Here is a 57,671-nt window from a genome sequence, read left to right on the forward strand (position 1 = left end):
TTTTGTTGTACCGGCGGTTGAAGTTCTTGCAACAGTTTCGCCGCCGCAGGGGGATTACTCACTAAGGCGTCCCAGTCCTGGAAAAGGCGTTCCTCTTCCTCAACCCGGGAATTAAACATATTGGGATAAAGACAGGCTAAGACGGTTTCACGAAGCCGGTTAAGATCTTTAACCGGTTTAAGCAGAATATCCTGAACCCCCAGACGCAAGGCTTTGGCTATATCCGCCATGTTCTCTGTGGCGGAAATCACCAGTATCGGCATCTGGTTGGCTTCATTGCGCAGATGTTCGACCAGCTTCAGTCCATTCATCCGTGGCATTTCAAGGTCACAAATCATCAGATCAGGCGTGATATTGACCATTTTTTCCAGCGCGTCGATGCCATCGTCAGCCAGTGAAGTGTTTGCCCCCAGTGATGATAACCACGAATCCAGTAGCGATCGGAAAACGGGCTCGTCTTCAACAATCAAAATGTGTTTTCCGGCCAATGGCTTCGTCATGGTTCCTCCCCTGGCTGACAGTAACTACATAGTGGCATGCTATCGGCACTGTCGCCTGTCAGATTTTGCTGAAGTAGTCAAAAAAAGGTGCTTAACGTGCTGTTCGCACAAAAGGCAGCAACTCATCTATTTTCTTTTCGACGGCTAACGAGCCCGCTGCGATGGCGGCCTCAGCCCGATGGAAATCAAGGGTAGAAATTTGCGGACAATACGGCTGAAGCAGAATATCCGGCGGGTCGCCAGCCATGCGGTTGCGCTTGAGGCGGTTCTCCAGGACCTGGATTGAGGTCGTCATAATTTCAATCGCCGTGGGTGCAGTTACCGCACGCCGGGCGGCCATGCGCCCGAGACGTCCGCGCAGACGCTCATGCCAGGCCAGTTTTTCGCCCTCGGCATCTTCACTCTGAAGATTGACTGGCATCAGGTCTTGTTGCATCAGATGAGCGTCGTGCTGTAAATCCACAGCAATAACAATATCGGCACCCATAGCGCGGGTCAGGGAAATGGGGACCGGGTTAACAACGCCTCCGTCGACAAGCCAGTAACCGTTGTGTGGAACAGGGGCCATTAAGCCCGGCATGCTGCAGGACGCGCGAACGGCAAGATGGATATCCCCTTCGGTAAGCCAGAGTTCGCGGCCGGTACTGAGGTTCGTCGCAACAGCGCCGAAGGGTAACTGACAATGACTGAAGTCATCGAGAGGCATAATCTGACGGAACTGGTTAAAGACCCGTTCACCGCGCAGCAACCCACCGCGCTGCCACGAGAGATCCATCAGGCGCAATACGTCCCAGTAACTGAAGGAGCGTACCCAGGTTTCAAGTTCCGGAAGCTTTCCGCACGCGTATGCGGACCCCACAAGCGATCCGATTGAACACCCTGCAACAATATCAACGTCAATGCCCATCTGCTTTAAGGCATTTATCACGCCGATGTGCGACCATCCCCGGGCTGCACCTGAGCCCAGCGCCAGTCCAATTTTAACCTTTCTCATTAGCCCTGTTTTACGTCCCCTGGATTCCTGACATAGCATCAACGCAACTGCTCAGTTAACATGGTGCTACCCGAAGCGTTTAACGCCCTTATTTTTTGTTCCAGGAAGAGAATCGTGTCTCAACTCTGCCCTTGTGGTAGCGCTCTGGAGTATAGCCTATGTTGCCAGCGATATCTGTCTGGCGATCAGGTTGCACCAGACCCGTCACACCTCATGCGTTCACGGTATACTGCTTTTGTGATCAAAGACGCAGACTACCTGATTAAAACCTGGCACCCATCCTGCCACGCTGCCGATTTCAGACAGGATATTGAAGCCGGGTTTGCTAATACCCAATGGCTCGGCCTTACCGTCTATGAATCGTCAACGGGAAGTGATGCTGATGAAGGTTATGTCAGCTTCGTTGCCCGCTTTATCGAACGCAATAAGCCCGGTGCCATTATCGAACGTTCCCGGTTCTTAAAGGAAAGCGGGCAATGGTATTATATTGACGGAACGCGCCCACAGTTTGGTCGTAACGATCCCTGCCCTTGTGGTTCAGGTAAAAAATTTAAAAAGTGTTGCGGGCAGTAATGCCTGACAACCCAGACTTCGCAAATACTCAAACAGGATTTCCCGGCGATGCAATCACTACAACGTAAAGTTCTGCGCACCATCTGTCCCGATCAAAAAGGGCTGATCGCACGAATTACCAACATTTGTTACAAGCATGAACTGAATATCGTGCAGAACAACGAGTTCGTTGACCACCGTACCGGACGCTTCTTTATGCGTACCGAACTCGAAGGGATTTTCAACGACACCACCCTGCTTGCCGATCTCGACAGCGCGCTGCCTGAAGGCTCCGTGCGTGAACTGACACCCGCTGGCCGTCGTCGCGTTGTTATTCTTGTGACGAAAGAAGCCCACTGTCTTGGCGATCTGTTGATGAAAGCAAACTACGGTGGCCTCGATGTTGAAATCGCTGCCGTTATCGGTAACCACGAGACGCTGCGCACGCTGGTTGAACGTTTTGATATTCCGTTTGAGCTGGTCAGCCATGAAGGCCATACCCGTGAAGAACATGACAACCTGATGGCCAATGCTATCGAAGCGCATAACCCGGATTACGTGGTACTGGCGAAATACATGCGTGTACTGACCCCATCCTTCGTGGCACGTTTCCCGAACAAGATCATTAACATCCATCACTCATTCCTGCCAGCCTTTATCGGTGCTCGTCCTTATCACCAGGCGTACGAACGCGGTGTGAAAATCATCGGTGCCACCGCGCACTACGTGAATGACAACCTGGACGAAGGGCCAATCATTATGCAGGACGTGATTCACGTGGATCACACCTATACCGCAGAAGATATGATGCGCGCCGGGCGTGACGTAGAGAAGAACGTACTCAGTCGTGCGCTCTATCAGGTGCTGGCGCAACGTGTGTTCGTTTACGGTAACAGAACGATTATTCTTTAATCGACAAGAAAATGAACTGGTTAGCTTTACAGCTTAACGCGTAAAATTCAGGCAACCAGTTTATTTTTATTGTGGTAACGCTTTACAGGGGCGTCTCATTTGATATGATGCGCCCCGCTTCCAGCAGGAAGCAGGCCAGTAAATAGCATTACCCCGTGGTGGGGTTCCCGAGCGGCCAAAGGGAGCAGACTGTAAATCTGCCGTCATCGACTTCGAAGGTTCGAATCCTTCCCCCACCACCATATCTCAGCATTACCTCAAAATTTGAATTACCCCTGGTGGGGTTCCCGAGCGGCCAAAGGGAGCAGACTGTAAATCTGCCGTCATCGACTTCGAAGGTTCGAATCCTTCCCCCACCACCATCATCTCACAGCCAATCCAGTGATGTATTTCAAACGATGTGTCATGCATAGCAACAGACGATCACATTGGTGGCAACCGGCGCTTCACCGGTGAACTTTTCACGATCGACGTATTACACTGAGCATGTTCCGCCAGACCATCAAGCAACGCATCCAGTTGCTCAATCGACCGCACGACCAGCCTGATAACAAAGCAGTCTTCACCGGTGACTTTATCGCTCTCAATACATTCCGGCATGGCCTGAATGTACTTATCTACTTTTTGCAGCAACCCCGGTAAAGGACGAACCCGCACCAGCGCCTGCAACGTATACCCCAACGCCGTCAGATTGACGCGCGCGCCATACCCTTCAATCACCCCACGCTCTTCCAGTCTTTTCAGACGCTCTGCTGTACTGGGAGATGTCAGTCCAATACGTCCGCTGAGTACCTTTAGCGACATGCGCGCATCCTCAACCAGACAGGCAAGAATTTGGCGATCGATGTCATCGAGAAGGTTTTCCATCGTTTTTACCTAATTTAAAAAAGCCATCACTGTCTTTCACCTTATATCAGCCATGTTATTCCCGACAGCGGTATTCGACAATATCGTCATTAATCAGGAGGTGAACAATGGGTGATGTACAAAAAGGCGTCTGGCAGATGATCCTGGCGATGTTAATTTCCGGCTCGATTGGCGCGTTTGTTCTGCTTTCCGGCCTGCCGGTGACGGAAGTGGTTTTCTGGCGATGCCTGATCGGGGCAATGGCCCTTTTTATTTTCATCCGAATAAGTCGAAAACCATTTAGTCAACTCACCCGTTTAACGCTACTGCTGGCAATTCTGGGCGGTGTTGCGTTAGTGGTGAACTGGTTGCTGCTGTTCGCGGCTTATGAACGTATTTCAATCGGCCTTTCTACCGTGGTTTATAACACTCAGCCGTTTATGCTGGTATTGATGGGGATGTTTTTAGGTGAACGCGTGAGCCTGGTGAAATGGGGTTGGCTCGTTCTCGCCTTTGGCGGCGTGGTCATCCTGCTCTCCAGTGAGCTGAATGGCGCACAGGGCGAAGGCTGGCTCGCAGGAATCGGTCTGGCGATGGGGGCCGCTTTCTTCTACGCACTGACAGCCATAATCGCCCGCAGACTGAAATCAGTTGCGCCCCAGCATATCGCCTTTATTCAGGTACTGACCGGCGTGGTCATGCTGTTGCCCTTCGCCCACCAGCCGGCATTATCAGCTGATTTCCCATGGCCGATTTTACTGACGTTAGGTGTCGTCCACACCGGGATCATGTATCAGTTGCTGTATAGCGCGATCCAGAAGCTCCCGACGCCCGTTACCGGCTCTCTGTCTTTTATCTATCCCGTGGTGGCCATAATTGTCGATAACGTGGTGTTCGGACACTCGCTGAATATCACGCAACTGGCAGGGGGTGCATTGATACTGTTTGCGGCGGCAGGTAATAACCTGGGCTGGGGCGAGAAAAAACCCCGCGAGTGCGGGGTTGGGATCAAATCAGCAAATTAGCGTCGGGGGCGAACAGGCTAATCCTTGCGGATTAACTTGAGGAGTTGTTCGCGAGCCTGTTCAAGTTGCCTGAGTCCGCCGCGCAGCCAGATACCTTTTCTGAAAAACTCGACCCGGGCGGCATGATCGAACTGATCGTAGTCAACCGGGTACACCAGGGCCGGGATCCCTTTTTGAATACAGTGCCACATAATCCCCGCCCCGCCGTGGTGTATCACGACATCGTAACGAGATAACCAGGCATCATAATCAACCCAATGCATACGTAAGAAATTCCCTGCCCGCTCACATTCCGCACTTTCCAGGCTGCCATCCGTGAAATGGAACACCCAGTCTGGCATCGTTTTCGCCAGAGCTGTTGCCGCTTTCGCTACGTCATCTTTATGCCAGTCCAGATGTGTACCCAGCGTAATCAGGACATGCCGCTTTCCTTCAATGAAGGTCGGTTTCTCTCCATCTGCAGACGGGGTGTACAGCGCGGGTCCAATAAAGGCTACCGATTCAGGCCAGGTCCGCTCAAACTCCATCTCTTTTTCGCCCAGAGCGAGAATGCGCAAGGGTGAATATGCCGTTTCACTGCCGTCAGGCCGATATAGCCGGGTTATGCCCGTCTGACGAATCACACCGCGAAAAAACCAAAAAACAAGACTCTTGAACAACCTGACTTTTTTCCTGTGGATCAGGTGGCTTATCCGTTCCCACCCGGTGATGGCCGGCATCAGCCCACCACAATAAGCGGGTGGGCCGTCCGGCGCTTCAAGAACGCAGGGCGACGGCAAGCTACTCCACCAGAGAACATTCATCCGGGTACAGACAGGCCCCACGACGGGAAGTGTAAAGTCGGCGATGGCCAAATCCGGCACGCCTTCCCGGCGCCACGCCCTCTCCAGTTCATCAGCAAAACCCTTAAGCAGGCCCACGACTGAGCGAAACTGACGATAAAGCCTCACAGGATGCGTCTTTACGGCATATTTTGGATTGGCAATAGACACTAACGGTGTATCGAAATCGCCGTCAAGAATGAGTCCTTGCAGTCCGGACGCCGCAATCCGCGCGCTGGCACCGCGAGTACTGATAATCCGGACCTGATAATGCGCTGAAAGCGCCCTCCCCATTGCCAGCACGGGATGCAAATGACCGGAAAATGGCGGGGCCAACAAATCAATTCGCGTGACGTTGTCAGGAATCAGATCAAACAAGCGTTGCATATCAGACTCTATTTCCGTATTTGATTTATAAATTGCTGACATAAACAGACCAGCTCCGGCTGCGAGAGATAGTCCATATGACCGCAGGGTATGCGCTCGTCCGCCTGGTGAAACCAAAGGCGAGAAATCCAGTCTTGCTGCCCCTGAACCAAAAGATGATGGCAGTCAGGACGCTGACGAGCCACCGGGCCGTAAGCAAAAATACTCACGCGAGACAGGACTGAGGACGGCAGGTGAAGATTATTAAAGAGTTCCAATCCACAGCTTCCGGAAAGTAACAGCGTGTGATCCGCCGATTCCAGCAACGCAATCGCAATGTTTCGATAGCGCTCGCCAAACGCTGCCCTGCGAGAAGTGAGGTAGTCCCGCGCATTGCTGCAACTTGCACGCAATAAACCCGTATCACACCATGGCTGGGTTTGAGGTATCCAGGGGAAATTTTCAGTGACAGGCATGGCCCCTTCCGTCAGCAAAGACTGGAGGAACAAACTCTGCACCGGGCTGAGCGCAAGGTTGCCGGGACGGCTTCTTCCCGTGATAAAAGCGATGTTAAGTCGCATGCCGGTCACAATGAGCTGAAGCGGTCATTACTGAAAACGCGATAGCGACGCGAACGCCAGTGAATATTCCGGTTGAACAAGGCATGAATTAAATGCACAGGCTGCAACAGCTCTGATAACACCGACATCACCGGCCTTGCGGAAATAGTCTCTGACACTAAACGCTGTATACGGCGCAAGGCAACGTGGCGAACGAGAAGGACCACCGCCAGTAACACGCAATTTATCCCCCCACTGAATGCGAGCACCACCATCGCCCAAAGCAGTAACGGATGTAAACCCTGAAGAAGAAAGATTGCCAGATTCGTACCAGCAGGCTTCTCACGCATCAACAATGTGGCGAACAAAAACCAGCGGTGCATCTGACGAAAATACCGTCTGACGTCAGGTACGCTGGTTTGTACGCTCACAGGCGCGACAGACTGTACGATGTTTACCCCTTGCTGAGTAAGAAGCGTTGCCAGTGCGAGATCATCGGTCAGATGTCGAAGGATGGGCGAAAATCCCCCCACGCTTTCCAGCACACGTAAAGGTAACAGGTAGCACATGCCATTTAGCGTTAACGGTCTGACAAAAGGCAGCAACGGCAGATACGTCAGCGCTGAGTTATCATTAACAAATTGTGCCAGCAGTCGCGACGGTAAGTTGTCGGTAGCCACATACCAGGGTAGCGCGGTGACAAGCGAATGATCATCAAGCGCGGCAAGCATCGTGTTCAGCGATGTCGCCGTCAGTACCGCATCGTCATCTAAAATCAGAACCGTCAGGGTCTTAACCTGCTTTCTTCCTTGCTCAAGCTTATATAACTTTGGATTTATCCCTTCCGGCGCTTCAGGGTATGCGCAGATATGAATAGCGCTCTGAGGGTAACGCGCCTGCAACCGCTGCGTTACCCTTGCGGCCTCCGCGTCGTCCACGTCAGTCAGCCAAAGAAACGTTGCGCCAGGCAAATTTTGAAGACTCGCGGCCAGCACCGTCTCTAACGCAGGATCACCGCTGAGTATGGGTTGCATGACCGTAATGTCGCTGAAAGAGCAAGAGTTGTTATCCCTTGTGGCTGTAAGCATTTTCTGCGTGATACAGACTTTGAAAAGCAGAATGGCCAGCCATGCTATTGCGATAATTAACACAGGCGCTCTTCCTTGAGTTGTTGTAAAAACGTGCGCAGGCTGACGTCAAAATCCATTGATGGTGGACCAAAGTCATCCAGCATACGCGTAACATTCAGGGTGTTAGTGTAGCCAAAAACGGCAACGCCAAAACGGGTAATCGGCGGTTCTCCCGGCAACGGCAGCCAGCGCCACAGCCTCTCAAGTATGCCAGCAAAACACATCGCAGTTCCCAGGCGCACGGTTTTATGCGGTTGAGGCAAACCCAACTGCTGCAAAACTTCACATAACAGCCGATGGATTTCGACAGATTGACTGGCGGAGATGTTATAGCACGGGCGGAGGTGACTGCGTTTCACAGCACGCATCAGGTAATCCCCTAGCACATCGACGTGCATAATGTCGGCCTGCACTTTTACACCGCGGCTAAGGATAGAGGGCAGCTTTCCTTTTTTAGCCGCAGCCAACAGAGGCGGTAAGAGCAAGCGATCGCCCTCACCAAATACGGCACAAGGGCGAAAAATGGTTTTCTCACCCTGATACGTCTCAACAAGGCACTCTGCCTGACGTTTTGTGCGCCCATATTGGCTGCTAAATTCGGGGCCGATAGCATCACATTCACGCAGTCCTGGCTGGTGCGCAAAACGGTAGTAAACCGCCGCGCTTGAAATAAATATGAGTCGTGGAAAGCCACGATGACGGCAAAAATCGATAACATGCCGGGTCGTCTCAACGTTATCCCGGTAATAATCGTGCTCACTACCCCAGGGCGAAGTCCTTCCTGCCGCGTGAATAACCACATCGGGTACGACATCTAGCGTATGAAGCTGGTCTAACCCAAGTGCGAAATACTCAACTGATGCGGGCAACGCGACATGTTCACGGCGCCCGACGCCGCACAGCGAAACGCCGTCAGTAGCGGCAAAACGCCGGATAAAAGCCCCGCCAATGAAACCCGATGCTCCGGTTACCATAATCTTCACGACCATTCTCCATGTCGCTCAGGGCGTTCACCCATGCGCCTGAGAAAACGCTGCTGGAGAGACATTAAATCGGCGAGGGTGAGCCGCCGATAATCCAGCCCTTCTCGCGCGGCGACATCCTCGATGATTCGGCTCAACTGAGGATAATGGCGATGACTCCAGTGCGGGAAAAGATGGTGAGTCAGATGAAGATTGAGGCCACCCAGCCAGTACCCCATGAACGCGGGCCGTGTCGACCAGTCAAAGGTCGTTGCAAAGGTATGGGAAAGCCTGCCTTGAGCCATTTTGCCCCCGTCAGGGGGGAGCTGAGCGCTGCCCTTTGCCCAGTGCGTCCCGATGACGAGCATGACGAATATCAGAGAAGAGATCATCTGACAGAGCATATAGGTCAACAAAATTGAACCGGCGCTAAATCTGTCGGCCAACAACCACATGGGTAACACGAGGCTGAACGCTGCGTGCAAGGCTTTACCCGTCAAAAAAAACGTCCAGCCGATAATACCCTGCTGCGCCAGATGAGGCGTCACCGGTGTATATCCCCCTCTGTCGAGCCAGTCAACAATCCAGATATACCAGGGGAAGGTTAATGCGGCGACCAACGGCCAGTAGTAGCGCTGCGCCCGCATAAAGGGGCGCCAGCGCTGCCAGGGCGTCTGGCGCATAAGACCATTTTCTGCGGTGTCCGGATCGTAACATTCTATGTTGGTGAATCCATGATGAAATCTGACATGGCGAACGCGCCAGCAATCGGGATCCAGGCCGAGTGGGATAGCGACAATACGGTTTACCCACGCGTTAGCTTTTTTACCTTTCAGAAAGGCATTATGAGACGCATCATGCACGACGTTCACGGTCAGCAACATCGCGAAAACGATGGCGGCAAAATACCATGAAAAATACAGGGGCAGGTCACTCTGATGAAGCGCTAACGCATAACTTCCAATACAACCACCAGCCAGCATCACTGTTTTAACCAGCATTCGGCCATCTGCATAGCGATGATCGCCCCGTTCTGTTAACAACGCGCGTGTTTCGCTGTGAAGTGCTGCAACCAGCCCGGGGGGATCGGCGGGAAAGGTCAACCGCTTGTCAGGATTAAATTGGTTCACTTATCCCCCTTTTTGTCCTGCGCCCAAGGCCATAGGTGAGTGCAATACCGTGTGCGGCCAGTGCCGCCATAACTGCAACCCAATAGACGTGATTCCAGCCCCAGTACCCCAAGAAAAGCAGCGGTAAAGCGAGCGTGACCAGACACCACATCATCACTCCCCAGCGCTGACCCTCACTGATCCCACCCAATGCGACAGAGCCAGCTGCCAGCAATATAAACAACAGAGACTGCGCAGCACCCACGTTATCTATACTGTATCCGTAGCGCTGGATGTAGCCCAGAACGAGCGCAAACAACAGAATAGCCCCGACACCTGTCATTAATATCGAACAGTCAAACTGGCGATGTCGGAGGCGAACCGTTTTCAAAATACCTGCCATTTGCAAAAAAGGAAGATTACTTTCCTGCATCGGGTTTAACGATGGCTTTCTGCCTTTTACCCCATAGGTCGACTTCTCCTGCGAGGGCATCTCGCAGAACGTACCGAATAATTTATCCCAGAAAATAAAGGTGCCACCGTAGTTGGTATCGGCATAGCGCTTATTATTAAGGTGATGAACGCGATGATGTGTCGGGGTAACAAATACCTTTTCCAGCCACCCCAGCGTTGGCGTTAATGCGTTATGGTTAAAAAACTGAATGCTGTAATGCACGATGGAAACCGCCAGAAAGACACTCAGCGGTACGCCAGCCAGCGCTAACACCAAAAAGAAAGGGATTGACGTTAATGACGAGTACCAGGAATTTCGCACCCCCAACGACAGGTTATAGTTCTCCCCCTGATGGTGAACAACGTGAACAGCCCACAGTAGCCGAAGCTGGTGATGGAGACGATGAAGCCAGTAGAAACCAACGTCCCATGCTAACAATGTAAAGAGCCATAACCCGACGGCAGACCATCCCTCAAAAAGATTCAGGCTAAAGTGTTCCAGCACAAATCCGTAGCAAAGCACCTCCAGGCACCGGAAAAACCACAGCATAATGTGCCCGGAATTGAGATTGAAAATGATATCGAGCCAGTCAATATTCTGCCGCCGTGTGAACTGAAGAATACAGGCCTCAGCACACACGAAAAACAGCATAAAAAGAACGGGAAACAGGAGTTCACTCACCGGGTATTCCTTTATATTTTTGTCTGCGCACGTCCAGATGCTCTGCCAGCCATACACTGGCCCCTGCCAGCAAAACACCCGCCATTAAATCAATAAACAGATGTCTTCTCAGCTGAAGGATAGAGTAGGCAATAGCACACGCCCAGATGACGCTTGCAACCGCCATCCAGCGTAAACGCCCTGCCGCTATCGCCCAGACGGCGAGTGCCGTCAGCGCAGCGTGCAAAGAGGGAAAGCAATTTTGACGGGAGTCGACAGAGACCAGCCACCCCAAGACTCTGGAAGAAACACCCTCTCCTGCCAGCGTGGGATACACCATGGTGGTCGGCCATAACAGATATATGATGCCTGCCCCCAGCGCCGAAAATTGCATGGACCGGGCAAGCCACCGCACTCGGTCATACGGCGTTAATAAATATCCCAACGGGACAATCAAGAAAAAGGACAAGTAGAGCCACACCGCATCAGGCGAAAAGGGAATTAACGCGTCAACCCGTAGTGGGGTTAAACGATAACCTTCACCCTGTAACCTGTCGCAAAGCGAATAAACGACCCCGACCGACCCCCACCCCACTAGCATCTGCTTGAGGCGTTGCAGAAACTCACTCATTCCTTTCCCCATTCACGGACTATGCGCCGTCGTTTTGCGTCAAAGTTCGGTGATACGCTTCGGGACTGCAGCGCCCATACCAGCCGGGAAGTGTCTATTCCCTGTAACGTAAACAGCTCATTCAGCGCGTCGCGGCAGTGAGGAAGTATTGCTGCGTCACAATCCGCGGTAAGACACAGTCTCTCTGCTTCTGTTTGTACCAGGCGATAGTCTGCGGTAAGTGGGAGCGTGACGGCCAGCACGCGGCTGCAGGGGTCGGCAAAAATAACCTGCGGTTTGCCCGTGCTATCCGGGAGAAGGAGTTGATCGTCCTGTCGACCCTCAATACGCTCAATCGCGCGCGCCGCACTTCCACACGGGCACCGCGCCTCGCGGGCAACCAGTATGTCATCAAGGCGGTAACGGACGATGGGCTGCGTGCTGCGGGTGAAATCGGTGATAACAGGCGTAAAGCGCTTCTCATCCAGCCAGTGGGGCTCGACGTGAATAAACTCCTCGTTCAGATGTAACGTCCCAAAAGAACAGGTTGAAGCTAAAAAACCCTCTGTTGCCTGATAGATTTCACCCACGCTACCAAATACCTGGTGGATAAGTGCCCTGTCCTGTTCCTCCAGAACTTCGGCGACAGAAATCACCTTTTTGACATTCAGCTGCAGCGTTCCGTCCAGTACCGCCAGCGCCAGCGCACGTAATACCTGTGCGGGGGCAACAATGATCGTCGGGGAAAACCGTTCTACATGGCGCAATTGCGGCTGAAACGGCGCCAGTAAATCGTAAAATTCCAGGCTCAACCAGCGGCTGCTCACACTCTGGTAAAGGTTATTATTTGCCCTCAGAAACAGTGCAACCCGTTCCCGGGCAAAAAGACCGTCCGGTAAGGCCCTTGCAAGAATACCTGCCGCCCAAATTTGCTGCTCCTTCGGACTGACAACAAATAACCCGCGCCTGCCGGAAGTACCTGATGACAGGCCCACGCTAAATCGGCCTATTTTCGGACTGAAGTCCCGGTTTTGTTCACTTTTCAGCGCGCAGGCCATCAGCGCGTCACGCTTAAGACCTTCAGTGTTCATCTCATCGAAATGCGTCATCATCAGCGCCTTGTCCATCAGCGGCCACTGTCCGAACGGCACCGCGCGAAATCGCTGAAACCATGGGCTTTTCGATAACACGTTCCGCCTGAAGTGATGCAGTTTTTTTTCCTGCCATCTCTCCAGTTTTGCACGTTCGGTAAAACGCCGTCTGCGGGTGCAGAAATAGCGCCACATCAACATAATGAGGTTCACAAATCGCCCTCATGACACAGACGAATATCCACTTTACCGTTTTTCCAGAGTTGATTGAGTTGCCGGAGCGTCTGGTAATAAGCAGAGGGATCGGACATCACCAGACTGGCAAGCCGTGAAGGACCGCGCATCTCCCGGTAATTGTCAGGAGACCAGGCCGCATCTGCGGCCAAAAGTGTCCAGCCGTCCTCTGTCAGTACGAATGCGCCGAAGTGTCCGGCTGCATGGCCTGCAAGCGGGATCAAAATAATTTCGCCCTGACTGTGCGGCAAAACATAGCCCCGCTCAAACGGAGCAAGCGCCTCGGGCAGCCTCAGGGTTTCGAAACCTTCAATGAAGCGCAATGACGACTCAAACTCGGAGGGGAAAAGTCCTGGCACAAATGCCTGACGCAGGGCGGCAAATCCTCTCAGCGCTCTCACCTGCTGCCAGCCCTCACCAGAACAAATACAGCTAACATCGGGGAAATCACGCAGCCCTGCGACGTGATCGGCATGGAAGTGCGACAAGATAATCGCATCGATATCGCCCCCGACCAGGCCTTGTGAGTAAAGCTGTTGAGCCAGGGACTGTTTGGGGTCGAAATAGACCGGCGTGACTTGCCGGTAAATGCGAAAAATGCCCGAGCGCGTGTAGTGTTCAAACCAGGAGGAATAGCCGGTATCCCATAGCCATCGGTGTGAACCGACTTCCAGGAGCCAGGCTCGAGAGGGAAATTTGCACACCCTGAGACCAGCGCCTTTTAGAGCCATGCAGCCGATATGGGTGCAATATCCTGTTTCAAACGCGGTAATCTTTGCCATTCGTCCTCAGCCATTCTCCCGTTAGCGCGATGCCTTCTGCCATTGAAAAGCGAGGGGTATAGCCCAACTCCTCTACGGCTTTTTTAGCGCTCAGCGTCATATCGAAACAAACCGTTCCCGCACTGTAACGGGTGACGGGAGGTTCCTTATTGATGCACTTTCCGACTAATTCCATGCCACGCGCGGCCAGTGACACCACCGGCCAGGGAATTGACCGGATCTGATAGCGTAACCCCAGTTGCTGACGCAGCAACGCGTCAAGCATATCAACCAGCCGCTGCGGCTGGTGATTGGTCACGTTATAGATGCTGCCGGAATAAAGAGGCTGGCCCAAGGTTGCACGTTCCATAGCAAAGACCACGTTTTGTACGAAGGTCAAATCCAGAAGCGCTTCTCCTCCCCTGGGCAGGCGCAGTACCCCTCCGTCCTGATGGAGCTGACGCAGCAGGCGAGGAACGATCACCTTATCATGGGGACCGAAAAGCCCACGCGGGCGCAAAATGATGAACGTTGTCGCGCTGAAGTTTGCCACCGCATCTTCAATGATGCGTTCGGCTGCCCGTTTGCTGCTGGCATAGTGGCTGGAAAATGTGTTCGCCAGGTAGGTTTCCGGAAGATCGTAGTGATGCTGAAAATCGAAGTAGACCGCAGGGGTAGAAATGTGGACAAAACGCGGAATGCCCGCGGTGCCCGCTGCCATCGCCAGTTTTTGTGTTGCAATGACGTTAGCCTGCCAGAAAGCGTCCCTCCCTCCCCAGGGAGAAGATTTCGCTGCGCAGTGCCACACGGCATCGCACCCCTCCATAAGCCTGGCGCATTGGTCCAGAGATGCCAGGGACAAGTCGAGTGGGATAAACGTCGCGCCCACATGCTTTAAATGTGCACCTTCGACCGGATTACGGCCCGTCGCCACTACGCTAAAGCCACGTTCCAGCAAATAGTGGACAGCGTTACGCCCCAGCCCGCTGGTTGCCCCTGTCACCAGGATCTTCATGGCATAAGTACCATGCCAGCCAGCGTCAGGCCTGCTGCAGTACCAATAAGCATCGCGGGTTTTCCCGGCGTGAAACGACCATGGGTTACCGCTTCATGCAGCGCCGTAGGGATGGAGGCGGCCACCTGGTTGCCGTAGTGACGGTAAACATCAATTAAGATGGATTCAGGGACGCCCAGCCGCTTACGCATGTGTTCAAGAGAAAGATGGCTGGCCTGATGCGGAATGACGGTACCGATATCCGACAGTTGCAGACCGCATTTTCCCAGCAGCCGCGCGAAGTAGTCATCAATCAGCGAAGAGGCATACCGGAACAGCGCCTTACCCTGCATATGGAACATAAAATCACTGTCGCTCATGCCCGCTCTTGGGTTGCGACGCGTTCCTCCCGCACGGATTTCACAGAGTTCGCTGCCATCCGGGTACATCTCGATCAGGCTGGTGATAATCCCACTGTTGCCGTCACCACGCTCCACGATCGCACACGCCGCACCATCACCGAAAATCAACGAAGACTCTTCGTGACTCCAGTCAATGCCGCGCGATGCTAAATCAGCTGAAACAATGGCGATGCGACGATATGCGCCTGTATTCAATAAACCTGCGGCAACTTCTAAAGCGGAAATAAAGCTGACACAGCTGCTGTTAATATCAAACCCCGCCAAACCCGCGGGCATACCCGCCGCCTTGATAATATGAACCGCACTGCAGGGAAGCGCTTGTATGGCAATAGCCGATGCACAAATTAACAGGTCTATGGAAGCAGGTGATATCGTTCCGGCATGTAGCGCGTTATGTAGCGCCTGTGCGGCCAGCCCGGCCTGGCTGGCGGTGTGAGAAGCGTGGTAGCGGGTAAGAATACCGGACCGTTTTTCAACGTAGCCTGGCGATTTTCCTAACCATGAATCCAGATCGCTGGATGTCAGTCTTTCAGCAGGCAAGGCAATGCCTGTTGAGATAATTTTTATTGCGGCCGAAATTTCCGGCTCTGTTGATTGACCCACACCAGTGCTCCCTTCACTAGCTAATCCAACCGCTAATAATATAGGAGCCCCTTCTTTACACAATCTGAAATTAACGGGAGCGTCCTGCTCCCGTGTCGGTTTTCAGCAAATTAGCGACGGGCGCGAACAATCTGATATTTGCGCGTCAGATACTCCACCGGTGCGCTCCAGATATGCACCAGACGAGAGAACGGGAACAGCACAAACAGCGTCATCCCGAGCACCAGGTGCACGCGGAAGATAAACGCCACACCGTCAAGGTGCTCAGACGCACCACCGTGGAAAGTCACCACAGACTGCGCCCAGCCGACCAGCTTCATCATTTCGCTGCCATCCATATGCTGAGCCGAGAACGGAATGGTCAGCAGACCCAGCGCACACTGCACCATCAACAGGGACAAAATCAGAATGTCCGCGCCGGTGGTGGTCGCGCGAACGCGCGGGCTGAACAGGCGGCGTTTGAGCAGCAGTAAACCGCCCACCAGCGTCATCACGCCGCAGGCACCGCCGGCAATCATCGCCATTTTCTGCTTCACCTCAATCGGCAGGAATGACTCATACATCCAGTGCGGCGTCAGCATTCCGAGGAAGTGACCCGCAAAAATCCCCAGGATCCCGATGTGGAACAGGTTAGAAGCCAGGTTCATCCCTTTGCGATCGAGCATCTGGCTGGAGGCAGCACGCCAGGTGTACTGGCCGTAGTCATAACGCAGCCAGCTTCCCACCAGGAACACGGTGCCCGCGATATACGGGTAAATGTCAAAGAAGAACATATTCAGGAAGTGCATTATTGCTGTCCTCCGTTAGAGATATTCAAATATTGCGGGGCAACGGCTCCGGCAAAACGACGTTGGTGAGCAGAGATTTCAGACTCACCGCAGTTCTGATCAGCCATGAATTTCACCTGCTCCTCCTCCCAGACCGCATCCAGCGCCTGTGGCGTATCATCGCGGGCTTCATCGGCGATCTTCTCCGCAACTTTTTCACTGTCGACCGATGCATTGGCCAGTTTCACCAGCAGGTCGAACAGCACCGCGTAACGGCTCTCGCGCTGCTGAAGTCGTGCGCCGAGCAACGCCAGGATCGGCGCGATGTCCTGCAGCCCCCCCAGCGCCTCCTCTTTAGGCAACTGCGCCAGATACTCAAGGTAGAGCGGCAGGTGGTCCGGCAGCTCGCGGCTGTCGAGCTGCAGGCCGTGTTGCTCGTACTGTCCCATCAGGTCAACCATCGCCTGACCGCGGTCACGTGACTCACCGTGAACATGTTCGAACAGCAGCAGCGACGTCGCGCGTCCGCGGTCAAACAGCTGGCTGTAATCCGCCTGCGCATCCAGTAAATCGCGCGCTAACAGGTCCCGGAGGAAAACGGTCAGTGTCTGGGCATCCTCTTTCTCAAGATTTTCAGATGACGCGAGTGCATCAAAGAGCTCCTGCTGATGCTGCGCAAGCGCAGCATCCGGGTACTCGAGCAGACGCGAAACAATGACAAGTTCAATCATTGGTGCGGCTCCGTTTTGCTCGTCACATCCAGGGCATCAATGCGGCGGCTGTTGAAGAGATTGAATTTCGTGTCTGAACCGTGGCATCCATCGCCAAAGGTAAAGCCACAGCCATTTTTCTCCGGGAAGGCTTCGCGAGCCAGTTCTCGGTGGCTGCTCGGCACCACGAAACGGTCTTCGTAATTGGCAATCGCCAGGTAACGGTACATCTCCTGCGCCTGGGCTTCGGTCAGACCTACCGCTTCCAGTGCACGGGTATCGTTAACACCGTCAACGGTTTCAGCGCGTTTGAAGTGGCGCATCGCCAGCATACGTTTCAGCGCCAGCAGGACCGGCTGGGTATCCCCTGCGGTTAACAGGTTTGCCAGATACTGAACCGGGATACGCAGGCTTTCCACGTCTGGCAGAATGCCGTTGCTGCCCAGCTCACCCGCATCCGCAGCAGACTGGATCGGAGACAGCGGCGGCACGTACCAGACCATCGGCAGCGTGCGGTATTCCGGATGCAGCGGCAGCGCCAGCTTCCAGTCCATCGCCATTTTGTACACCGGAGACTGCTGCGCCGCGTCAATCACGCTCTGCGGAATGCCGTCTTTCAGCGCCTGCTCAATCACTTTCGGATCGTTAGGATCAAGGAAAACGTCCAGCTGACGCTGATAGAGATCTTTCTCGTTCTCGGTGCTGGCTGCATTTTCAATCGCGTCCGCGTCGTACAGCAGCACGCCGAGGTAACGAATACGGCCCACGCAGCTCTCAGAGCAGACGGTTGGCATACCGGCTTCAATACGCGGATAGCAGAAGATGCACTTCTCAGACTTGCCGCTCTTCCAGTTGAAGTAGATTTTTTTGTACGGGCAACCGGTAATACACATACGCCAGCCGCGGCACTTGTCCTGGTCGATCAGCACAATGCCATCTTCTTCACGCTTATAGATGGCTCCGCTCGGACAGGTCGCCACGCACGCCGGGTTAAGGCAGTGCTCGCACAGACGCGGCAGATACATCATGAAGGTGTTTTCGAACTGGCCGTACATCGCCTTCTGCATGTTCTCGAAGTTCTGGTCTTTGCCGCGTTTTTCGAACTCGCCGCCCAGAATCTCTTCCCAGTTTGGACCGCTGGTGATCTTATCCATACGCTGTCCGGTAATGAGCGAGCGTGGACGTGCGATCGGCTGATGTTTGCTTTCCGGCGCGTTGTGCAGGTTCTGGTAGTCGTAATCAAACGGCTCGTAGTAATCATCGATGCCCGGCAGATGCGGGTTGGCGAAGATTTTACCGAGCAGCATCGCACGGTTACCCATGCGCGGCTGCAGTTTACCGTTGATTTTACGGATCCAGCCGCCCTTCCATTTCTCCTGGTTTTCCCAGTCGGTCGGGAAGCCTGTGCCGGGTTTACTTTCCACGTTATTGAACCACGCGTACTCCATCCCTTCGCGGCTGGTCCAGACGTTTTTACAGGTGACTGAGCAGGTATGACAGCCGATGCATTTATCCAGATTCAGCACCATGCCGACTTGTGAACGAATTTTCATTTTACGCTCTCCTGTACCTGGTCATTACCTTCGCCGTCTAACCAGTTAATATTCTTCATCTTACGTACCACCACGAACTCATCGCGGTTAGATCCTACCGTGCCGTAGTAGTTAAAGCCGTAGGCCAGCTGCGCATAGCCGCCGATCATGTGCGTCGGTTTTGGCGTAATACGGGTCACGGAGTTGTGAATGCCGCCGCGCTGCTCGGTGATTTCAGAACCCGGCAGGTTAACGATACGTTCCTGCGCGTGGTACATCATGGTCATCCCGGCCGGGACACGCTGGCTGACAACCGCACGCGCCGTCAGCGCACCGTTGCTGTTGAACACTTCGATCCAGTCGTTATCTTCAATGCCCAGATCTTTGGCGTCCGTCTCGCTCATCCACACAATCGGGCCACCGCGGGACAACGTCAGCATCAGCAGGTTGTCGCTGTAGGTGGAGTGAATGCCCCACTTCTGGTGCGGCGTCAGGAAGTTCAGCGCCTTCTCCGGGTTACCGTTCGATTTCGTACCCATTACCGCTTTCACGGAGCGGGTATCGATTGGCGGACGATAAACCAGCAGGCTCTCACCGAAGTCGCGCATCCACTGGTGATCCTGATACAGGGACTGACGACCGGACAGGGTACGCCATGGGATCAGTTCGTGAACGTTGGTGTAGCCAGCGTTGTAGGAGACGTGTTCATCTTCCAGGCCAGACCAGGTCGGGCTGGAGATAATTTTGCGCGGCTGAGCCTGAATATCGCGGAAGCGGATCTTCTCTTCCTCTTTATTCGTCGCCAGATGGGTATGATCGCGACCGGTAAACTCACTCAGTGCCGCCCATGCTTTCACCGCCACGTGACCGTTGGTTTCCGGTGCCAGAGTCAGGATCATTTCTGCAGCATCAATGGCCGTGTTCAGCATTGGCTGGCCTTTGGCCGGGCCGTCTGCTTTGGTGTAATTGAGCTTACGCAGCAGGTCCATTTCGCTCTGGGTATTCCACGCAATCCCTTTACCCCCGTTACCGATTTTTTCCATCAGCGGGCCGATAGAGGTAAAGCGTTCGTACGTTGCCGGGTAGTCACGTTCAACGGGAATAATGTGCGGCGCAGTCACACCCGGGATCAGGTCGCACTCGCCTTTTTTCCAGTCCTTCACGTCCAGCGGCTGCGCCAGTTCGGCTGCAGAGTCGTGCTGAATCGGCAGGGTCACCACATCGGTCTCTTTGCCCAGATGTCCTACGCACACTTCGGAGAATTTCTTCGCGATATCTTTGTAGATATCCCAGTCGCTTTTGGATTCCCACGCCGGGTCAACGGCTGCAGACAGCGGATGAATAAACGGATGCATATCCGAGGTATTCATGTCGTCTTTTTCATACCAGGTGGCGGTTGGCAGCACGATATCGGAATACAGGCAGGTACTGGACAGACGGAAGTCCAGCGTCACAACCAGATCCAGCTTGCCGTCCAGACCGTTGTCTTTCCACTCCACTTCTTCTGGTTTCACGCCGCCCTGCTTGCCCAGATCTTTCCCCTGAATACCGTTTTCAGTACCCAGCAGATATTTCAGCATGTACTCGTGGCCTTTACCGGAGGAGCCCAGCAGGTTAGAGCGCCAGATAAACAGGTTACGCGGATGGTTTTTGCCGTTTTCAGGCTGCTCGGCCGCAAAGCGAATGGTGCCGTCTTTCAGTGCCTTGACGGTGTAATCCGCCGGGGTCATGCCCGCTTTCTTCGCCTCGTCGGCAATGCGCAGCGGGTTAGTCCCTAACTGAGGTGCAGACGGCAGCCAGCCCATGCGTTCAGCGCGGACGTTGAAGTCGATCAGGTGGCCGCTGTAGCGGGATTTATCCGCCATTGGCGACAGCAGTTCCTGGGCCGTTACCGTCTCGTAGCGCCACTGGCTGGAGTGGTTGTAGAAGTAAGACGTACTGTTCATATGACGCGCCGGACGCTGCCAGTCGAGGGCAAACGCCAGTGGCTGCCAGCCCGTCTGCGGACGCAGTTTTTCCTGGCCGACATAGTGCGCCCAGCCGCCGCCGCTTTGACCCACACAACCGCAGAAGATCAGCATGTTGATCAGGCCACGATAGTTCATATCAAGGTGATACCAGTGGTTCAGACCGGCACCAACAATGATCATTGAACGGCCATGCGTCTTGTCAGCATTTTCAGCGAATTCACGGGCGATACGGGTGATGTGTGCACGCGGCACGCCGGTGATCTGCTCTGCCCAGGCCGGGGTATACGCTTTGATGTCGTCGTAGCTGGTTGCGCAGTTTTCATCATTCAGGCCGCGCTCCAGGCCGTAGTTGGCCAGCGTCAGGTCATACACGGTGGTCACCAGCGCCGTCGACCCATCCGCCAGCTGCAGACGTTTAACCGGCAGCTTATGCATCAGGATGTTCTGCAGCTCAACTTTGTTGAAATGCTCGGACCCTTCGCCGCCGAAGTACGGGAAGCCCACATCAGCAATTTCGTCCTGGCTACCCAACATGCTCAGACGCAGTTCAGTCTCTTCACCGGTAGTACCGTTACGCTGCTCGAGGTTCCACTTGCCCTTCTCGCCCCAGCGGAAACCGATAGAGCCGTTGGGTGCCACCAGCTCGCCGTTATTGTTATAGGCGACCGTTTTCCACTCAGGATTGTTTTCCTGACCCAGCGCATCCACCAGATCGGCGGCACGCAGCGTACGGCCCGCTGCATAGTAGCCATCACGCTCTTCCAGCATGACCAGCATCGGCATGTCGGTATAGCGACGGACATAGTCAGTAAAGTACTGGCTGGGTTTATCGAGGTGGAACTCACGCAGCATCACGTGGCCCATCGCCAGCGCCATCGCGGAGTCGGTACCCTGTTTAGGGGCCAGCCACAGGTCGCACAGCTTGGCAATTTCCGCATAGTCCGGGGTTACCGCAACGGTTTTGGTGCCTTTGTAACGCACTTCCGTGAAGAAGTGGGCATCCGGCGTACGGGTCTGTGGAACGTTAGAGCCCCAGGCAATAATGTAGCTAGAGTTGTACCAGTCAGCGGATTCCGGCACGTCGGTCTGCTCGCCCCAGGTCTGCGGAGAGGCTGGCGGCAGGTCGCAGTACCAGTCGTAGAAGCTCAGACAGGTTCCGCCGATAAGCGACAGATAACGAGCACCTGAGGCGTAAGAGACCATCGACATCGCCGGGATAGGCGAGAAGCCCGCGACGCGGTCCGGTCCGTAGGTTTTGACGGTATAAACGTTAGAGGCAGCAATCAGTTCGTTGACCTCTTTCCAGGAAGAACGAACAAAGCCACCGCGACCGCGCGCCTGCTTAAAGCTTTTTGCTTTGTCGGCATCTTCGATAATGGATGCCCAGGCATCAACCGGATCGCTGTGCAGCACTTTCGCTTCACGCCACATTTTCATCAGGCGTTTGCGCATCAGAGGGTATTTCAGACGGTTGGCGCTGTACAGATACCAGGAGTAGCTTGCACCACGCGGGCAGCCACGAGGTTCGTGGTTTGGCATATCCGGACGGGTACGCGGATAGTCGGTCTGCTGCATTTCCCATGTCACCAGGCCGTTTTTAACGAAAATCTTCCAGCTACATGAGCCAGTGCAGTTCACGCCGTGGGTCGAACGGACGACTTTGTCATGCTGCCAGCGCTGACGGTAACCGTCTTCCCAGTCCCGGTTGGTCTCCAGAACCTGGCCGTGCCCATCGGCAAAAGTTTCACCCTTCTGTTTGAAGTAGCGAAACCGGTCCAAAAATTTGCTCATCGGGTATCTCCTGTGTGGAGCCTGTGGCTCTCTAAATCGACATTGCTGATTTGCAGCGAAGGTAACGCTCTGATAGATGGCGAGAATTGATAACGATCAAGGCGGAGAGGGAGTTTCAGGTGGGGTATTAGATCGGATACCACCAAAGCGGTAGATTTTTAATTTTCATAAGCCATTAATTTATAATGATATTTATAATTTATCGTACAAAAAGGAGGGCTAAATTTAACATCTCAGGTATTAAGGGGTAGACCGCCCTGTAAAGCGATGGCGATCACAGTGTTACCCGCAGGCATTGTTCCTCAAACGCCATCAGTATGTTGTAACTACTGTAGTGATAAAAAAACGCGGCCCGAAGGCCGCGCAAACGGATAATCACACTTACTTATTTTTCTTGGTATTACGGCCATATACCAGCCACGTAATCACTACGCAGGCGATATAGAAAACGAGGAAGACTTTCATTGCCCCTGCCGGAGAGCCGGTCAGGTCCAGAGAGATACCGAACGCTTTCGGAATAAAGAAGCCGCCAATTGCGCCGATGGCAGAGATAAAGCCCAGTGCAGCAGCCGTATCCGTCGCGGCTTCACGCATGGCCTGCTCTTCGCTTCCGCCCTGCGCTTTAACGCGATCCATCGTCAGCTTGCGGAAGATAACGGAAATCATCTGGAAGGTCGATGCGCTACCCAGACCGGCCGTCAGGAACAGCACCATAAACACGCCGAAGAAGGCGGTAAAGTTCCCCCCCTGGCCATTGGCGGGCAGCGTCAGGAACAGCAGCGCACAGAAAACAGCCATGATCACAAAGTTCACCAGCGTCACGCGTGTTCCGCCCAGACGGTCAGACACCATCCCGCCCAGTGAACGCGCCAGGGCACCGATGAACGGACCAAAGAAGGCAAACTGCAGGATCTGCACTTCCGGGAACTGTGTTTTGGACAGCATGGCAAAGCCTGCGGAGAAACCGATAAACGACCCGAAGGTTGCCAGATAAAGCAGCGCCATGACCCACAGATGCCCGCGTTTCAGCACCGGCAACTGCTCGCTCAGCGAAGCCTTAGATGCCGACAGATCGTTCATAAAGAACCATGCCGCCAGGGTGAAGACCACCAGGAACGGAACCCAAATCCACGCCGCATTTTGCAGGTACAGGGAAGAACCATCCGCCTGCTCGACGCCACCGCCACCAAAGGCTGCAAAAATGGAGACAGAGATTGCCAGCGGTGCAATTAACTGCATCACGCTTACGCCCATGTTTCCCAGACCGCCGTTAATACCCAGCGCACCGCCCTGCTTCGCTTTCGGGAAGAAGAAGCTGATGTTCGCCATACTGGAGGCGAAGTTAGCGCCAGCAAAACCGCACAGCAGGGAGATAATCACGAACACGCTGAAAGGCGTGGAGGTATCCTGCACCGCAAAACCCAGCCACACGCAAGGTACGATCATGATGCCCGTACTGAACGCCGTCCAGCGACGACCACCAAACACCGGCACCATAAACGCGTAAGGGACGCGCAGCAGCGCACCGGACAGCGACGGCAACGCGGTCAGCATAAACAGCTGATCGGTCGTAAAGGTAAAACCCACTTTTGGCAGATTGACTGCCACTGCACTAAACAACATCCATACGCAAAACGCTAACAGCAAACACGGAACGGAAATCCACAGATTCCGGCTCGCTATACGATGGCCGCGCTGTTGCCAGAACGCCGGATCCTCTGGACGCCATTCAGTAATAACGGCACCATTTTCCCTTTCGGGAGCGGATGAGTGACTCATAGACACCTCTGATTCTCGAATGATGCTGCAAACATTAGGGTTTTAGGGCGGCGGTAAGTTGATATAAATCAAAGGAAAAGTGGGAGGTTTTACAGCGCGAAAAAAGCCCTTATCCTTAGTGAGTAGGCTATTTCAGTAAAAAAGACGTGGTTTTTCACGGCACTGAAGCGTCCCCGATACCGCCTCCTCCTGCCGCTTACTCCGTTGGCAATTTAGGGGTAATCCTTTATTGGTATGGGTATACTCCTGGGTATGCACCAGAATAGCGCCATTCCTGCAAGCAGGCCACGTCAGGAGCCCGGCAACTCTATGTTAAAAAGATGTTTATCTCCGCTAACACTGGTTAACCAGTTGGCACTGATCGTTATGCTGTCCACCGCCCTCGGTGTGACCGGTATGGCGATTTCTGGCTGGCTGGTACAGGGCGTACAGGGTAATGCGCATGCCATCAACGAGGCAGGCTCTCTACGCATGCAGAGTTATCGCCTGCTGGCGTCGGTACCGCTGACGGAAGACGATCAGCCTTTGATCGACGAAATGGAGCGTACCGCGTTCAGCCCGGAGCTGGAACGTGCCGCCATCCGTGACGGGCAGGAATCACAGCTTAAATCCCTGCAAAACTACTGGCACACCCAGCTTCAGCCTGGTCTGAAACAGGCACGCAATACTGAGACCGTAGCACGGGACGTCGCGGGCTTTGTGTCGCGCATTGACGCGCTGGTCTCCTCTTTCGATCAGACCACAGAATTGCGTATCGACCGGGTGCTGATGGTTCACCGTGCCATGGCGTTGTTTATGGGGCTGCTGCTGATTTTCACCATCCTCTGGCTGCGCGCCCGGCTGTTGAACCCCTGGAAACAGTTGCTGGCAATGGCCCGCGCGGTAACCGCACGCGATTTTACCCAGCGCACGCATATCAGCGGGCGGAATGAAATGGCGATGCTGGGCCAGGCGCTCAATACCATGTCGGAAGAACTCTCCGAAAGCTACGCCGTGCTGGAAAAACGCGTGCAGGAGAAAACGGCAGGGCTGGAGCAGAAAAACGAAATCCTCTCCTTCCTGTGGCAGGCCAATCGTCGTCTGCATATGCAGGTGCCGTTATGTGAACGCCTCTCGCCGGTGCTGAATGGCCTGCAAAATCTGACCTTGCTGCATGACCTGGAGCTGCGGGTCTACGATGTTGAAGATGAAGATAATCATCAGGAATTTACCTGTCAGTCCGACATGTCCTGCGATGACAAAGGCTGTCATCTTTGCCCGCGAGGCTTGCCGCCCCTCACCTCCGGCGGTACGACACTGAAGTGGCGACTGACGGACAGCCATACCCAGTACGGTATCCTGCTGGCCACGCTGCCCGCCGGGCGGCATCTGAGCCACGATCAGCAGCAGCTGGTCGATACGCTGGTCGAGCAGCTGACCGCTACGCTGGCGCTCGACCGCCATCAGGAAAAGCAACAGCAGCTGATCGTCATGGAAGAGCGTGCGACTATCGCGCGCGAACTGCATGACTCCATCGCCCAGTCGCTCTCCTGTATGAAAATGCAGGTCAGCTGTCTGCAGATGCAGGATGTGGAGATGCCGGAAAGCAACAAACAGCTGCTGAGCCAGATCCGCAACGAACTCAATACCTCATGGATTCAGCTTCGCGAGCTATTAACCACCTTCCGCCTGCAGCTGACCGAGCCTGGCCTGCGCCCCGCGCTGGAGTCCAGTTGCCATGAATTTAGCGCCCGACTGGGGTTCCCGGTGAAGCTTGATTATCAGCTGCCGCCGCGGTTTGTCCCCTCCCATCAGGCGATTCATCTACTGCAGATCGCCCGTGAAGCCCTGAGCAACGTGCTCAAACACGCTGACGCGACGGCGGTCACCGTTACCGTCAGCCAGCACGATAATCAGGTCAGGCTCACGGTTCATGACAACGGCTGCGGCGTGCCGGAAAATGCCGAAAGAACTAACCATTATGGTTTAATTATCATGCGAGACCGCGCCCAAAGCCTGCGCGGTGATTGCCAGGTTCGCCGGCGAGAGACAGGTGGCACGGAAGTCGTGGTCACCTTTATTCCCGAAAAACCGCTCACAACTGCTCAAGGAGAAACCCATGACTAATCAGGAACCGGCATCCATCCTGTTGATCGACGACCATCCGATGCTGCGTACTGGCGTTAAACAGCTGGTCAGCATGGCACCCGATATCACCGTCGTTGGCGAAGCCAGCAATGGCGAACAGGGCATTGAGCTTGCCGAATCGCTTGATCCCGATCTGATCCTGCTCGATCTCAACATGCCGGGCATGAACGGTCTGGAAACGCTCGACAAGCTGCGGGAAAAATCGCTCTCCGGACGCGTAGTGGTCTTTAGCGTCTCAAATCATGAAGAGGATGTGGTGACGGCGCTCAAGCGTGGCGCGGACGGCTACCTGCTGAAAGATATGGAGCCAGAAGATCTGCTCAAGGCCCTGCAACAGGCCGCCGCGGGTGAGATGGTACTGAGCGAAGCCTTAACCCCGGTGCTGGCCGCCAGCCTGCGGGCAAACCGCGCCACCTCGGATCGCGATGTCAGCCAGCTAACGCCGCGTGAGCGCGATATTCTGAAGCTGATTGCCCAGGGCCTGCCGAATAAAATGATTGCGCGTCGCCTGGATATCACCGAAAGCACGGTCAAAGTGCATGTGAAACATATGCTGAAGAAAATGAAGTTAAAATCCCGGGTTGAAGCCGCGGTATGGGTACACCAGGAACGTATTTTTTAAGCATTACTCATCCGGCAGCAGCTTCCAGCGCGGATCGTCGGTGGGTAATGCCACAAGCGGTTGCGCCACAGCCAGCGTGATCTCATTGGACGAGACGCGCTTGCCATCATTATCTTCGACCACCACCGAAAGCCGCCAGCGGTTGCTCGCGCCTTCACTGTCATCCCAGGCAGGCATAATCACGCTCCAGCCGTCTTCGCTGGTATTGTTGGCCGGCGATGTCAGACTCAGCGCCTGCGTATCTCCCTGCCAGTGCAACTGGCGAATCCCGTGCTTACTGCGGATCTGCAGCTTAAGCATCACGGTTTCGCCCCCTTTAAGATCCCACGGCGGTGTCGCCAGGTAGACGGACAACGTTTTGCTCTGGCGGAACTCCATCACCGGCAGGTTATCCCGCTCTGGCGAATCATAGCGACTGCCGCGCAGAGAACGGGTGGCGGCGACTTCACTGGCAGAAAGTTGCTTCACCAGCGGCACGCCAAAGCGGTAGTTGAGTTTGAGGCCAAGATTATTCTGGCTCACCCCACTCTCCCCTTGCTTATGCCCGGCGGTGAGGGTCACCAGCGGAACGGGGGTATAATTCAGCCCCAGATTGACCGCCACCGGGTTGTGATAACCGGTACCGCTGTTGAACAGGTCAACGTTATCACCAAAATATTGCTCAAAACTGACGCTGGTATTCAGGTGATGGAACCACGGCAGCCACGCTTTAGCGGTCACGTCGTACCCCCGGGCCATGCGCTGCTCCTGAATGTCAGAGCGATCGCGCCAGCCGGCAAAGGGCTGATAATAGTTCGCAGACAGACGCAGGTTCTCGCCCCACACTTCCGCACCTAACCCGGCACGCTGCAGGTTTTCATCCAGCAGGTTGTCGTAAAAGGTGTTGTAGCCGAGCAACCATTTTCCGGCAACCCAGCGCTGCCCAATGCCGGCATTGCTCACCAGACCGTCAGTTTGCTGCGTCAGGCCAAGCTGGCTCCAGCTCAGATAACGGTTGTTATCGTTCCACGGAATAAACCAGCTGCCGCTGCTGCCGTTAAATTTGCCGTCGTCATCCACCAGCAAGTTCACGCTGGCGTTCCCCCACGGCGAAAGCCAGGATTCAATATGCTGGTTCACTTCGCCGCTCACCGCGTCACGCACCTTGCCAAAGGCAAACTGACGCGCCTGCTCGCCTGTCGTCAGGCCGTTATCGGTCATACTGGCTTCACCAAACGCTTTCGCCATTTCTGCCAGATGTTTTTCGCCCTCGGTCGTGGGCGCCGCCATGCCGAGATCGGGCAGATTATCCCCGTTGTTATCAAAGGGGTTCTGTGCCTGTTGCACAAAGGAATTCGGCGCACCGTGAACGGCTCCGACCGGAATGAGGGGGAGTAAAGCAAGCAAACGAAGATGAGATGAAACAGCCATTAACGTCGTAAGAAATACCCGATGCTTACGTGAGAACACCGGGTACCTTACCGTTATTCCTCACGTTTTGCAGCCTTAAGAGGAATTTTCCGGAATATCCTGAAACATTGTTTTTAGTTCAGGCACACAGGAGCCGCAGTTCGTTCCGCAGCGCAGCCTGGCACCCAGCGCCGCGACGGAATCACACCCTCCCCCAATCGCCTCGCGTATGACGGTTTCCCCCACGCTGAAACAGCTGCAGATGATCCGGCCCGGATCGACACTGTCCCCGGTTCCCTGTCCATTCAACAACGCGTGGCGCTCAGCAAGCGTCACGGGAGATGAACGAAACGCGGCTTCAATTACCGCGTGCGCCAGTGTCGGTAACGCAGTGCCTTCCCAGAACCCGAGCATCAGTTGTCCGTCATGCCAGGCCAGTACGCTGCTGCGCTCGCTGGTCTGCGCGACCTGCAGCTGCCAGCCCCGTTCACTGGCGTACTGCATAACCCACGCCAGCAACGGCTTATCCCCCGCCACCGTCAGACGTGAGACTTTACGCCACCAGCAGACAGAGGGGGGAAGCTCCGGCAGTTCACGGGCATAAAGCTCACCCTGCCAGCCCGGCTGCCAGGGCATAATCCTGACGGACGTCTGTTTACTCTCGGGCTGACCGGACAGCGGGTCACAGCGCCCTTCCACCAGCGCATTCACCTTCCCCTGGCGGGCAAACTGGGCATTCCAGTGCATTGGCACAAACAGCTCACCTTCTCGCTGCCCGTCAGTGATGCGCACTCTTGCCAGCATCACCCCACGCGGAGAACTGATGCGCGCCAGCTGTCCGTCGCACAGTGAGAAGCGCATGGCATCTGCGGCGCCGATCTCAACACACGGCTCAGCACTATGCTGCATCAGTTTCGGGACGTACCCCGTCCGGGTCATGGTGTGCCACTGATCGCGGATACGCCCGGTATTGAGAATCAGCGGGTATAGCGCGTTTATTGCCGCACCGTGTGGCTGAGGCTCTACCGGCACAATTTCCCGGCGCGCAAAGGCCCCCGCTGGCCACTGATAAGGCTCAAGCCGGTCCCATTCCTCACGGGTAAGTGACGCCAGTTCATGAAGGTTAAACGCCCGCGCACCGTCATTTTCAAAGGCCGAGAGCGCTGCATGCTCACAAAAAATTTGCTGCGGATGTTCCCAGGCGAAGGCTTCACCATAGCCCAGCGCCTGTGCCACCCGGGCGATGACCCACCAGTCCGGTTTGGTCTCACCTGGCGCCGGCAGAAAGGCGCGCTGGCGCGAAATACGCCGCTCGGAATTGGTTACCGTACCGTCTTTCTCCCCCCACGCCTGTACCGGGAAGCGGATATGGGCATAGCGGCTGGTGTCGGTCTCCTGCATCACCTCGGAGACAATCACCAGCGGGCAATGTTCCAGCGCCTGGCACACCGCGTGGCTGTCCGGCAGCGAGACGGCAGGATTGGTGCCCATGATCCACACCGCTTTCACTTCGCCGCGGGCGATCGCATCAAACAACTCCACCGCCATCAGGCCCGGCGTCTGGGCCAGTCTTTCCGTACCCCAAAAACGCGCCACCCGTGAAAGAGACTCCGGCTCGAAATTCATGTGAGCGGCAAGCTGGTTCGCCAGCCCACCCACCTCCCGCCCCCCCATCGCGTTAGGCTGTCCGGTCAGCGAAAACGGTCCGCAACCCTGACGGGCGAATTTTCCGCTGGCCAGATGGACGTTGATGATGGCATTGCACTTGTCGCTGCCGCTTGAGGACTGATTAATGCCCATGGTGTAGAGCGTGATGGCCCGGGGCGCAGTCACAAACCAGTCGTAGAAGGCCCCCACGTCTTCGGTTGAGAGGCCACAAAACTCAGCCACCCGGGCGATGGGCCACGCGTCGGTTCCCTGAATCAGATTGAGTAAACCGACAAACAGCCCGGCGTCACTGCCGGGCGTAAGCGCCAGATGCAGGTCAGCAATATCGCAGGTGGCCGTTTTGCGTGGGTCGATAACCACAACTTTCATCGCAGGATTGTTCTGGCGCGCCTGTACCAGCCGCTGATACAGCACCGGGTGGGTCCATGCCGCATTCGACCCGACCAGCACCACCAGATCGCTGTTTTCCACATCCTCATAGCTACACGGCACCACATCTTCACCAAACGCGCGCTTGTAGCCTGCCACCGCGGACGACATACAGAGCCGCGAGTTGGTATCAATGTTTGCCGCACCGATAAACCCTTTCATCAGCTTATTGGCGGCGTAATAGTCCTCAGTCAACAGCTGGCCGGAGGCGTAAAATGCCACCGCCTGCGGTCCCCAGGTGTCGATGATGGTCTGCAGCCGTTCACCTGCCGCCGCCAGCGCCCGGGGCCATTCCACCTCCTGCCCGTCGACCACCGGGTGCAGCAGTCGCCCCTGCAGACCGGTCGTTTCGCCTAATGCCGAGCCTTTAACGCACAGGCGTCCAAAACTGGCGGGATGGCGTTCATCTCCGCGCACGGTAACCTTCTCACCCTCAACCGTTGCGATCACGCCGCAGCCCACCCCGCAGTAAGGGCACGTCGTTCGGGTTTCACTCATGACGCCTCCGCACGCAAGATCTGCGCGTCGTTCCCGACCCACACCTGACCATTTTCTATTTTCACCGGCCAGGCGCGCACCGCAGGTTCCCCGTTATCGACCTGACAGCCGTCGCGCAGACGGATACGCTGCTTATAGATCGGAGAGATGACCACCGGCTCGCCGGCAGCATCGCCGAGAATACCGCGTGAAAGCACGTTTGCTGTGCTGCCCGGCTCGAGGTCGTCGAGGGCATAGACAGATTGACCAAAGCGGAAAAGCGCAATCGGTTTTCGCCCCAGCCGGGCGCCGATCCCCGCCTGCTCAGGGATCTCATCGATAGCGCAGACCGCTTGCCAGCGTTTATTCTCCTCCACCGGCTGACGGTTCGCTTCGGTACGGAACAGCGCCAGACGGCTCGGATCGTTAAGCGTGGTCTGCCATTCACACTGGTAGGTTTCCACCACGCGGGCCATCTCCTGTTCCAGCTCGTGCGCAATGCCCAGGCTGTCGTGAAGAATCACCTCGCGCAGGTAATCGATCCCCCCTTCCAGATTGTCCATCCACGTACTGGTACGCTGCAGGCGATCCGCCGTGCGGATGTAGAACATCAGGAAACGGTCGACGGTGCGGATCAGCGTCTCGTCATCCAGATCGCTGGCAAAGAGATCCGCATGGCGCGGTTTCATGCCGCCGTTACCGCAGAGATAAAGGTTCCAGCCTTTGTCGGTCGCAATGACGCCCACGTCCTTGCTCTGAGCCTCCGCACATTCACGGGTACAACCGGACACGGCCATTTTAATTTTGTGCGGCGCGCGTAAGCCTTTATAGCGGTGCTCAAGCGTGACCGCGAGACGCGTGGAATCTTGCACGCCATAGCGGCACCAGGTCGACCCGACGCAGGATTTCACCGTGCGCAGGGATTTACCGTACGCGTGACCGGTCTCAAATCCGGCCTCCACCAGCGCCTGCCAGATCGCCGGCAGCTGGTCGAGCGTGGCGCCAAAGAGGTCGATACGCTGTCCGCCCGTGATTTTGCTGTACAGCTGGTAGCGTTTGGCGATCTGGCCGATAGCTATCAAGCCGTCGGCCGACACTTCCCCTGCAGGCATCCGGGGCACGATGGAGTACGTCCCGTCTTTCTGAATATTGGCAAAATAACGGTCGTTGGTGTCCTGCAGCGGCAGATGTGCCGGTTTCAGCAGGTACTCATTCCAGCAGGAGGCGAGCACTGACCCCACCAGCGGTTTACAGATTTCGCAACCGTGCCCCTGCCCGTAACGGCTGATAAGCTGGTCGAAGGTACGAATATGATTGACGCGCACCAGGTGATAGATTTCCTGACGCGACCACGGGAAGTGTTCGCAGATGTCCTTTTTTACCTCCACGCCCTGCTCCGCAAGCTGGTACTCCATCACCTGTTTCACCAGCGCGCTGCATCCTCCGCAACCGGTCGCGGCTTTGGTGCACTGTTTTAGGGCTCCAATATCCGCGGCACCGGCACTTACCGCCTGACAGATATCACCTTTGCTGACGTTATGGCAGGAGCAGATCTGCGCACTGTCAGGCAGTGCCGCCACGCCGAGGGCTTTTGGCGCGCTCCCGGCGAAGGAAGGTAAAATCAGCGTTTCAGGCTCTTTGGGCAACGCTATGCCGTTGAACATCATCTGCACCAGGGTCGCATATTCGCTGGCATCCCCCACCAGTACGCCGCCCAACAGGGTTTTATTGTCCTCACTGACCACGATCTTTTTATAGATTTGCTGCGGACCATGCGTCCATTGATAGCTAAGCGCGCCGGGTGTTCTTCCATGGGCATCGCCAAACGAGGCCACATCTACCCCCAGCAGCTTCAGTTTGGTGCTCATGTCAGCCCCGGTAAAGGCGCTCGCCTCTCCCGCCAGCGTGGCCGATGCCACCCGCGCCATCTGATAACCCGGGGCGACCAGGCCAAAAATTTTACCCTCCCACAGCGCACATTCGCCGATAGCGAACACGTCTTTATCAGAAGTCTGGCACTGGTTATCAATGCAAATCCCGCCGCGCTCTCCGGTCGCCAGGCCACTGCTGCGCCCCAGTGCATCCTGCGGGCGAATACCTGCAGAGAAGACCACGATGTCAGTTTCCAGCTGTTCGCCGTCCGCAAAGCGCATTACCAGCCCGCCGTTCGCAGAGACGATGTCGGTGGTGGCTTTGCTGGTGTGAACGCCCACGCCAAGCGCTTCGATTTTTTTGCGCAGCATGGCCGCGCCGTCGTTGTCGAGTTGTACCGCCATCAGGTGTGGCGCAAACTCCACGACGTGCGTTTCCAGGCCCAGCTGTTTCAGGGCATTCGCGGCTTCCAGTCCCAGCAGGCCACCGCCAATGACCACCCCGCGACGGGATTGCTTTGCCTGCGCGGCGATGTTATCCAGGTCGTCCAGCGTACGGTAAACAAAGCAGCCTGGCAGCGTGCTGCCCGGTACCGGAGGCACAAACGGGTACGAGCCGGTCGCCAGCACCAGTTTGTCCCAGTGGGTTTCATGCCCACTGGCGGTACACACGACGTGTGCGTCGCGATCGATACTCACAATTTGCTGCGAGAGGCGAAGCTCAATGCCGTGTTCAGCAAAGAAATCACCGTCCACCAGCGAGAGCGATTCTGCGCTTCGTCCGCCAAAATACTCTGACAAATGCACACGATCGTAGGCGGCATAGCGCTCTTCGCCAAAAACGATAATCTGGTACTGCCGGTGCAAATTGCGCTTCACACAGTCTTCGAGAAAATGATGGCCGACCATACCGTGTCCAACCACCACCAGCGTAGGTTTTGTCATAGCGTTTTGTCCTGCAACCTGCGGTTGCGTAGTGAATCGATTGAACAGCCAGTCCGCGTGGGCGGGTGCAGCCGTTGCCAGTAAATCGGTGAATGTTGCCGCGTTGCGGCAATCCCCCATCAGCAGCACGCCAGCAAGCGCACCGCGATGCAGTAACAAACGGCGATAGTGACGGGTCAGCGGATCCCAGGCGCTCCAGACCACATCGTCCGGCAGAACCTCTGCTCGCCCGGCGCTGAACAACTCCACACCGGGCACTTTGAGGCGCATGCCGCTGTCGGTCAGGGCAAATGGCGTGCTAGCCTCCCCAGCCAGCCGGGCGGCGAGGATATCTGCCTGCGCCAGGCAAGGTGCAACCAGGCCGAACGTCTGGCCGTCGATTTCACAGCACTCACCAATGGCGCTGATCGCCGGGACTGAGGTCTGCATCTGGTGGTTAACCACAATGCCGCGGACACAGTGAATGCCGCTGGCTTTTGCCAGTGCGACATTGGGCTGCACGCCGGTCGCCAGCACCACGCGAGAGGCGTTAATCTTGCGTCCGTTGTGTAACGTCACGGCATCCGCCGCAATGGCGGTCATTCCCGATGACAGTTCGCAGCGAACGCCGCGCTCCGCCAGCGCCTCTTCAAGCAAAACGCCTGCCTGGCGATCGAGCTGCTGTTCCATCAGCCACGCACCACGATGCACCAGCGTGACGTTGTCACAAGACCGGGTCAGTGCCGCAGCGACCTCGACGCCGAGCACCCCACCGCCCAGCACTACAGCTGGCCCCGGGTTCTCCTGAATCGCGCGGATATCGGCCAGCGTACGAAAGGTGAAGACATGCGGAGCGTCACCGCCCGGAATGGGGGGTACAAAAGGCGCCGACCCGGTGGCAAAGACCAGTTCGTCCCAGGCCAGCGTGGTTGCTGTGGTATGGACCTCGCGTTTCTCAACATCCACGGAGAGCACCTTTTCGCCCCGTCGTACCGTCACACCCCGTGCGTGATACCAGGCGTCATCCTGCAGGCGGATCTGCTGCGCCTGTTTTTCCCCGCCCAGTACCGGCGAGAGCATGATGCGGTTGTAAGCGTGTTCCGACTCCTCGCCAAACACGGTGATCGTGAAGCGACCGGGCGCACGCTCGGTCAGCGAGGCAATCAGCCGTGTTGCGGCCATCCCATTACCGATAACGATCAGTCGCATCACCGCCTCCGTTACGCCGCTTTAGGCTGTTTTTCATAGAGGAAATGGAGGATCTGCTGACGCATATGGTGATAGCGGCTATCGTCCGCCAGCTGAACCCGATTGCGCGGGCGAGGCAGGTCAACGTGCAGCACCTCGCCGACGGTGGCCGCCGGGCCGTTAGTCATCATCAGTACCCGGTCAGAGAGCAGCACAGCCTCGTCCACATCGTGGGTGATAAGCACGATGGTGGTGTTCAGCGCCTGCTGGATTTGCATCACCGAGTCCTGCAGATGCGCGCGCGTGAGCGCATCCAGCGCGCCAAACGGTTCATCCATCAGCAGGACCTTAGGCTTCATCGCCAGCGCACGGGCAATGCCAACGCGCTGTTTCATGCCGCCGGAGATTTCCGAAGGCCGTTTATGCAGGGCATGCCCCATCTGGACGCGATCGAGGTTGTGTTCAATCCACTCCTTGCGCTCCGCCTTGCTCATGGTGCGGCGAAAGACCTGATCCACCGCCAGCGCAACGTTGTCGAAGCAGGTGAGCCACGGCAGCAGAGAATGGTTCTGAAACACCACCGCACGCTCAGGTCCTGGCCCGGCGATTTCGCGGTTATCGCAAATCAGCCCACCTTCGGTCGGCAGGGTGATCCCGGCAATCAGGTTCAGCAACGTCGATTTGCCGCACCCGGAGTGGCCAATCAGGCTCACGGTTTCGCCTTCGTGAATATCAAAAGAGACGTTCTGCAGCGCCAGAAACTCGCCGCTGGCGGTAGAAAAACGCTGGCTCACGGCCTGGACCTGAATTAATGGTTTCATCTTCGCTCCTTATTTTTCCTGCCAGCTAAAGCGACGGGCGATCAGCATCAGCCCCTGCTCCAGCAGCAACCCGACCACGCCAATGATGACGATGGCGATGAGAATGTTTTCGACGTTGAGGTTGTTCCACTCATTCCAGATCCAGAAGCCGATCCCCAGCCCACCGGTGAGCATCTCGGCGGCGACAATGACCAGCCAGGCGATGCCAATCGAGAGGCGAACCCCGGTCAGCACCGCGGGCAGCACGGCCGGGAAGAGGATCCGCCGCATGATGGTCCACTCGGAGAGCTGCAGCACGCGGGCAACGTTGAGGTAATCCTGCGGAATACGACGTACCCCTTCGGCGGTGTTAATCACCATTGGCCATATTGAACAGATAAAAATGGTCCAGCTGGAGGCGGGCTCCGCTTTCTGGAACAGCAGCAGGCCGATAGGCAGCCAGGCTAAAGGACTGACCGGGCGTAACAGTGCAATCAACGGGCTGAACATGCGCGAACAAAAGGTGAAGCGACCGATCAAGAAACCGAGCGGGATCCCCGCGAGCGCCGCCAGACCAAAGCCCACCGCCACGCGCTGCAGCGAAGCGAGCACGTTCCAGCCGATACCCATATCGTTTGGCCCGTCGCGGTAAAACGGGTCAGCGAAGAGCGTTAATGCGGAATCCAGCGTGCTGAGCGGCGTCGGGAACCCTTTGCTGTTGATCGCGGCCAGCTGCCAGAGCAACCCCAGTAACCCGAGCCCCAGCAGCGCCGGGATCACGCGCTGCAGAAGGTCATTCATCCGTCGCGTGAACGTCGGTGCGCGGCGGCGAACCTGCACCGGAGGGAGGGTAATCACTTCCCCGCTCGCCGGCGTCTCGTCTTTCGATTTCGTGCTGTGCAGATGCTGCATAATCAGGCCCCTTTACGGTGAATAGCGAAGCGGTTGGCGTAACCGTCCGGATCGGTACCGTTCCAGACGGTACCGTCCATCAGGGTGCTGCTGCGATACGGTGATGACGGGGTGGATATGCCTCCCACCGCCGTGGCGGCATCCTGCCAGACCGAGGTCTGGTTAATGCGCTGCGCGATGGCGGCATAATCCGGCGCCGATTTGAGCAAGCCCCAGCGGCGGAACTGGGTTAAAAACCACATCCCGTCGGAGAGGTACGGATAGCTGACGGCACCCTCGTTGAAGAAACGGATCGGATGCGCATCCTGCCAGCGCTGGCCAAGCCCGTTGTCGTACTCTCCCAGCATCCGTCCGGTGAGATACTGCTCTTTGGTGTTCAGCCACGCCCGGCGAGCGAGGATTTGGGCGGTCTCACGTTTGTTGTCTGGTGATGCATCGATCCAGCGTGCGGCTTCCAGTACCGCACTCACCAGCGCCCGCGCGGTGTTCGGGTTTTTCTCCACCCAGTTGCGACGTGTGCCAAGAATTTTTTCCGGATGATCGGCCCAGATCGACTGGGACGTTGCGGCGGTAAACCCGATTCGGTCGTTAATGGCGCGCGCATTCCACGGCTCACCAACGCAAAAGCCGACCATGTTGCCAATCCGCATGTTCATCACCATTTGTGGCGGCGGCACAACCACGGTCCGGACGTCATCGAACGGATTAATGCCCGCGCTGGCCAGCCAGTAGTACAGCCACATCGCATGCGTACCGGTCGGGAAAGTGTGTGCGAAGGTGTAAGTGCCGGGTGCCTGCTGCCCAATCAGCGTTTTCAGCCCGTCAAGATCGCGAACGCCCTTCTCTGCCAGATCGCTGGAGAGCGTGATGGCTTGACCGTTCTGGTTCAGGGTCATCAGGTTTGCCATCTGCTGTGGCTTACCGGCAAGCCCCAGCTCCAGCCCGTACAGCAGGCCGTAAAGAATGTGGGCGGCGTCCAGTTCGCCTGCCACCAGCTTATCGCGCACGGCTGCCCAGCTTGCCTCTTTGGTTGGCACGATGGTGATGCCATATTTTTTATCAAACCCCTTCAGCGCCGCGATAACCACCGGCGCGCAGTCGGTTAACGGTATAAACCCGATGCGCACCGTCTCCTGCTCCGGTTTATCCGAGCCTGCCGCCCACGCGGCCTGCATGACACCCGGTAATAACATGGCGCCGCTCGCCAGCATGCTGGCCTGTAAAAACCGCCGTCTCGACAAATCCGCCATGACCACTCCTGAAAAAAAGACAAAAAAAAGCGCCCACCCGTGCCGAAGCACCGCTGGACGCCTTTATCCCGAAGACAGATGCACCGCCGTTGGCGCACCGTCAAAAATGGTTAATCAGATAATGCAAAGGGAATGCCAGGTTTTACTGCCCTGTTTTTTGGGCGTTTACCGGGAAATCTCCACGACCGCGCACCTCAATCAGGCACTAAATGCCCACTCATTGTGCAGCTACTCCTTAGGGGTTACCTGCCACAAGCTCTTCACGGTGAGCAGCGCGCGGGCGATATCTACCATGCGCTGATTTTTGTCCATCGCCATTTTACGCAGCGCCGTCCATGCCTGTTCCTCACTCATCTTTTGATGGGTCATCAGTACGCTTTTCGCTTTATCGATGGTTTTGCGCTCTTCGAGCGTATCGCGCAGTGACGCGAGCTGACGGGAAAGCTGTTCTATCTCGCGCGCCTGCTGGCGAACCAGGGTTAACAAGGGCTTATCCGGATAAGAGGCCAGCGGATCGTCCTGCTCCTCAGCCGGTAGCGTGTAGTCCTCCTGTCGATGGATACGCTCGTCCACCGCGATCATCAGATCGGCGATAACCATCTCCTCCAGGGTACGCAGATGCTCAAGGCGTGCCGTTTGCAGAGCAAACCAGGCCAGTGCGGTATGGCCATTGTCAGCGGCTGGCTGGCGGGTACAGGCCACGCGCCTCAGTTGCTCCGTCTCACGGTCAGGCTGGCAATTCTGGGAAAAGGTGGTTTGCACATCCGCCGTGCTGTGGGTCATGAAAATCTCGAAGCAGGCCTGCTGCCCGTCAATCCGGTCCACCAGCCGCTGACGGATGCCATCGTCAAAATAGCCCTGCGTGAAGCCAATGGCGCCCAGCGCCCGCTCTTGTCCCGCCAGCTCTTTACCCTGCATCAGGCTATAAAGCGCGACAAAACGGCCTGCGATTTGCGGATCGTCAATGCTGTCATTAAGCTGCGGTACGATACTGAGCAGATGACGCAGGATGCGACAATAGTGATCCATCGCCTGCGGGGCCGTGATGGTTTGCTGAATAACGCCGTCACGAAGGGCTGACAGGTTATCCAGACTGAGCAGCGCGGCGGCTATACGTTCGCACACGCCGCTGCCCTGGAACGGGGAGTGATTATCCAGAACGTCATAAAGCGCAGTGAGGTTCTCATTCACCAGCGCCCGGCTCGCTTTGCATTCGGCAGCGTACAGCTTACCCTGTGAGCAGAGCCAGACGTTAGAGGCTCCACGCTCGCACTGCAGCATATGCACCAGCAGACTGATGGCGTTAACCAGCACGCCAAGCTGTGCCAGCCTGCTCAGTTGCTCCCGGCGCATCGACCTTGCACGCTGGAGCCATTCGGTCGCACCTGGCGAAATGCCAGCCATAAATGTCATGCTTACTCTCCCGGACAGCGAAACCCCGGATAGCTAAGCAATATTCGTGCCTTTTAAAAGAACAGGAGTCAACATGCAGAAGATTGTTATCGTCGCCAACGGTGCGGCTTACGGCAGCGAATCCCTTTTTAACAGCCTGCGTCTGGCGATCGCGCTACGTGATAAAGAGAGTGAACTGGAGTTACGGCTCTTTTTAATGTCGGATGCGGTCACCGCCGGGCTGAAGGGGCAAAAACCGGCAGAAGGCTACAACATCCAGCAGATGCTGGAGATCCTGACTGCGCAAAACGTTCCGGTCAAACTGTGCAAGACCTGCGCCGACGGGCGCGGCATCACGGGATTGCCGCTGATTGAAGGTGTGGAAATCGGCACGCTCGTTGAACTGGCCGAGTGGACTCTGCGCGCCGATAAAGTATTAACTTTTTAATAATAAACCCGTAAAAATATTATTTTCTTATGGACGCGGTTTCAGCATCAAGTTTACCTGCAGGGTTGCCGATAGGCATGGAAACAACACAGCAGGTATTTCACTTATGTTCAGATCCATTCGTGCACGCATCATTGCCGCGACGACAGGTTGTCTGGTCGTCGCCCTTCTTCTTAATACTGTCATCAATTTTCAGGTCACACGCCAGGATAACCAGCAGTCACAGCGCGACATCCTGACCAGCACCAGCGCCAGCCATAACATGGCGATTGCCGACTGGGTGAAGAGCAAAATGACGGTTATCGCCTCCGCACAAACCGTTGCGCTCAGTGACGATCCGGTTCCGGTCTTTAAACAGCTTGCCCAGGCGGGTGGGTTCACTAACGTATACGTTGGCTATGCCAGCAAAACGGCGAAATTCTCTGAACCAGCGGGCGTACCGGCGGATTATGACCCCACGATCCGTCCCTGGTATCAGCAGGTCGTAAGCCAGGATAGCCCGGTCGTGACCGCGCCTTACGTTGACGCCGGTAGCGGAAAACTGGTGGTGACGTTTGCCGTGCCGGTGAAAGAAAACGGTACTCTGAAAGCCGTGGTGGCTGGCGATGTGGCGATGGACAGCGTGGTAGCTAACGTGCGCGGGATCCACCCAACCCCGGCAAGCAGCGGGCTGCTGCTGAATAGCGATGGCACCGTCATTGCCGCCAGCGACCCTGCCCTGACGCTTAAACCGTTCGCCGAAACCCTCAAAGGCATCGACTTTGCGGCGCTGAAAAGCGGAAACCCGGTAAACGGGACCTTCAATGGCGCCGAAAAAACCTTCGTGGCAACCGCCGTGCCGGGTACGAACTGGATGCTGGTTGTTGCCCTGGACACAGGCGATGCCACCTCCGGAATGCGCTCGCTGCTGAAAGCCTCGGCCATCTCGCTGGTGATCCTGGCCTTACTCAGCGGCGCCATTGTTCACTTCCTGATTGCGCGTCTGCTGAAGCGCCTGTCTGACATTCGCGATGCGATGCATAACATTGCGAACGGCACTAACGATCTGTCGCAACGCCTGCCGGACAGCGGCGATGACGAAGTGGCGCAGATAGCGCAGGCGTTTAACGCCTTCAGCGACAAGCTCTCGGTGGTGATGGTACAACTGCGGGATGCCAGCGCATCGGTGAAAAACGCCGCGCGGGAAATTGCGGCAGGTAACCAGGACCTCTCAGGGCGTACCGAGCAGGCCGCCTCCAGCCTTCGCGAAACGGCCAGCGCCGTGGAAGAGATCACCGCGTCAGTAACCCAGTCGAACGAGTCTGCGGCTGAAGCCAATGACCAGGCGAGTAAGGCCTCTGCGGCGGCGGCTCGCGGCGGCGAGGTGGTATCTCAGGCCATCAGCACCATGCAGTCCATTGAAGTGGCTTCCGCGAAGATTGGCGACATCACCAGCGTGATTGACGGGATTGCCTTCCAGACCAATATCCTGGCGCTGAATGCCTCGGTGGAAGCCGCACGCGCCGGAGAGCAAGGCCGTGGGTTTGCCGTGGTGGCCGGCGAAGTGCGTAATCTGGCCAGCCGCAGCGCGCAGGCCGCGAAAGAGATTAAAACGCTTATCGATTCCACCACTAACAGCGTGGCTACCGGCTCCCGCTACGTTCATCTGGCCGGGGAAAGCATGAACGAAATCCGCTCCAGCATCGGTAGCGTGTCGGGCATCATGCGTGAAATCTCCATCGCCACCAGCGAGCAGATGAAAGGTATCCAGGAGATTAACCATGCGGTGACCCATCTGGACAGAATGGTTCAGCAGAACGCCGAACTGGTGGTGCAATCTGCCGCTGCAGCCGGCGCGCTGCAGAGCCAGGCGGGCGACCTTGCTGAAACTGCCGGGCATTTCCGCATTTAATTTTAGGGTGGCGCGCGTTCAGCGGGCAAAACGCGCGCCAGAGTAAATTTTCAGGAATTTTGTCATTTTTGTTTAATCGTTACGCCATTTTTTGATCAAAGTCAGCATCCTCACCCTCCCCCTTTGGTGTTATGCCATGAGTGAATTGTGAACAATATCACGCTCGGATATGGCAGCAGGGAGAGCGTTGTTTAAGACTACGGGGTAAAAAATGGCACTGGTAAAAACAAGTTTGAAATTGTTTGGCGGGGATACGGTCGTGGTGCGGTGTTCTGAGCGCTGCCGCATTCATTTGATGAGTTCGAAAGCACAACAACACTCGCAGGCGGATATCCTGACCGTGCAGGATGACAAGGCATGGCTTACCGTGCCGTACACCGGCACGTGGGATGTCCTGATTGACAGCCATAGCCAGTCACTGGAGCATTCCGTAAGCTACGTTGCTGCATAAGAGACAAACGCCCGGCCTGCTCACGCAGCCGGGCGCATTCTCAGGCAAAACCGGGACGCAGCGTATTATTCAGCGGGTTCCCTTCCAGCAGCGCTTTCACTTTCACCACCAGCTCATTCAGACAATCGTCCTTCATGCCGAGGCGCGTCAGCTCCTGGTCGAGCGAAAAGAGATACTGCGCGTTGGTGCCCAGCGGTCCACTGGCGGCAGCGATCAACGGGGCAATAACCTGCGTGCGGGTATCCGCTTCATACAGCGGATGGCGCGGATCCATAATAAACACCAGCGCGTTAACGGTACGTCCGTCATCAAGTTCCAGCTTGCACCAGCTCGGCATATAGCAGCCGGTGATCATCTCGCGCTTCCACAGCAGCGTCAGTTCGTCTTCCAGCGTTGCATCCGGCAGGCGGTAGGCCACCCCCGTGGTGCGTCCGCCCTCTTTTAGTGCAAGCATGCGTCCCGGCTGACACGCGCTACCTCGACCGGCCGTCAGGCGCAAACAAAATGCGCGATGCCAGCCAGGAAGTGTGCCTGTTGCCGATTCGACAAATTCGAGAGCCGGGTTCCACATCAGCGAACCGTAGCCAAAAATCCATACCGGGCCATCATCCGGGCGGCACGCCAGCGTGGCAGCGAGCGACGCCGCACGTTGTTCAGCTGACCAGAGAAGCGATTCCTCAATAGCACCAAATGCCGTCTTACAATCTGCCTTCATTAAGAAATCACGCGTTAACACTTTCCACCTCCGCCACTGCATGCTTCCTTGCGACATCTGTAATCCGCCCTCCCGGCATTGTGTGCTGGTCATTTTGCCAGCAGTTGAGTAACGATAAGCAATTCACGGGCCAGTTGCAATACAACGGAAGTTCAACCGCCTGAAAAGTCAAAACGAAGGCAGCGAATGATTTCACGGCTATTTCTTTTTATGCCATTTATCGTCGTCTCCTTTCTCATATTCATGTTTTACTGCGGCCCAGGCGACTTTGTGCGCGGTCTCTTCACGGCTGGCATCATCACGTCGATCTTCTTTATCTTTATACTGATCCCAGGCGCTGTTAAAGGCCTCTTTGTAGATATCCTGCGCGTGCGCGGGCAATACGTGTTGCACGCTGTCTGGTAATTCGCGTTTCGTTTTATATGGCATCGCTAACCCCTCTTTTGGTTAAAGAGATAAGTGTGGACGACGATACGGCAGGGTGCCAGTCAATTGAGAATTATGCGTAAATGATAATTTTAATATTATGTTATTAAAGGATTAATTATAGAACACACCATATTATCGACACCACACAGCCAAAACATTACAAACAGTAAAATTGAGTAAAAAATCAAGGGTATTTAACAGAGATCTGTTAATTTAATGACCGAAAATTCTATCTATAATTACAAGCACCTGCATTGATGGAGAAGCACATGACAGCAGCACACGAGGCGGTGAAGACCCGCCACAAGGAGACATCACTCATTTTCCCGGTCCTGGCACTGGCTGTGCTGCTCTTCTGGGGAAGCAGTCAGTCACTGCCAGTGGTAGTTGGTATCAATATTCTTGCTCTGGTGGGTATCTTAACCAGCGCCTTTAGCGTTGTTCGCCATGCGGACGTATTAGCCCACCGCCTGGGTGAGCCTTACGGCTCGTTAATTCTCAGCCTTTCGGTGGTTATCCTCGAAGTCAGCCTGATTTCCGCGCTGATGGCGACCGGTGACGCCGCACCGACCCTGATGCGTGACACCCTCTACTCCATCATTATGATTGTGACAGGTGGTCTGGTGGGCTTTTCACTGTTACTGGGCGGCCGCAAATTTGCGACCCAGTACATGAATCTGTTCGGCATAAAACAGTATCTGATTGCCCTTTTCCCGCTGGCAATTATTGTGCTGGTCTTCCCGATGGCATTGCCGGGGGCCAACTTCTCAACCGGTCAGGCGCTGCTGGTTGCGCTGATTTCCGCAGCCATGTACGGCGTGTTCCTGCTGATTCAGACCAAAACGCACCAGAGCCTGTTCGTCTATGAACATGAAGATGATGGCGACGACCCGCATCACGGTAAGCCGTCGGCTCACAGCAGCGCGTGGCATACGGTTTGGCTGATCGTACATCTGATTGCGGTTATCGCCGTGACCAAAATGAACGCCAATCCGCTGGAGACGCTGTTAACCGAGCTGAATGCTCCGGTCGCGTTTACCGGTTTCCTGGTGGCGCTGCTTATCCTGTCGCCTGAGGGTCTGGGGGCGTTGAGGGCGGTGCTGAACAATCAGGTGCAACGCGCAATGAATCTGTTCTTTGGCTCGGTCCTGGCGACTATCTCACTCACCGTGCCGGTGGTGACGCTGATTGCCTTTATGACCGGTAACGAGCTGCAGTTCGCGCTGGGTGCGCCAGAGATGATTGTGATGGTGGCTTCACTGCTGCTGTGTCAGATATCCTTCTCGACCGGGCGCACCAACGTGCTGAACGGCGCGGCGCACATGGCGCTGTTTGTGGCCTATCTGATGACAATATTTGCCTAAGCGTTGTTCAGTGAGGCTCTGAGGCCACACCCGACACCTCTTCCATCGGAAGAGGAATAACAAAAAAAAACCCGCCGAAGCGGGTTTTTTTATTAGTGGCTGGTATCCAGCTCGTCGAAACTCTTCACCAGATCGTCAATCGCTTTGATCTGTTTCAGGAACGGCTCCAGTTTAGCCAGCGGCAAGGCGGACGGGCCATCGCACTTCGCGTTGTCCGGGTCCGGGTGCGCTTCAATGAACAGACCGGCCAGGCCAGTCGCCATACCGGCGCGCGCCAGCTCGGTGACCTGCGCACGGCGGCCGCCAGAAGCTGCACCAAACGGGTCGCGGCACTGCAGCGCATGGGTCACATCGAAGATAACCGGAGACTGGTTGGACACGTTCTTCATCACGCTGAAGCCGAGCATATCAACGACCAGGTTGTCGTAACCGAAGTTTGCGCCACGATCACACAGGATCACTTTGTCGTTGCCGCCTTCGATAAATTTATCGACGATGTTACCCATCTGGCCAGGGCTCACGAACTGAGGTTTCTTCACGTTGATGACCGCGCCGGTTTTCGCCATCGCTTCCACCAGGTCCGTCTGACGCGCCAGGAACGCCGGCAGCTGGATAACGTCGACAACGTCCGCAACAGGCTGCGCCTGAGAAGCTTCGTGCACGTCGGTGATCACTTTCACGCCAAAGGTCTGTTTCAGTTCCTGGAAAATTTTCATCCCCTCTTCCAGGCCCGGGCCACGGTAAGAATGAATGGAGGAACGGTTGGCTTTGTCAAAAGAGGCCTTAAACACGTACGGGATACCCAGTTTCTGGGTCACGGTCACGTAGTGCTCGCAGATACGCATCGCGAGATCACGGGATTCCAGCACGTTCATACCGCCAAACAGCACGAACGGCAGGTCGTTTGCCACGTTGATATCACCAATGCTAACCACTTTTTGTTTCATAGGATCGCCTTATTCAGGTGTGAATCGGAATTAAGATTAATGCAGTGTAATTTGTTTGTGCGAGATCGCGTTGATCTGCGCACGAATCATTTCGCTAATCGGGTCTTCCGGGCATTGCTCAACGAAATAATTCAGATCGTTCAGCGCCACATGCTCGCAATCAAGCTGGGCATAAATCAGCCCGCGATCGCGGATTTCGTACGGATCTTCCGGATTAAACTGCAGCAGCACTTCACTGGCACGTAATGCCAGCTCCATCTGACGCTCTTCCATCAGCGCAGATTTCAGCGTATCCAGCAGTTTACGGATCACCTCGGCGTTATCCGCCTCGTCGAGATCTTCATTAAAGAGCTCGGCAACCGGGCTGATATTGCCTTTTAACCAGACGTCCAGCGTATGCTCATCCAGCGTATCGCCATTAAACGGATTAATGAGCCACATCTCACCGTCCAGCCACTCCGCTCGCAGGATCATCTGCGTCGGGAAAATGACCGGCACCAGTGGAATATCCAGACGATGCGCGACCCACAGCAAAATGGAACCCAGCGCAACCGCGCTGCCCTGACGATTTTTTAAGACCTGATCCAGCCATAGTGCGTCAGACAGACGATACACGCCACGCGTGTCGCAGAAACCCCATTCGCCGTAGAAAAGCTCAAGCAGCTTCTCTAATTGCCAGTCCTGCGGGCGCGCCTGATTGATCTCTTCACGCGCCAGGCTGACCAGATTCTCCAGCTCTTCGTAGACGTACTGCGACGTAAAATCGTCGCGGATCATCTCCGAAATCAGGATCATGCCATCGCAAAGCGGCACTTTATTAAATTCGAAATCGGCTAAGGACCTCATGACTTACCCCAGTAACGGTATTCTTGTGGTGGCGAGTTTAATGATGATGTACAGCACCACCAGCCCCAGCAAAAAGGCGATAAAACCGGTCTGCTGGCTGCGCGGACGACGACGCCCAAGCGCGATAAAACCCAAAACGATGTAGATGATAACGCCAAACAGCTTTTCAGTCAGCCATGCGCCTTTATCAGTAAATGGCAGATAGCCGGTCTTCCACATTAATCCGGCCCCTGAGAGAAACAGCACCGTGTCAATACAGTGCGGCGCAATACGCACCCAGCGGGCGTCAATCAGCGGATTATTGCTGTAACGCCACCAGTAACGGACGATGAAAAAGCTGATGGTCAGGGCAACGGCTATCAGGTGGGCCGTGATCAGCACGGTAAAGAGACTCATGCCCATTGTCCCAGCGTCAGACGGTCGTTGCCGCCATAGTCGCGGCAGGTCTCCACCGCACGATAACCTGCAGCGATGAACACGTCACGCACCGCGTCCCCTTGCGTCCAGCCGTGCTCGACCAGCAGCCAGCCGCCGGGGAGCAAATGCTGTCGTGACGTTGTCACAATATGCACAATATCCGCCAGCCCTTCGTTGGCAGCGACCAGCGCCGTCAGCGGTTCGAAACGCACGTCCCCCTGCGTCAGGTGCGGGTCATGCTCGTCGATATAGGGAGGGTTGCTGACAATCATCCCGAACGTGCGGTTATCCAGCGCGCTAAACCAGCTGCTTTGCAGAACGGTGACGTTCGGGAAGCCCAGACGCGCCACGTTACGCTGCGCCAGCGCTACCGCATCGGGCATCACGTCAACCGCTGTCACCTCGCAGTCCGGACGCTCGCTGGCCAGCGCCAGGGCAATTGCGCCAGTGCCGGTTCCAAGATCGAGAATTCGGCAGGCTTGTGCGGGTAAACGCGACAGTGCCTGCTCCACCAGACACTCGGTGTCCGGACGTGGGATCAGGGTCGCTGGGGAGACGTACAACGGCAGTGACCAGAACTCACGCTCCCCGACCAGATGCGCCACCGGCTCACCGGTTTTGCGTCGGGCAAGCAGCGTAGCGAGCTGCGCTTCCTGCTCAGCGCTCAGCTGGGTCTCGCCGAAAGCCAGCAGGTAAGTGCGGGCTTTCCCCGTCACAAACTCAAGCAAAATTTCGGCGTCACGTTTAGGGCTTTCGCTCGCGGAAAGCTCACTGGCGGCCTGCCGTAACCAGTGCTGAAACTCCATTATTCCTGCTCGGACAGTGCTGCCAGCTGGTCGGCCTGGTATTCCTGCACGATAGGCTCAATCAGCATATCCAGCTTTCCTTCCATCACTTCGTCCAGACGGTACAGGGTCAGGTTGATGCGGTGGTCGGTAACACGGCCCTGCGGGAAGTTATAGGTACGGTTACGGTCGCTGCGATCGCCGCTGCCCAGCAGGTTACGACGCGTGGAGGCTTCCGCCTGCTGACGTTTTGCCATTTCAGCCGCGTGGATACGCGCGCCCAGCACGGATAAGGCTTTGGCTTTGTTCTTGTGCTGTGAACGTTCGTCCTGGCACTCCACCACGATGCCGGTCGGCAGGTGGGTAATACGGATAGCGGAATCGGTGGTGTTAACGTGCTGACCACCTGCCCCGGAGGAGCGGAAGGTATCGATACGCAGGTCCGCCGGGTTGATGTCCGGCAATTCTGCTTCAGGCAGCTCTGGCATCACCGCAACCGTACAGGCAGAAGTGTGAATTCGCCCCTGAGATTCGGTGGCAGGTACGCGCTGCACGCGATGACCGCCGGATTCAAACTTCAGACGACCGTACACGCCATCACCGCTGATTTTAGCGATAACCTCTTTGTAGCCGCCATGTTCACCGTCGTTGGCGCTCATGATCTCAACGCGCCAGCGACGCGCTTCGGCGTAGCGGCTGTACATACGGAACAGATCGCCGGCAAACAGTGCCGCTTCGTCACCGCCGGTCCCGGCGCGGACTTCGACAAAGGCGTTACGCTCATCGTCCGGATCTTTTGGCAGCAGAAGCACCTGCAACTGTTGCTCCATCTCTTCAGAACGCGCTTTTGCGTCCAGCAACTCTTCCTGCGCCATCTCGCGCATTTCAGGGTCGTCGAGCATCATCTGCGCGGTTTCAATATCTTCCTGGACCTGTCGCCAGTCGGTAAAGCATTTTGATACATCACTCAACTGCGCGTATTCACGCGAGAGCGCGCGAAAACGTTCCTGGTCAGCAATGGTCCCGGCATCGCCGAGCAGCGCCTGTACTTCTTCATGGCGCTCGTGCAGAGCTTCCAGTTTAGCGACGATAGAAGGCTTCATAGGCGTAAATGCACCTTGTAATAGAAAATGGGTATAGGGCGCTATTCCAGCCCGAGGCTGTTGCGCAGAATAGTCAGGCGTTCATCATCCCCGTCACGGGCGGCCTGCTGAAGAGATTTGGTTGGTGCATGGATCAGGCGGTTGGTCAGTTTCCAGGCCAGATCCTGCATAATGGCTTCTGCGTCGCCGCCCTGCTGAAGGGCGGCCAGCGCTTTGGCGGTCAGGTCATCACGCACCTGCTCCGCCTGACCGCGGTACTCGCGGATAGTCTCGCTGACGCTTTGCGCGCGCAGCCAGGCCATAAACTCACTTGTTTCCTGCTCTACAATGGTTTCCGCCTGAACCGCCGCCGCTTTACGCTGGGCAAGGTTATGCGAAATGATGCTTTGCAGGTCGTCCACGCTGTAAAGGTAGGCGTTCGCCAGTTTACCGACTTCCGGTTCGACATCGCGCGGGACGGCAATATCCACCAGCAGCATCGGTTGATTACGGCGGGATTTCAGCGCTCGCTCGACCATCCCTTTACCGATAATCGGCAGCGGGCTGGCGGTAGAGCTGATGATAATATCTGCCTCTTTCAGGCGCTCATCGATGTCGCTCAGGGCAACCACCTCGGCCCCCACCTCGTCCGCCAGCACCTGAGCACGTTCGCGGGTACGGTTAGCGATAATCATCTTTTTAACTTTATGTTCGCGCAGATGGCGCGCCACAAGTTCGATGGTTTCGCCCGCCCCGACCAACATCACAGTGACGGTCGACAGGGATTCAAAGATTTGACGGGCCAGGGTACAGGCCGCGAAAGCAACAGAAACCGCACTGGCACCAATGTCGGTTTCGGTTCGCACACGCTTCGCCACGGAGAATGACTTCTGGAACATACGCTCCAGTTCACTGGCTTTCAGATGCCCTTTTTGCGAATCGGCAAACGCCTTTTTCACCTGACCGAGAATTTGCGGCTCGCCGAGCACCAGCGAGTCCAGGCCACTGGCCACACGCATCAGATGGCTGACTGCATCGTTATCCTGATGCCAGTAGAGGCTATTACGCAGCTCTTCTTCGTTGAGGTTGTGGTAATCACATAACCAGCGGATCAGCGCTTCATGCAGGTTGTCCTGCTCTTCAACGCTTAGGTAGAGTTCAGTACGGTTGCACGTCGAGAGCACCACGCCACCCTGCACCATCGGCTGTGCAAGCAGGCTGTCCAGCGCCAGGTCAAGCGTATCCGGCGAAAACGTGACGCGTTCTCGCAGCGAAACCGGGGCTGTTTTGTGGTTAATACCGAGTGCTAATAGGGTCATGTTGAGCGGGAGTAGTACCAGCGTTAATAAGGTTAGCAGAACGCATCATACAGGATGCGCGAGATCAATAAAAGAGACTGCCCCCTTTCGGAGTAATAGCTTATACAATGCTTTGAGATAATTTGAACGTAGACGGTGGCACCCTTCGACGCTAGCATTAACAGTTATAACTGCAACGTATCTCAAGGATTTGTCCTCATTATGACCCGACTGATTCGCCTGCTGCCCCTGGCGGCACTGGTTCTGACCGCATGTACCGTCACCCAACCTAAAGGCCCGGGCAAAAGCCCTGATTCACCGCAGTGGCGTCAGCACCAGCAGGACGTCCGCAATTTGAGCCAGTACCAGACCCGTGGTGCCTTCGCTTATCTCTCTGATGAACAAAAAGTGTATGCGCGTTTCTTCTGGCAGCAAACCGGGCAGGACAACTATCGCCTGCTGCTGTTAAACCCGCTGGGCAGCACCGAACTGGAGCTTATTGCCAAACCGGGTGAAGCGCAGATCACCGATAACAAAGGCAAGCACTATACCGCCACCGACGCCGAAGAGATGATCGGCAAGCTGACCGGAATGCCTATTCCGCTGAACAGCCTGCGCCAGTGGATCCTGGGCCTGCCGGGTGACGCGACCGACTACCAGCTTGACGACCAGTACCGTCTGAGCCAGGTGAACTACACCCAGAACGGCAAAACCTGGAAAGTGGTGTACAGCGCCTATGACAGCAACACCAGGCCTTCCCTGCCATCCAACATGGAACTGACCCAGGGCAGCCAGCGCATCAAGCTGAAAATGGACAACTGGATCGTTAAATGATGACCCACTGGCCTTCTCCGGCAAAACTGAACCTGTTTTTATACATCACCGGACAGCGTGCTGACGGGTACCATACCCTGCAGACGCTGTTTCAGTTTCTTGATTACGGCGACACAATCGCGATTGACCCGCGTCAGGACGGCGAGGTTTGCCTGCTGACGCCGGTTGATGGCGTGGCGCATGAAGATAACCTGATTGTGCGCGCTGCACGTCTGCTGATGAAAGTGGCGTCGGACACCGGTCGCCTGACGGCAGGAAGCGGCGCGGATATCCGTATTGAGAAGCGTCTGCCGATGGGCGGTGGACTGGGCGGTGGCTCATCAAATGCCGCCACCGTGTTGGTTGCCCTGAATCACCTCTGGGGCTGCGGGTTATCTCAGGATGAGCTGGCAGCGTTAGGCTTAACACTGGGGGCGGATGTCCCGGTCTTCGTGCGCGGTCATGCGGCGTTTGCTGAAGGGGTGGGCGAAATACTTTCCCCGGTCGAGCCGCCGGAAAAATGGTACCTGGTGGCCCACCCGGGCGTCAGCATTCCGACCCCGGTCATCTTCAACGATCCTGACCTGCCACGGAATACCCCGGTGCGGTCAATAGAAACGTTATTAAATTGTGAATTCAGCAACGATTGCGAGGTTATCGCAAGAAAACGTTTTCGCGAGGTTGATGCGGTGCTTTCCTGGCTGTTAGAATACGCGCCGTCGCGCCTGACTGGCACAGGGGCCTGTGTCTTTGCTGAATTTGACACCGAATCCGCCGCTCGTCAGGTGCTTGAGCAAGCGCCGGTTTGGCTGCATGGTTTTGTAGCACGTGGGATGAACACCTCCCCCCTACAGCAAGCCATTCTGGCGCAGACTGAGTTTCGGTGACAACGTCACCCTGTTCCAGACGTTGCATCGCGCTCTTTAATACACCGCCTGGATAGCATTTCGCCTGGCCCGCACAGTTTGCGGCGAACGCTATCCACCACTGGACGCATGCCTGAGGTTCTTCTCGTGCCTGATATGAAGCTTTTTGCTGGTAACGCCACCCCGGAACTAGCACAACGTATTGCCAACCGCCTGTACACTTCCCTCGGCGACGCCGCTGTAGGTCGCTTTAGCGACGGCGAAGTCAGCGTACAAATCAATGAAAATGTACGCGGTGGTGATATTTTCATCATCCAGTCCACCTGTGCTCCAACAAATGACAACCTGATGGAACTGGTTGTTATGGTCGACGCCCTGCGTCGCGCTTCAGCAGGCCGTATCACTGCTGTTATTCCTTACTTCGGCTATGCTCGTCAGGACCGTCGTGTCCGTTCCGCGCGTGTGCCAATCACTGCCAAAGTTGTCGCTGATTTCCTCTCCAGCGTTGGCGTTGACCGTGTTCTGACCGTTGACCTGCATGCAGAACAGATCCAGGGCTTCTTCGACGTTCCGGTTGATAACGTATTCGGTAGCCCAATCCTGCTGGAAGACATGCTGCAGCTGAATCTGGATAACCCAATCGTGGTTTCTCCGGACATCGGCGGCGTGGTACGTGCTCGTGCTATCGCTAAGCTGCTGAACGATACCGACATGGCAATCATCGACAAACGCCGTCCACGCGCTAACGTTTCTCAGGTGATGCACATCATCGGTGACGTTGCTGGCCGTGACTGCGTGCTGGTTGACGACATGATCGATACCGGCGGTACGCTGTGTAAAGCAGCAGAGGCGCTGAAAGAGCGTGGTGCCAAGCGCGTATTCGCCTACGCGACTCACCCGATCTTCTCCGGCAATGCAGTAAACAACCTCCGCAACTCCGTTATCGACGAAGTAGTGGTGTGCGATACCATCCCACTGAGTGACGAGATCAAAGCGCTGCCAAACGTGCGCACCTTGACCCTGTCCGGGATGCTGGCCGAAGCGATTCGTCGTATCAGCAACGAAGAATCTATCTCAGCAATGTTCGAACACTAATCGAACACGGCCGAAAAACCCGCTGCGGCGGGTTTTTTTGTCTCTGATATTTATTTGTATGATCAATGCCTCCTTCACCTGCCATTCACATGACAGATGATGCGCACACGGATGAGAGATAATTGTGAAACACGTAACCTCCTCACATGTTCTTCCCTTTCGCGCCCTCATCGACGCTTGCTGGAAAGAGAAATACACCGCTTCACGTTTTATGCGTGACCTTATTGCCGGTATCACCGTCGGGATTATCGCCATTCCGCTCGCCATGGCACTGGCAATTGGCAGCGGCGTAGCACCGCAGTATGGGCTTTACACGGCGGCCGTCGCCGGGATTGTGATTGCGCTAACGGGCGGGTCTCGCTTCAGCGTTTCCGGCCCGACAGCCGCATTTGTGGTGATCCTCTATCCCGTTTCTCAGCAGTTTGGCCTGGCAGGCCTGCTGGTCGCCACCCTGATGTCCGGCGTCTTTTTGATCCTGTTTGGTCTGGCCCGTTTTGGCCGGCTGATTGAATACATTCCCCTTTCCGTGACGCTGGGGTTCACCTCCGGGATTGGCATTACCATCGGGACAATGCAGATCAAGGACTTCCTCGGCCTGCAGATGGCCCACGTCCCTGAACATTACCTGCAAAAAGTCGGGGCGCTGTTTATGGCGCTCCCCACCGCCAACCCGGGCGATGCCGCCATCGGGATTGTTACCCTGGGCACGCTGATTATCTGGCCTCGTTTAGGCATTCGTCTGCCTGGCCACCTGCCCGCCCTGCTGCTGGGCTGTGCCGTGATGGCCATCGTTAATCTCTTTGGTGGCCACGTCGCGACCATTGGATCTCAGTTCCACTATGTTCTGGCTGACGGTTCACAGGGAAGCGGTATTCCTCAACTTCTACCGCAACTGGTACTGCCATGGGATATGCCGGGTTCCAGCTTCACCTTAAGCTGGGACTCCCTGCGCGCCCTTCTGCCCGCGGCCTTCTCAATGGCGATGCTGGGGGCCATTGAATCCCTGCTCTGTGCCGTCGTGCTGGACGGCATGACCGGCACCAAGCATAAAGCCAACAGCGAACTGGTTGGGCAGGGTCTGGGCAACATCATCGCCCCGTTCTTTGGCGGTATTACGGCAACAGCGGCCATCGCCCGCTCTGCGGCAAACGTACGTGCCGGGGCTACGTCGCCGGTATCAGCAGTTATCCACTCCGTGCTGGTGATCCTCGCCCTGCTGGTCCTCGCCCCGCTGCTCTCCTGGCTGCCGCTTTCAGCCATGGCGGCCCTGCTGCTGATGGTGGCGTGGAACATGAGCGAAGCACATAAGGTGGTCAATCTGCTGCGTCGCGCACCGAAAGACGACATCATCGTGATGCTGATGTGTATGTCGCTGACCGTGCTGTTCGATATGGTTATCGCCATCAGCGTCGGGATCGTGCTGGCCTCCCTGCTGTTTATGCGCCGTATTGCGCAGATGACGCGCCTTTCCCCGGTTAACGTAGAGGTACCTGACGATGTGCTGGTGCTGCGTGTGATTGGCCCGTTGTTCTTTGCTGCCGCGGAAGGTCTGTTCAGCGAACTGGAAACCCGTATCGTGGGCAAACGCATTGTGGTGCTGAAATGGGACGCCGTGCCGGTGCTGGATGCGGGTGGTCTGGATGCCTTCCAGCGTTTCGTTTCGCGTCTGCCGGAAGGCTGCGAACTGCGGGTGAGTAAACTCGAATTCCAGCCGCTGCGCACCATGGCGCGCGCTGGCGTGCAGCCGATCCCTGGCCGCCTGGCCTTTTATCCCAACCGTGAAGCCGCGTTAGCGGATCTGTGAATGCCCTGATGCAGAGAAACGTCTCTGCATCATCACGGCTATCGCCTGCTGGAGCCATGCAAGCACGGCAGGCGTCATCCATGTTCCTTTCATCAGATGCGGCTCCTGCTGCATGGCAACGCGAAACTTTTGCTGGGTTTCAGGATTCGTTCCCGCGTATGACTGGAACAATACCCGCCAGTGTTCAGCGAGCATTTGCGCCTCACCGGAAGACGGGTCAAGGTTTTCCCGCTGCGCCTGATGCAATTTCGCTACCAGTGGCGGCCACTCCATCATGCGATCAAAATAGTGTGCGCGGGTAAAGGCCATCTCTTCTGCAGAGAGATACTTTTCCCAGATGGCAAGCTTCGATTCGGCAAACGCCCGCGTAATATAGTCAGTCACTTCCGCCGTAATACCCGTCTGCTCACGCATCTGCGGCTCGACGCTGTGCATCTCGTTCAGCCGGGTGAGAAATTCCGGCTTACCTGCTGTATCCTGCTCCAGGCGTGACATCCAGCGCGTCGCCAGATCCCTGGCACGGGGATCCGAAACGTCGATATTATGCTTCAGCAGGCTATTTGCCTCAGCAACCAGACCTGACCAGATATCCGCAAGTGCCTCCTTCTGTACGGCAAACGGCAACTGCTGTAACTCCTCTTTGCTAAACCAGCGTTCGTACATATTCATTAACTCCAGAGTCTGTAGCCAGGATTCCAGATTGGGTGCCGCATCGTTGGTAAGCCCGGTACGCAATTCCACCAGTCTCTCGCGCAGCGTCAGCATGCTGCGCAGTTGCTTATCCAGCAAACTGATTTGCGCATCGAGTAATTCGGTTAACGACAGCGACCCCTGTTTCAGAAAATCCCTGATTTCAGCAAGTTCCAGCCCAGCTTTTGCCAGCACCTGAATCATATGCAAACGTTGCACATCCGCCAGATTATACAGCCGGTAACCTGCCGCACTTCTGGCAGAAGGCAGTAACAACCCTGTTTGCTCATAGTGATGCAATGTTCGCACGGTGATCCCGGCTCGTTTCGCGAGTTCACCCACCTGAATCAACATAACTGCTCCTTTTACTTTGCCAGTGGCACCACTCTGAAGCCTTACGTTACGTGAGGGTCAACCTTTCATGCAAAAAAAAACGACTCCATGAGGAGCCGTTTCGGTGTTCTTTCGCCGTAGCACGTTAGCTGTGTTTGTGCTGGTCCCTGCGACAGCGCTTATCGTAATGGCGTACCCACCAGTATTTGTCGCAGACTTCTTCATGTCCACTCACGCGTGCACCGGCAAGCCATAGCACTGCACCAAGGAAAATACTCAATACCGCGCCATGCGCGAAGTATTGCGGAAGGTCAAGCTGCGGCAATTGGTTTAAAATTGAATAACCCACGCCAGCGACCATCACAAACAGTCCCAACCCCATCAGCACATTACCGAGTATCGAAGCGTTTTTGCGTTTCATATGTCACCTCCGGAACTTTGGGTTGTAAGGGGAAAAGCCCCTGATCCTTGTGTGTAAAGTATAGACAACGGCTCTTTTATGAGTTGCGTGAATGATCACATTTACAGATAACTCCCAGACAAAAGTTTACAAATAAGACATTGAACAGCTTGAAATTCTAATTGTTCAGATAAGTAATTATTCATATCTCGCGGTTCGGGCAGCAGAATTTTGTCAAGCGGCGCGTCAGACAGTAAACTACGCGCCAGATCTGGAACCCATTAGGAATTGAATCGTGACGATTAAACTGATTGTCGGCCTCGCGAACCCAGGCGCAGAGTACGCGGCGACCCGCCACAATGCCGGTGCCTGGTACGTTGATCTGCTGGCCGAACGGTTACGTGCTCCCCTGCGTGAAGAACCAAAATTCTACGGGTATACCTCACGTATCAATCTTGCTGGCGCAGATGTCCGTCTGCTGGTGCCCACCACCTTTATGAACCTGAGCGGCAAAGCTGTTGCAGCCATGGCGACGTTTTATCGCATTAACCCGGATGAAATTCTGGTGGCCCACGATGAGCTGGACCTGCCCCCCGGTGTGGCAAAATTCAAACTGGGCGGTGGTCATGGCGGTCACAATGGTCTGAAAGACATTATCAGCAAGCTGGGCAATAACCCCAATTTCCACCGTTTGCGCGTGGGAATCGGCCATCCGGGCGATAAAAACAAAGTTGTCGGTTTCGTACTGGGTAAGCCACCGGTTTCTGAGCAGAAACTGATTGACGAAGCGGTCGACGAAGCGGTGCGCTGCACTGAAATCTGGCTGCAGGATGGCCTAACCAAAGCGACAAACCGCTTACACGCTTTCAAAGCGCAATAATCCGCCCGATACGGCTTTTTTACCGCGCGTGGTGCGGGTTACGTGTATAATAGGCGTAGTTATTTACTTTTCATCAATCGGTTATCGTTAACGGATTGATTATCAAGATATTAAGGTGATTTAGAAATGGGATTCAAATGCGGTATCGTCGGTCTGCCAAACGTGGGCAAATCCACCCTGTTCAACGCGCTCACCAAAGCAGGTATTGAAGCGGCGAACTTCCCGTTCTGTACCATCGAACCGAACACCGGCGTAGTGCCAATGCCCGATCCGCGTCTGGACCAGCTCGCGGAAATCGTGAAGCCGCAGCGCATTCTGCCGACCACCATGGAGTTCGTGGACATCGCGGGCCTGGTGAAAGGTGCATCCAAAGGCGAAGGCCTCGGTAACCAGTTCCTGACCAACATCCGTGAAACGGAAGCAATTGGTCACGTTGTGCGTTGCTTCGAGAACGACAACATCATCCACGTTAACAACAAAGTGGACCCGGCTGACGACATCGAGGTGATCAACACCGAGCTGGCACTGTCTGACCTCGACACCTGTGAACGCGCGATTCACCGCGTGCAGAAGAAAGCCAAAGGTGGCGACAAAGACGCGAAAGCAGAACTGGCTGCGCTGGAAAAATGTCTGCCACAGCTGGAAAACGCGGGCATGCTGCGCGCGCTGAAAAACCTGACAGAAGAAGACAAGGCGGCAATCAAATATCTGAGCTTCCTGACTCTGAAGCCAACTATGTACATTGCCAACGTTAACGAAGACGGTTTCGAGAACAATCCGTACCTGGACAAAGTGCGTGAAATCGCGGCGGCTGAAGGTTCAGTGGTTGTAGCGGTTTGCGCTGCCGTTGAATCCGACATTGCAGAGCTGGACGACGCTGACCGTGACGAATTCATGGCCGAGCTGGGTCTGG

The 57,671-nt window shown here is 55.8% G+C and carries 51 protein-coding genes and 2 tRNA genes (2 of these 53 only partly in view); 17 read left to right on the forward strand and 36 right to left on the reverse strand.

Translation table 11 applies throughout. The annotated features are described in order from the left end of the window. Both rssB and rssA read right to left on the reverse strand, forming a co-directional pair. Nucleotides 1-500, reverse strand: the 5' end (the start) of a protein-coding gene (gene rssB / locus AC2FAP_RS07480) for a two-component system response regulator RssB (protein ID WP_014170453.1). The gene continues 514 nt to the left of window position 1, outside the view; only the first 500 of its 1,014 coding nucleotides appear in the window; the start codon lies at nt 498-500; its stop codon lies off the left edge, out of view. Nucleotides 501-591: 91 nt separating this feature from the next. Continuing rightward, entirely contained in the window at nt 592-1,494 is a 903-nt protein-coding gene (gene rssA / locus AC2FAP_RS07485; RefSeq protein ID WP_032669742.1) for a patatin-like phospholipase RssA, read from the reverse strand. Between the two features lie 114 nt (nt 1,495-1,608). Between rssA and AC2FAP_RS07490 the strand changes: the two genes are divergently transcribed. From AC2FAP_RS07490 to AC2FAP_RS07505, 4 genes are all read left to right on the forward strand, one after another. Beyond that, on the forward strand, nt 1,609-2,067 hold the full coding sequence (locus tag AC2FAP_RS07490) for a YchJ family protein (RefSeq protein WP_025203926.1): 459 nt from the start codon (nt 1,609-1,611) through the stop codon (nt 2,065-2,067). A gap of 48 nt (nt 2,068-2,115) precedes the next feature. Continuing rightward, nucleotides 2,116-2,958, forward strand: a complete 843-nt coding sequence (gene purU / locus AC2FAP_RS07495; RefSeq protein ID WP_014170456.1) for a formyltetrahydrofolate deformylase — start codon at nt 2,116-2,118, stop codon at nt 2,956-2,958. Nucleotides 2,959-3,115: 157 nt separating this feature from the next. Further along, nucleotides 3,116-3,200 (forward strand) — tRNA-Tyr (locus AC2FAP_RS07500). A gap of 35 nt (nt 3,201-3,235) precedes the next feature. Further along, nucleotides 3,236-3,320: transfer RNA gene (locus AC2FAP_RS07505), tRNA-Tyr, on the forward strand. 61 nt (nt 3,321-3,381) lie between these two features. Here AC2FAP_RS07505 and AC2FAP_RS07510 read toward each other — a convergent pair. Next, the gene (locus tag AC2FAP_RS07510; protein ID WP_014170457.1) at nt 3,382-3,825 is read right to left on the reverse strand and encodes an Lrp/AsnC family transcriptional regulator; all 444 of its coding nucleotides are present in this window, start codon (nt 3,823-3,825) and stop codon (nt 3,382-3,384) included. 107 nt (nt 3,826-3,932) lie between these two features. Between AC2FAP_RS07510 and AC2FAP_RS07515 the strand changes: the two genes are divergently transcribed. Further along, on the forward strand, nt 3,933-4,829 hold the full coding sequence (locus AC2FAP_RS07515) for a DMT family transporter (protein WP_449541707.1): 897 nt from the start codon (nt 3,933-3,935) through the stop codon (nt 4,827-4,829). Between the two features lie 17 nt (nt 4,830-4,846). Here AC2FAP_RS07515 and AC2FAP_RS07520 read toward each other — a convergent pair whose 3' ends face one another. The 16 genes from AC2FAP_RS07520 to AC2FAP_RS07595 form a co-directional block, all read right to left on the reverse strand. Further along, complete coding sequence (locus AC2FAP_RS07520) at nt 4,847-6,037, reverse strand: glycosyltransferase (RefSeq protein WP_449541781.1); 1,191 nt, start codon at nt 6,035-6,037, stop codon at nt 4,847-4,849. Nucleotides 6,038-6,045: 8 nt separating this feature from the next. Continuing rightward, nucleotides 6,046-6,606 (reverse strand): hypothetical protein, encoded by a 561-nt coding sequence (locus AC2FAP_RS07525; protein ID WP_449541708.1) that lies wholly within the window; start codon nt 6,604-6,606, stop codon nt 6,046-6,048. Continuing rightward, nucleotides 6,603-7,727 (reverse strand): glycosyltransferase, encoded by a 1,125-nt coding sequence (locus AC2FAP_RS07530; protein WP_449541709.1) that lies wholly within the window; start codon nt 7,725-7,727, stop codon nt 6,603-6,605. The genes AC2FAP_RS07525 and AC2FAP_RS07530 overlap by 4 nt, the downstream gene beginning before the upstream one ends. Then, on the reverse strand, nt 7,721-8,695 hold the full coding sequence (locus tag AC2FAP_RS07535; RefSeq protein WP_047955731.1) for an NAD-dependent epimerase/dehydratase family protein: 975 nt from the start codon (nt 8,693-8,695) through the stop codon (nt 7,721-7,723). Before AC2FAP_RS07535 ends, AC2FAP_RS07530 begins: the two co-directional genes overlap by 7 nt. Next, nucleotides 8,686-9,798 carry a fatty acid desaturase family protein gene (locus AC2FAP_RS07540; RefSeq protein WP_193162260.1) on the reverse strand — a complete coding sequence of 371 codons (1,113 nt, stop codon included), beginning with the start codon at nt 9,796-9,798 and terminating at the stop codon, nt 8,686-8,688. Before AC2FAP_RS07540 ends, AC2FAP_RS07535 begins: the two co-directional genes overlap by 10 nt. After that, nucleotides 9,785-10,912: a sterol desaturase family protein gene (locus tag AC2FAP_RS07545; RefSeq protein WP_333191592.1), complete on the reverse strand. Its 1,128-nt coding sequence runs from the start codon at nt 10,910-10,912 to the stop codon at nt 9,785-9,787. Before AC2FAP_RS07545 ends, AC2FAP_RS07540 begins: the two co-directional genes overlap by 14 nt. After that, nucleotides 10,905-11,522 (reverse strand): phosphatase PAP2 family protein, encoded by a 618-nt coding sequence (locus tag AC2FAP_RS07550; protein WP_449541710.1) that lies wholly within the window; start codon nt 11,520-11,522, stop codon nt 10,905-10,907. The genes AC2FAP_RS07545 and AC2FAP_RS07550 overlap by 8 nt, the downstream gene beginning before the upstream one ends. Next, a complete protein-coding gene (locus AC2FAP_RS07555) occupies nt 11,519-12,793 on the reverse strand; it encodes a F390 synthetase-related protein (RefSeq protein WP_323133850.1) in 1,275 nt (424 codons plus the stop codon). The genes AC2FAP_RS07550 and AC2FAP_RS07555 overlap by 4 nt, the downstream gene beginning before the upstream one ends. An 8-nt stretch (nt 12,794-12,801) precedes the next feature. Beyond that, nucleotides 12,802-13,608: an MBL fold metallo-hydrolase gene (locus AC2FAP_RS07560; RefSeq protein WP_449541711.1), complete on the reverse strand. Its 807-nt coding sequence runs from the start codon at nt 13,606-13,608 to the stop codon at nt 12,802-12,804. Further along, nucleotides 13,586-14,602 (reverse strand): NAD-dependent epimerase/dehydratase family protein, encoded by a 1,017-nt coding sequence (locus AC2FAP_RS07565; protein WP_047744780.1) that lies wholly within the window; start codon nt 14,600-14,602, stop codon nt 13,586-13,588. Before AC2FAP_RS07565 ends, AC2FAP_RS07560 begins: the two co-directional genes overlap by 23 nt. Further along, complete coding sequence (locus tag AC2FAP_RS07570) at nt 14,599-15,606, reverse strand: 3-oxoacyl-[acyl-carrier-protein] synthase III C-terminal domain-containing protein (protein ID WP_449541712.1); 1,008 nt, start codon at nt 15,604-15,606, stop codon at nt 14,599-14,601. Before AC2FAP_RS07570 ends, AC2FAP_RS07565 begins: the two co-directional genes overlap by 4 nt. Before the next feature lie 110 nt (nt 15,607-15,716). Next, the gene (gene narI / locus AC2FAP_RS07575) at nt 15,717-16,394 is read right to left on the reverse strand and encodes a respiratory nitrate reductase subunit gamma (protein ID WP_014170469.1); all 678 of its coding nucleotides are present in this window, start codon (nt 16,392-16,394) and stop codon (nt 15,717-15,719) included. Beyond that, nucleotides 16,394-17,104 carry a nitrate reductase molybdenum cofactor assembly chaperone gene (narJ, locus tag AC2FAP_RS07580; RefSeq protein WP_449541713.1) on the reverse strand — a complete coding sequence of 237 codons (711 nt, stop codon included), beginning with the start codon at nt 17,102-17,104 and terminating at the stop codon, nt 16,394-16,396. Before narJ ends, narI begins: the two co-directional genes overlap by 1 nt. Further along, nucleotides 17,101-18,636 carry a nitrate reductase subunit beta gene (gene narH, locus AC2FAP_RS07585; RefSeq protein WP_449541714.1) on the reverse strand — a complete coding sequence of 512 codons (1,536 nt, stop codon included), beginning with the start codon at nt 18,634-18,636 and terminating at the stop codon, nt 17,101-17,103. Before narH ends, narJ begins: the two co-directional genes overlap by 4 nt. Continuing rightward, nucleotides 18,633-22,376, reverse strand: a complete 3,744-nt coding sequence (locus AC2FAP_RS07590) for a nitrate reductase subunit alpha (RefSeq protein WP_025203923.1) — start codon at nt 22,374-22,376, stop codon at nt 18,633-18,635. Before AC2FAP_RS07590 ends, narH begins: the two co-directional genes overlap by 4 nt. Before the next feature lie 381 nt (nt 22,377-22,757). Further along, nucleotides 22,758-24,155 carry a NarK family nitrate/nitrite MFS transporter gene (locus AC2FAP_RS07595; protein WP_020882361.1) on the reverse strand — a complete coding sequence of 466 codons (1,398 nt, stop codon included), beginning with the start codon at nt 24,153-24,155 and terminating at the stop codon, nt 22,758-22,760. Nucleotides 24,156-24,464: 309 nt separating this feature from the next. Between AC2FAP_RS07595 and narX the strand changes: the two genes are divergently transcribed. Next, a complete protein-coding gene (gene narX, locus AC2FAP_RS07600) occupies nt 24,465-26,261 on the forward strand; it encodes a nitrate/nitrite two-component system sensor histidine kinase NarX (RefSeq protein ID WP_410384817.1) in 1,797 nt (598 codons plus the stop codon). Continuing rightward, nucleotides 26,254-26,904 carry a two-component system response regulator NarL gene (gene narL / locus AC2FAP_RS07605; protein WP_003856701.1) on the forward strand — a complete coding sequence of 217 codons (651 nt, stop codon included), beginning with the start codon at nt 26,254-26,256 and terminating at the stop codon, nt 26,902-26,904. The genes narX and narL overlap by 8 nt, the downstream gene beginning before the upstream one ends. Before the next feature lie 3 nt (nt 26,905-26,907). Here narL and AC2FAP_RS07610 read toward each other — a convergent pair whose 3' ends face one another. From AC2FAP_RS07610 to nasR, 7 genes are all read right to left on the reverse strand, one after another. Beyond that, complete coding sequence (locus tag AC2FAP_RS07610) at nt 26,908-28,314, reverse strand: YchO/YchP family invasin (RefSeq protein WP_032669735.1); 1,407 nt, start codon at nt 28,312-28,314, stop codon at nt 26,908-26,910. A gap of 75 nt (nt 28,315-28,389) precedes the next feature. Continuing rightward, complete coding sequence (locus AC2FAP_RS07615; RefSeq protein ID WP_449541715.1) at nt 28,390-30,888, reverse strand: nitrate reductase; 2,499 nt, start codon at nt 30,886-30,888, stop codon at nt 28,390-28,392. After that, nucleotides 30,885-34,871, reverse strand: a complete 3,987-nt coding sequence (nirB, locus tag AC2FAP_RS07620) for a nitrite reductase large subunit NirB (protein WP_449541716.1) — start codon at nt 34,869-34,871, stop codon at nt 30,885-30,887. The genes AC2FAP_RS07615 and nirB overlap by 4 nt, the downstream gene beginning before the upstream one ends. 11 nt (nt 34,872-34,882) lie before the next feature. Further along, complete coding sequence (locus AC2FAP_RS07625; protein ID WP_014170481.1) at nt 34,883-35,671, reverse strand: ABC transporter ATP-binding protein; 789 nt, start codon at nt 35,669-35,671, stop codon at nt 34,883-34,885. Between the two features lie 9 nt (nt 35,672-35,680). Further along, nucleotides 35,681-36,562: a nitrate ABC transporter permease gene (ntrB, locus tag AC2FAP_RS07630; RefSeq protein ID WP_025203918.1), complete on the reverse strand. Its 882-nt coding sequence runs from the start codon at nt 36,560-36,562 to the stop codon at nt 35,681-35,683. Between the two features lie 2 nt (nt 36,563-36,564). Then, on the reverse strand, nt 36,565-37,812 hold the full coding sequence (locus AC2FAP_RS07635; RefSeq protein ID WP_449541717.1) for a CmpA/NrtA family ABC transporter substrate-binding protein: 1,248 nt from the start codon (nt 37,810-37,812) through the stop codon (nt 36,565-36,567). A 228-nt stretch (nt 37,813-38,040) separates the two neighbouring features. Beyond that, on the reverse strand, nt 38,041-39,225 hold the full coding sequence (gene nasR, locus AC2FAP_RS07640; protein WP_153852539.1) for a nitrate regulatory protein NasR: 1,185 nt from the start codon (nt 39,223-39,225) through the stop codon (nt 38,041-38,043). A 73-nt stretch (nt 39,226-39,298) separates the two neighbouring features. On the opposite strand from nasR, the gene AC2FAP_RS07645 reads away from it, so the two are divergent. From AC2FAP_RS07645 to AC2FAP_RS07655, 3 genes are all read left to right on the forward strand, one after another. Continuing rightward, on the forward strand, nt 39,299-39,652 hold the full coding sequence (locus tag AC2FAP_RS07645; RefSeq protein WP_160890445.1) for a DsrE/DsrF/TusD sulfur relay family protein: 354 nt from the start codon (nt 39,299-39,301) through the stop codon (nt 39,650-39,652). Nucleotides 39,653-39,758: 106 nt separating this feature from the next. After that, on the forward strand, nt 39,759-41,543 hold the full coding sequence (locus AC2FAP_RS07650) for a methyl-accepting chemotaxis protein (RefSeq protein WP_014170487.1): 1,785 nt from the start codon (nt 39,759-39,761) through the stop codon (nt 41,541-41,543). A gap of 211 nt (nt 41,544-41,754) precedes the next feature. Continuing rightward, entirely contained in the window at nt 41,755-41,994 is a 240-nt protein-coding gene (locus AC2FAP_RS07655; protein WP_014170489.1) for a DUF1883 domain-containing protein, read from the forward strand. Nucleotides 41,995-42,034: 40 nt separating this feature from the next. On the opposite strand, the gene AC2FAP_RS07660 is transcribed toward AC2FAP_RS07655, so the two are convergent. Next, entirely contained in the window at nt 42,035-42,730 is a 696-nt protein-coding gene (locus AC2FAP_RS07660) for a gamma-glutamylcyclotransferase (protein WP_020882351.1), read from the reverse strand. Between the two features lie 177 nt (nt 42,731-42,907). Further along, nucleotides 42,908-43,138 carry a putative cation transport regulator ChaB gene (chaB, locus tag AC2FAP_RS07665; protein ID WP_032680829.1) on the reverse strand — a complete coding sequence of 77 codons (231 nt, stop codon included), beginning with the start codon at nt 43,136-43,138 and terminating at the stop codon, nt 42,908-42,910. Between the two features lie 269 nt (nt 43,139-43,407). On the opposite strand from chaB, the gene chaA reads away from it, so the two are divergent. Then, entirely contained in the window at nt 43,408-44,502 is a 1,095-nt protein-coding gene (chaA, locus tag AC2FAP_RS07670; RefSeq protein WP_020882349.1) for a sodium-potassium/proton antiporter ChaA, read from the forward strand. 92 nt (nt 44,503-44,594) lie between these two features. Here chaA and kdsA read toward each other — a convergent pair whose 3' ends face one another. The 6 genes from kdsA to hemA are packed head-to-tail and all read right to left on the reverse strand — an operon-like array spanning nt 44,595 to nt 49,898. Continuing rightward, the gene (kdsA, locus tag AC2FAP_RS07675; protein WP_014170494.1) at nt 44,595-45,449 is read right to left on the reverse strand and encodes a 3-deoxy-8-phosphooctulonate synthase; all 855 of its coding nucleotides are present in this window, start codon (nt 45,447-45,449) and stop codon (nt 44,595-44,597) included. Between the two features lie 36 nt (nt 45,450-45,485). Beyond that, nucleotides 45,486-46,295 (reverse strand): invasion regulator SirB1, encoded by an 810-nt coding sequence (gene sirB1, locus AC2FAP_RS07680; RefSeq protein WP_014170496.1) that lies wholly within the window; start codon nt 46,293-46,295, stop codon nt 45,486-45,488. 3 nt (nt 46,296-46,298) lie between these two features. After that, entirely contained in the window at nt 46,299-46,691 is a 393-nt protein-coding gene (sirB2, locus tag AC2FAP_RS07685; protein WP_025203913.1) for an invasion regulator SirB2, read from the reverse strand. Next, nucleotides 46,688-47,518 (reverse strand): peptide chain release factor N(5)-glutamine methyltransferase, encoded by an 831-nt coding sequence (gene prmC, locus AC2FAP_RS07690; protein WP_032678346.1) that lies wholly within the window; start codon nt 47,516-47,518, stop codon nt 46,688-46,690. Before prmC ends, sirB2 begins: the two co-directional genes overlap by 4 nt. Continuing rightward, nucleotides 47,518-48,600 (reverse strand): peptide chain release factor 1, encoded by a 1,083-nt coding sequence (gene prfA, locus AC2FAP_RS07695; protein ID WP_014170499.1) that lies wholly within the window; start codon nt 48,598-48,600, stop codon nt 47,518-47,520. The genes prmC and prfA overlap by 1 nt, the downstream gene beginning before the upstream one ends. 41 nt (nt 48,601-48,641) lie before the next feature. After that, complete coding sequence (gene hemA, locus AC2FAP_RS07700; protein WP_014170500.1) at nt 48,642-49,898, reverse strand: glutamyl-tRNA reductase; 1,257 nt, start codon at nt 49,896-49,898, stop codon at nt 48,642-48,644. Between the two features lie 201 nt (nt 49,899-50,099). Between hemA and lolB the strand changes: the two genes are divergently transcribed. The 4 genes from lolB (at nt 50,100) to dauA (ending at nt 54,455) form a co-directional block, all read left to right on the forward strand. Then, the gene (gene lolB, locus AC2FAP_RS07705; protein ID WP_020882344.1) at nt 50,100-50,711 is read left to right on the forward strand and encodes a lipoprotein insertase outer membrane protein LolB; all 612 of its coding nucleotides are present in this window, start codon (nt 50,100-50,102) and stop codon (nt 50,709-50,711) included. Next, the gene (ispE, locus tag AC2FAP_RS07710; RefSeq protein WP_047356818.1) at nt 50,708-51,577 is read left to right on the forward strand and encodes a 4-(cytidine 5'-diphospho)-2-C-methyl-D-erythritol kinase; all 870 of its coding nucleotides are present in this window, start codon (nt 50,708-50,710) and stop codon (nt 51,575-51,577) included. The genes lolB and ispE overlap by 4 nt, the downstream gene beginning before the upstream one ends. Nucleotides 51,578-51,703: 126 nt before the next feature. After that, nucleotides 51,704-52,651 carry a ribose-phosphate diphosphokinase gene (prs, locus tag AC2FAP_RS07715; protein WP_003856663.1) on the forward strand — a complete coding sequence of 316 codons (948 nt, stop codon included), beginning with the start codon at nt 51,704-51,706 and terminating at the stop codon, nt 52,649-52,651. Nucleotides 52,652-52,775: 124 nt separating this feature from the next. Then, entirely contained in the window at nt 52,776-54,455 is a 1,680-nt protein-coding gene (gene dauA / locus AC2FAP_RS07720) for a C4-dicarboxylic acid transporter DauA (protein WP_449541720.1), read from the forward strand. On the opposite strand, the gene AC2FAP_RS07725 is transcribed toward dauA, so the two are convergent. Both AC2FAP_RS07725 and ychH read right to left on the reverse strand, forming a co-directional pair. Further along, nucleotides 54,441-55,499 carry a MerR family transcriptional regulator gene (locus AC2FAP_RS07725; protein WP_449541721.1) on the reverse strand — a complete coding sequence of 353 codons (1,059 nt, stop codon included), beginning with the start codon at nt 55,497-55,499 and terminating at the stop codon, nt 54,441-54,443. The genes dauA and AC2FAP_RS07725 overlap by 15 nt on opposite strands. Nucleotides 55,500-55,623: 124 nt before the next feature. Then, nucleotides 55,624-55,899: a stress-induced protein YchH gene (gene ychH / locus AC2FAP_RS07730; RefSeq protein WP_014170506.1), complete on the reverse strand. Its 276-nt coding sequence runs from the start codon at nt 55,897-55,899 to the stop codon at nt 55,624-55,626. 274 nt (nt 55,900-56,173) lie between these two features. Here ychH and pth point away from each other — a divergent pair, with 274 nt between their 5' ends. Together pth and ychF are read left to right on the forward strand one after the other, a co-directional pair. Then, a complete protein-coding gene (gene pth / locus AC2FAP_RS07735) occupies nt 56,174-56,758 on the forward strand; it encodes an aminoacyl-tRNA hydrolase (RefSeq protein WP_006175913.1) in 585 nt (194 codons plus the stop codon). A 126-nt stretch (nt 56,759-56,884) separates the two neighbouring features. Then, nucleotides 56,885-57,671, forward strand: the 5' portion of a protein-coding gene (gene ychF, locus AC2FAP_RS07740) for a redox-regulated ATPase YchF (protein ID WP_014170508.1). 308 nt of this gene lie beyond the right edge of the window; 787 of the gene's 1,095 nt are visible here — the first part of the coding sequence; it begins with the start codon at nt 56,885-56,887; its stop codon lies beyond the right edge, outside the window.

Source organism: Enterobacter cloacae complex sp. 394I7 (assembly GCF_057320345.1).

Coding starts and splice junctions, on each gene's coding strand:
- AC2FAP_RS07590 (WP_025203923.1), bottom strand. CDS start 22,376: ATGAGCAAATTTTTGGACCGGTTTCGCTACTTCAAACAGAAGGGTGAA.
- AC2FAP_RS07550 (WP_449541710.1), bottom strand. CDS start 11,522: ATGAGTGAGTTTCTGCAACGCCTCAAGCAGATGCTAGTGGGGTGGGGG.
- nasR (WP_153852539.1), bottom strand. CDS start 39,225: ATGACATTTATGGCTGGCATTTCGCCAGGTGCGACCGAATGGCTCCAG.
- AC2FAP_RS07625 (WP_014170481.1), bottom strand. CDS start 35,671: ATGAAACCATTAATTCAGGTCCAGGCCGTGAGCCAGCGTTTTTCTACC.
- AC2FAP_RS07655 (WP_014170489.1), top strand. CDS start 41,755: ATGGCACTGGTAAAAACAAGTTTGAAATTGTTTGGCGGGGATACGGTC.
- AC2FAP_RS07725 (WP_449541721.1), bottom strand. CDS start 55,499: ATGTTGATTCAGGTGGGTGAACTCGCGAAACGAGCCGGGATCACCGTG.
- chaB (WP_032680829.1), bottom strand. CDS start 43,138: ATGCCATATAAAACGAAACGCGAATTACCAGACAGCGTGCAACACGTA.
- AC2FAP_RS07535 (WP_047955731.1), bottom strand. CDS start 8,695: ATGGTCGTGAAGATTATGGTAACCGGAGCATCGGGTTTCATTGGCGGG.
- AC2FAP_RS07510 (WP_014170457.1), bottom strand. CDS start 3,825: ATGGAAAACCTTCTCGATGACATCGATCGCCAAATTCTTGCCTGTCTG.
- narH (WP_449541714.1), bottom strand. CDS start 18,636: ATGAAAATTCGTTCACAAGTCGGCATGGTGCTGAATCTGGATAAATGC.
- lolB (WP_020882344.1), top strand. CDS start 50,100: ATGACCCGACTGATTCGCCTGCTGCCCCTGGCGGCACTGGTTCTGACC.
- purU (WP_014170456.1), top strand. CDS start 2,116: ATGCAATCACTACAACGTAAAGTTCTGCGCACCATCTGTCCCGATCAA.
- chaA (WP_020882349.1), top strand. CDS start 43,408: ATGACAGCAGCACACGAGGCGGTGAAGACCCGCCACAAGGAGACATCA.
- narJ (WP_449541713.1), bottom strand. CDS start 17,104: ATGATTGAACTTGTCATTGTTTCGCGTCTGCTCGAGTACCCGGATGCT.
- hemA (WP_014170500.1), bottom strand. CDS start 49,898: ATGACCCTATTAGCACTCGGTATTAACCACAAAACAGCCCCGGTTTCG.
- AC2FAP_RS07635 (WP_449541717.1), bottom strand. CDS start 37,812: ATGGCGGATTTGTCGAGACGGCGGTTTTTACAGGCCAGCATGCTGGCG.
- AC2FAP_RS07610 (WP_032669735.1), bottom strand. CDS start 28,314: ATGGCTGTTTCATCTCATCTTCGTTTGCTTGCTTTACTCCCCCTCATT.
- ispE (WP_047356818.1), top strand. CDS start 50,708: ATGATGACCCACTGGCCTTCTCCGGCAAAACTGAACCTGTTTTTATAC.
- rssA (WP_032669742.1), bottom strand. CDS start 1,494: ATGAGAAAGGTTAAAATTGGACTGGCGCTGGGCTCAGGTGCAGCCCGG.
- AC2FAP_RS07645 (WP_160890445.1), top strand. CDS start 39,299: ATGCAGAAGATTGTTATCGTCGCCAACGGTGCGGCTTACGGCAGCGAA.
- sirB2 (WP_025203913.1), bottom strand. CDS start 46,691: ATGAGTCTCTTTACCGTGCTGATCACGGCCCACCTGATAGCCGTTGCC.
- AC2FAP_RS07555 (WP_323133850.1), bottom strand. CDS start 12,793: ATGTTGATGTGGCGCTATTTCTGCACCCGCAGACGGCGTTTTACCGAA.
- ntrB (WP_025203918.1), bottom strand. CDS start 36,562: ATGCAGCATCTGCACAGCACGAAATCGAAAGACGAGACGCCGGCGAGC.
- AC2FAP_RS07560 (WP_449541711.1), bottom strand. CDS start 13,608: ATGGCAAAGATTACCGCGTTTGAAACAGGATATTGCACCCATATCGGC.
- AC2FAP_RS07520 (WP_449541781.1), bottom strand. CDS start 6,037: ATGCAACGCTTGTTTGATCTGATTCCTGACAACGTCACGCGAATTGAT.
- AC2FAP_RS07650 (WP_014170487.1), top strand. CDS start 39,759: ATGTTCAGATCCATTCGTGCACGCATCATTGCCGCGACGACAGGTTGT.
- ychH (WP_014170506.1), bottom strand. CDS start 55,899: ATGAAACGCAAAAACGCTTCGATACTCGGTAATGTGCTGATGGGGTTG.
- AC2FAP_RS07595 (WP_020882361.1), bottom strand. CDS start 24,155: ATGAGTCACTCATCCGCTCCCGAAAGGGAAAATGGTGCCGTTATTACT.
- AC2FAP_RS07615 (WP_449541715.1), bottom strand. CDS start 30,888: ATGAGTGAAACCCGAACGACGTGCCCTTACTGCGGGGTGGGCTGCGGC.
- narL (WP_003856701.1), top strand. CDS start 26,254: ATGACTAATCAGGAACCGGCATCCATCCTGTTGATCGACGACCATCCG.
- kdsA (WP_014170494.1), bottom strand. CDS start 45,449: ATGAAACAAAAAGTGGTTAGCATTGGTGATATCAACGTGGCAAACGAC.
- narI (WP_014170469.1), bottom strand. CDS start 16,394: ATGCACTTCCTGAATATGTTCTTCTTTGACATTTACCCGTATATCGCG.
- sirB1 (WP_014170496.1), bottom strand. CDS start 46,295: ATGAGGTCCTTAGCCGATTTCGAATTTAATAAAGTGCCGCTTTGCGAT.
- AC2FAP_RS07515 (WP_449541707.1), top strand. CDS start 3,933: ATGGGTGATGTACAAAAAGGCGTCTGGCAGATGATCCTGGCGATGTTA.
- narX (WP_410384817.1), top strand. CDS start 24,465: ATGTTAAAAAGATGTTTATCTCCGCTAACACTGGTTAACCAGTTGGCA.
- nirB (WP_449541716.1), bottom strand. CDS start 34,871: ATGCGACTGATCGTTATCGGTAATGGGATGGCCGCAACACGGCTGATT.
- prfA (WP_014170499.1), bottom strand. CDS start 48,600: ATGAAGCCTTCTATCGTCGCTAAACTGGAAGCTCTGCACGAGCGCCAT.
- AC2FAP_RS07565 (WP_047744780.1), bottom strand. CDS start 14,602: ATGAAGATCCTGGTGACAGGGGCAACCAGCGGGCTGGGGCGTAACGCT.
- prmC (WP_032678346.1), bottom strand. CDS start 47,518: ATGGAGTTTCAGCACTGGTTACGGCAGGCCGCCAGTGAGCTTTCCGCG.